This window comes from Streptomyces platensis (assembly GCF_008704855.1).
Lineage (GTDB): Bacteria > Actinomycetota > Actinomycetes > Streptomycetales > Streptomycetaceae > Streptomyces > Streptomyces platensis.
The window spans coordinates 3,667,651-3,723,598 of sequence record NZ_CP023691.1 but is presented as its reverse complement, the minus strand read 5'-3'; the positions used below and the strand labels follow the sequence as shown (position 1 = coordinate 3,723,598).

The following is a 55,948-nucleotide window of genomic DNA, read 5'->3' as shown; positions in this document are numbered from 1 at the left end:
CCCGGCCCCTGCCCCCCCGGCGGGCAGCTGCCCGGTACCCCCGTAACCGACAGCTACCCGCCCTCGCCCCCGTACCGCCAGCCCCCTTCAGTCCCCGCTCTCCGGCGACTGCCGGACCGCGTTGGCACATATGGCCGTGCGCACATAGGGGGCGAGGCCGGGGCGTTGTTCGGTGGGGGGTACGACCAGGGCGAAGGCGCGGGGGTCGGTGGTGAAGTCGTCGGCGATGCGGGTGTGCATGTCGGTGGGGCACGGGGTGAACCAGCGGGTGATGTGCCGGCGGTGTTCCTCGGCGAGGTCCATGGCCCGCTCGCCATCCGCCGGCTCCCCGGCGTCGAAGGCGGCCAGGAGCCGCAGGCGCCAGTCGGCGGACTCGGTCATGATCGTTGCCCAGTCCTCCTTGGAGTGTGCGGCGGCCCGGGCCATCGAGCGCTGATGGCCCTCGCGATGCTGCCACTTGAGGTGGGCCTGGGTGGCGTAGGTGAGGTCGAAGGTCACCTCGCCGAAGACCTCGAACCGCTCCTCGGGGGTCAGCTCCACGCCGGTCTGCTGGACCTGCATGGCGTGTTCGGCGACCTCGACCAGCCGTCGCAGCTTGCTGATCTGGTCGTTGAGGAGGCGGTGCCGGGCGCGGAGGTGGTCCAGGGCGTTGGCCTGCGGGTCCTCCAGGATGGTGGCGATCTCGTCGAGGGGGAAGCCGAGTTCCCGGTAGAAGAGGATCTGCTGGAGGCGGGCGAGGTCGGCGTCGCTGTAGAGGCGGTAGCCGGCGGGGCTGCGGTCGCTGGGGGAGAGCAGTCCGGCCTTGTCGTAGTGGTGCAGGGTCCGCACCGTGATCCCCGCGAAGCCGGAGACCTGCCCGACCGAGTAGCCCATCGCAGCGCCTTTCGTCCCGTCGTGTCCGGTCGGCCCGCCGTCGTCCGGTGGTGAGGTCACCGGTGGCCGGGGCCGTGCCGCGGCTTCAGAGTGGGGCCTGACGTCGCGTGAGGGTCAAGTGGGGCGGGGAGGCGGGCAGGGAGGGGAGGAGAGGCGGGACGGGACGGGCGCCGGGGGCGACCCGCCCCGTCCGGGGCCGTTCGAGGAGGGCGGGCGCCGGGCCCGGCCGGCTCAGCCGTCCGCCGGATACCGGTCCTGGAGCACCGAGGCCACCAGCGCCTGGACGTCTTCGCGGTCCAGGCCCTCCGCGCGGGCCCGGTCCATCCAGGAGCGGAGTTCCTCGCGGAGCAGGGCGTCCGCGGCGGACTCGGGGCGGGCGAGCGTACGGCTGACGAAGGTGCCGAGGCCGGGGCGTGGTTCGACCAGGCCCTCCCGCTCCAGTTCGCGGTAGGCCTTGAGGGTCGTATTGGGGTTGACCTTGGTCGTGGCGGCCACCTGGGCCGCGGTCGGCAGCCGGTCGCCCTCCACCAGGACGCCCAACCGCAGTGCCTGCTGGACCTGTTGGACGATCTGGAGGTAGGTGGCGACACCGCTGCGGCGGTCGATCCGGAACTCGACGACGCTCACCACCTCTCTGCTTCTTCCGCCCGTGCCGTCCTGGGGGCCGCCGGGGCCGGGCTGCCCGACCGCTTGATGATCGGGCCGGCCGTCCCGGGTGTCAAAGCGCCGCCCGGGGCGTGCCCCGTACGGTGTGGACGCGCGGTCGGCCGCCCGTATGGGCCGCCGCGCGGTGGCCCGTTCAGAGCGGCCGCCGTTGGGTCCGCCAGACGACGAACGCCAGCACCACGGCGGTCAGCGCCAGCAGGAGCGCCGCGCCCCGCCACTGCATGCCGGCCAGCTGCCCGTAGTCGAAGTACTGGGTCACCCGGTTGACGATGCCCAGCTTGGCCCGGCAGGCCTCGGCGGCGTCGCTGTGGACGCAGGTGCCGAAGCCGTAGAGCTTGCCGTCCGCGGTGGACACCCAGTCGTCCATCCGTACGGCGTCGAACGGCAGGCGGGGGCCGTTGTCGGAGTCGTACGGGTAGCTGACGCTGCGCAGGGTGCCGAGCCGGGGGCGTATCTGCTCGGCCCAGAGCACACTGCCGACCATGGCGAGGACCGCGGTGGCCGCCATGGCCGGCACCACCCGCTTGATCAGCATGCCGAGGGCGATACCGCAGGAGGTCAGGAGCAGGGTCATGGCGACCGGGACGGGGCCCGTGCTGTCGAAGGGGCCGCCCGCCAGCCAGTCGCCGGTGGCGATCAGCGCGTGGGCCGGGGTCCACAGCCAGGTGAAGACGGCCGACAGCAGGGTGGTGCACAGCACCGCGACGGCGAGCGGCAGGCCGAGCGTGGCGGCGATCCAGCGGCTGCGGCTCACCGACTGGGTGGTGACCAGCTTGACGGTGCCGTGCTCCTGTTCGCCCGCGACCAGCGGTGCGCCGAGGAAGATGCCGATGAGGACGGGCAGGCCCTGCATGAGCGCGATGTCGCTCTCGAACATCGCGCCGTACTTGCTCTGGAACGAGGTGACCAGTCGTCCGTCGAGGCCGGGCGCGGTCCCGTGGGTGTGCAGGAAGTCCTGTACGCCGATGCGCTGGTAGGCGAAGGCGGCGCAGCCCGCGACGGTGACCAGCAGGGCGGTGCGCAGCAGGGCGCGGTGCCGGCGCCAGACCAGCCAGGGCAGGCCGTGCAGCAGGCCGCGGCGGCCGCCGGCCGTACCGGCCGGGCCGTCTCCCTCGGCCGCGGCGGTCCGGCCGGTCGTGTCGGTCGTGCTCATGCCGCGGCTTCCCCCGCCTCGTCGGCGCCGGCCTCGTCCATGACGAGGGTGGGGGCGTCGGGCGCGCGCAGATAGGCCAGCAGGACCTCCTCCATGCTCGGCGACAGCACCTCCCAGCTGTCGGAGAACGGGCCGCCGGTGCGGACCAGGGCGCTGAACTGCCGCCCGGTGACCCGGGATTCGATGACGGTGTGGTGGCGGCGGAGTTCCCCGGGCACCCCGTCGTCCCCCTCGGCGACGCCCGTCACCAGCAGGTGGGCGGGGATCAGGTCGTCGGTCCGGCCGGCCATCCGCAGCCGGCCCTCGGCCAGGACGAGGAGGTAGTCACACATGACCTCGATCTCGGAGAGCATGTGGGACGACATCAGGACGGTCGTGCCGTGTTCGGCGGCCTCGGCCATCAGCAGCCCGGACAGCTCGTGCCGGGCGAGCGGGTCGAGGTCGGACATCGGCTCGTCGAGCAGCAGCAGCTCGGGCCGCTTGCCGAAGGCGAGGGCGAAGGCGACGCGGGTGCGCTGGCCGCCCGAGAGGGTGCCGATACGGGCGCTGAGCGGCACCTTGCCGGACCGGACGATCCGCTCGGCCAGCGCCTGGTCCCAGCGCGGGTTGAGCTCACGGCCCAGCCGCAGCGTCTCGGCCACCGTGAAGCGGGGGTAGAGCGGCTTGTCCTGGGCGAGGAAGGCGACCCGGGACAGTACGGCCGGGTCGGAGACGGGGACGCCGAACAGCTTCAGGGTGCCGGTGGTCGGCTGCACCAGCCGGGTCGCGGTGCCCAGGAAGGTGCTCTTGCCGGCGCCGTTGGGGCCGACGAGGGCGCAGACGTGGCCCGCCGGGAGCCGGAAGGAGCAGTCCCGCAGCGCCCAGCCGCGGTGGTACTTCTTCCCCAGTCCTTCGGCCTCGATGGCCCATGGGCTCGGGTCGCTCACCCGAATCCCCCCTTTAGCTAGTTGATTAGTGGAATGAGTATGGAGAGCGGGGCGGAGGCATGTCAACAAGGGGGCGGGCAGGGGTGGCGGGGCCGCCCGCGCGCGCGGCGGAGGTCGCCCCGGCTCCCTCAGTCCTCCGTCACCAGCGGCTTCGCCATACAGCGGCTGTCGTCATACGTCCGGTACAGGCCGAACTTCTCGACCGGCACATAGCCGCACGAGGCGTACAGCTCCAGCGCCTCCGGCTGCTTGATGCCGGTCTCCAGCACCATGCGGGAGCGGCCCGCGGCCCGGGCGTCGGCCTCCAGGGCGGCCAGGATCCGCCGGGCCAGCCCCCGTCCGCGCGCCTCCGGGACCACGAACATCCGCTTGATCTCGGCGTCGCCGACCGCGTACCCCTCCGCGGTGTCCTCCTGCCGCCGCCATCCGCCGGTGGCCAGGGGGCGGCCGCCGTCGTAGGCGATCAGATACGTGCCGTGCGGAGGGGTGAACATCTCCGGGTCCAGCGGGGTGATGTCGCCGTCGCCGTAGCGCCGGACGTATTCCTGCTGCACCAGCTCATCGAGCGTGACCGCGTCGGGGTGGTCATAGGGGACGGGGCGTATCTCCATTCCGGAAAGCGTACGGGCGGGTGCCGGGCGCGACGAGGCGGGGCCGCGGCCCGCGGGGACCGGGCGCCCGGGGGTATGGGAGCCTGACCCCTGGCCCGAGGAGAAGTGCTGGGGCCGGGAAAGGGCTGGGTGAGGGTTGTGTACACCGTGACCTCGGTGAATGTGAACGGGCTGCGCGCCGCGGCCAAGAAGGGCTTCGTCCCGTGGCTGGCGGAGACCGCGGCGGATGTGCTGTGCCTGCAAGAGGTCCGGGCCGAGACCGCCCAGCTCCCGGACGAGGTGCGCGAGCCCGCGGGCTGGTACACCGTGCACGCCCCGGCGGCCGCCAAGGGTCGGGCCGGTGTCTCGCTCTACACCCGGCGGGAGCCGGACCGCGTGCAGATCGGCTTCGGCTCGGCGGAATTCGACACCAGCGGCCGCTATGTCGAGGCGGACCTGCCCGGTCTGACCGTCGCCAGTCTCTATCTGCCCTCCGGGGAGGTCGGCACGGAGCGGCAGGACGAGAAGGAACGCTTCATGGCGGAGTTCCTGCCCTACCTGGCCGGGCTGCGCGAGCGGGCCGCGGCGGACGGCCGTGAGGTGGTGGTGTGCGGTGACTGGAACATCGCGCACCAGGAGGCCGACCTGAAGAACTGGAAGGCCAACCAGAAGAAGTCCGGCTTCCTCCCGGAGGAGCGCGCCTGGCTGACCGGCGTCCTGGACGAGACCCGCGGCGGCTACGTGGACGTCGTCCGCACCCTGCACCCGGACACCGAGGGCCCGTACTCGTGGTGGTCGTACCGGGGCCGTGCCTTCGACAACGACGCGGGCTGGCGGATCGACTACGCCATGGCCACTCCCGGGCTCGCCGCGCGTGCGGTGAAGGCGTTCGTGGAGCGGGCGGCCAGCTATGACCAGCGGTGGTCGGACCATGCGCCGGTGACGGTGGTCTTCGACCGGTAGGCCCCGGGCGGACGGTACGGACACCAGGAGCCCGTGAGCCGGAAGTGGCCGGCCCGCGGGCCCAACTGCGTTGTCAATCCTCGCAGTTATTCTCCGGATCATGGGATACGCCGAGGGGCGCTGGGTGACTACGGCATGGGGTGCGGGATGGACCGGGAGGTCGGTGTGCAGCGCGCGCTGCATCCGGAGGCCCGGATCGTCGGGACGATGTCCATGGATGACGGGCTGACGTACCGCCAGCACGTGGTCCCCATCACGGGCTGTGGGCGTCCCTTTTCCGGGGCAGGCGCTCGGAAAGTGCCCTGGGCGACCTGGACGAGGTCTGGCTCGGAAGGTGAGCCGCATTCCTACCGGCCAGTTTAGGTAAACGTCTGATTCTGCTGGGCATTCCCGTGGGCGGGGTCGCCGGGGAATTCCGGTGCCGGGGTGCGCGGCAATTCCCGGTGCCGGGTACGCACACGAGGCCGGAGGGGGTGTCCGCGGCGGCCGCGGACAGCAAAACGGCCCGCCGGAGATTCCGGCGGGCCGTCACGCTGGGGGGTGGTGCGACCGCTGCGTCAGGAGACGCGGGAGAACTTCACGTAGCCACCGTTGTCGGGACGCTCCCAGACGCCGCGGAAGGCCCAGTTGATGTAGCCGCCGTCGCCCTGGTTCGTGAACTCGCCGTCCTCGAAGACCCAGATGCCGTAGACGACACCGTCATAGGTGGCGGTGCCGAACGACTGCACACCGTTGAAGTGGTCCTCGTACGGCTGGCTCAGGTTGTGGACCATGACGTTGTACTTGCCGCCGGCCGCGTAGAACGCCGACTCCATGAAGCTCTTGACGAAGCCGTCGCGGTTCTGCGCGGTCTTGATCGACGCCTCGATCTTGTTGGCGATGCCGAGAACGTCAACGTTCATGTTGAGGTTCGCGTTGGCGCCGACGCTGACCGGCGACTCGCCGGCCGCGGCGGCGGGGGCCGCGGGTGCCGCCGAGGCGGTCGCCGGGAAGGCGATGGCGGTGCCGGCCAGGGCTGCGCACAGGGCCGCCGCGGCAAGGCTCTTCTTCACGAGGTGGGACATGGTTCTCCTTCATGGATACGGATGGCAGGCCCCTCCGGCCCCCATGCGGGTGAGGGGGCCGGAGAGGTGGCCCGGACAGCCGCGGGGGAAAGCGGCGGTCACCGGCACGGACGTGATGTTTCACGGCGGCGCTCATGATCCGCTCACATCGTGATCATGGACTCTGGCGACAGCCCGCGCTTTTCATTGACATTTCGTCAATTCACTTACGGTGTCCACATAGTGAGAGCATTTGAAGCAAACGGAACCCGAGGTTCCCTTCGGCGGTCTTTCTGGAAAAAGAGGCGATTTGCCGTGCCTGCATCGGCGGCGTGGAGTCGGGGTCACAATGGTTCAGTTGCGGCTACTAGGGCCGGTTGAAATTGAAGTGAACAATGGGCGACTGCTGAGCCTTGGAACGGGCCGCCTGCGTACCGTGGCCGCGATTCTGATCAGCGAGGTCAATCACGTGATCACGGTCGGCAGAATGATCGACCTGGCCTGGGACGCGGACCCGCCGGCCAGAGCGAGAGGCGTGGTCCACAACCATGTGCACCGCTTGCGGCGGCTGCTGGTGGGGCAGGCCGAGATCGCCACCCGCGGCCAGGGGTATGTGCTGATCGCCGATCCGTGTGCGGTGGACGTCAACCGCTTCCGGTATCTGGTGTCCGGTGCCCATGAGGCCGAGCCGCGGACCGCCGTCGCGAAGCTGCGCCAGGCACTCGGGCTGTGGCGGGGCGAGGCGCTGGCGGATGTGCCCGGCGAACGGGTGCGGCGGACGCTGGGGGTCGGGCTGACCCAGGCGAGAGTGGCGGCGTTCCAGGAGCTCGGCGCCAAGCTGCTGCTGCTCGGCCGGTACGGGGAGCTGATCACGGAGCTGACGGCCTGGCTCGCGGAGTATCCGCTGCACGAGGAGCTGACCGTGCTGCTGATGCGCGCGCTTCAGGCGAGCGGCAGACAGGCCGAGGCCCTCGACCACTATCACCGCACCCGGCGGCATCTGAAGGATCAGTTGGGCATCGATCCCGGCCCGGCTCTCAGTGAGACCTATCTGGCGGTGCTCGGCGGGAAGCCCGCGGGCGCCCCGCCGTTCGCCGGTCGCACGGCGGCCGGTCCCGGCCCCGGTTCCGGTCCTCGCCCGGGTTCCGGCCCCCGCCTGCGCTCCGGCCCCGGCCACGACCAGGGGACCTCGTACGGCCCCGCCGCCCCGTACGGCTCCGGCCACCCTTCGGCGCCGCCTCCGACCGTGGCCCAACTCCCGCCTCGCATAGCCGACTTCTGCGGCCGGGTGCGGGAGACCGTCGCGCTGGACCAGCAGCTGGACCGGCTGCCGCGGCCGGACTGTGTGGTGCTCGCGGGCGCCGGAGGGACCGGCAAGACCACGCTGGCGGTGCACTGGGCGCACTCCCACAAGGACGAGTTCCCCGACGGGCAGCTCTTCGTCGACCTGCGGGGCTTCGAGCGGCCCCCGATGCGGCCGGCCACCGTACTGGCCATGTTTCTGCGGGCGTTGGGGGTGCCGGAGGCACGGATCCCCGAGCCGCTGGCGGAGCGCTCGGCGCTGTACCGCTCGCTGCTCGCCGGCCGGCGGATGCTCGTCGTGCTGGACAACGCCGGCACGGCCGAGCAGGTGCGCCCGCTGCTGCCCGCGACGCCGGGCTGTCTGGCGGTGGTGACCAGCCGGCGGCGGCTGAGCGGGCTGGTGGTCCGCGACGGGGCGGCCCTGCTCACGGTGGGGCCGTTCACCGCGGAGGACGCCCTGGAACTGCTGGGCAACGCGCTGGGCCGGTTCCGCGTCGAGGCCGACCGGGACGCCGCGCGGGCGCTCGTCGAGCGGTGCGACAGACTGCCGCTGGCGCTGCGGATCGCCGCGGCCCGGCTGATGGCGCACCCCGACTGGTCGCTGGGGCACTGGACGGCGAAGCTGGCCGATGAGCGGCGCCGACTTCAGGAGTTGTCCGCCCACGACGCCGATCTGGCGGTGGAGTCCAGCCTCTTCCTCAGCTATCGCGCGCTGTCGAGCGGGGCCGCCCGGCTGTTCCGCCTTCTCGGGCTGCACCCCGGCCCGGACGTGGACGCGCCCACCGCCGCGGCACTGGCCGGACGCGATCCGGAACGCACGTACCGCCATCTCGCCGAACTGGGTGACGCGCACCTGGTCGAGGAGCAGGCGCAGGGGTCCTACCTGCGGAGCGATCTGGTGCGTATCTACGCCGAGCAGCTCGTCGCGGTCGAGGAGACACCGACCGAGCGGGACCTGGCCCGGCAGCGGCTGCGCGACCATCTGGCGTGGTACGGGCCGGGGCGGTGCTGAGCCGCGGCCGCCCGGTGGTCCGCGGTCACTTCTCCCCCGGCTCCTCCTCGCGCCGCCACTGCGCCAGTTCCGCCCGGACCCGGCGGTCCATGGCCATGGAGAGTTCGGCCTCGACCACGCCCTTGGAGAGCGGGCGGAGCTTTTCGATGGTCGCGCCGATGTGGTCGGCCTCCTGGGGGGCGACGTCCTCGCACGCCGCGATGCGGCTGAGGACGTCGGAGAGGAGGTGGGTGCGGATGAGGCCGGTGAAGACCTCGGCGAGGGCGTCGGCGTGGGCGCGTACCTGGCGGCCGGCCTCCAGGACGGCGGCCAACGGGATGCCCTGGTGGACGAGTTCGGTGGAGGCGTCCAGGAGGCGGCGGCTGATGTGGACGAACTCGTCGCCGTCGACGGCGAGATAGCCGATGTCCAGGGACGTGCTGAGGTTCTCGGCGGTGATGTCCTCGCTGAAGTGGTCGGCCAGTTCCTCGGGGGTGAGGCGGACCGGGGTCTCCTCGGACCAGGGCGGGACCAGGGGGTTCTCCAGGCCGAGGAGTTCGCCCACATCGCGGCCGGTGTCGAAGGCCGAGAGGAGCTCGGCGATGCCGCCGAGGGTGTGGCCGCGCTCCAGGAGGGCGCCGATGGTGCGCAGCCGGGCGAGATGGTGCTCGTTGTACCAGGCGATCCGGCCCTCGCGGCGCGGTGGCGGGATGAGCTTGCGCTCGCGGTAGAAGCGCAGCGTACGGACCGTGATGCCGGCTTCCTCGGCCAGGTCGGCCATGCGGAATTCGCGTGCGGCGGGGTGGCCCGCGGGCTCCGTCCGCTCGTCCTGGGGATTCTCGTTCGCTGCCACGGACTCAGCCTATGCCGGGGGTGTGACGCGGGGCCGGGGGACGACCGGCGGTAACTTCCTGCCGTCCGCCCCCTACCGCTCGGTACGTGGCTGCCCTACGCTCCCATTGCGCCAGTGATTGCTGGCGTGGTTGGGCGGGCGGCTGTGACGCCGTAGGTCACGGCACCGAAGATGACAGGGAAGAACGTCGAACTCGGGAGGCGGCGGGATGGCCGAGCGCGAGCGCAGGCATGTGCGGGTTGCGGTGATCGGATCGGGTTTCGGTGGTCTGGGGGCGGCGGTCCGGCTGCGGCGCCAGGGGATCACCGACTTCGTGGTCCTGGAGCGGGCCGATGCGGTGGGCGGCACCTGGCGGGACAACAGCTATCCGGGATGTGCGTGCGATGTGCCCTCGCACCTGTACTCCTTCTCCTTCGCGCCCAACCCTGAGTGGCCGCGGAACTTCTCCGGACAGCCGCATATCCGCGCGTACCTGGAGCGGGTCACCGACACCTTCGGGCTGCGCCCGCACCTCCGCTTCCACTCGGAGGTGCGCGCCCTGCGATGGAACGGGGACGCGCTGCACTGGGAGCTGGAGACGGCGAGCGGGCCGCTGACGGCCGATGTGGTGGTGTCGGCGACCGGACCGCTGTCGGACCCCAAGGTGCCCGACATCCCGGGGCTGGACACCTTCCCCGGCAAGGTCTCGCACTCCGCGCGCTGGGACCACGACTACGACCTGCGCGGCAAGCGCGTCGCCATGATCGGTACGGGTGCCTCGGCGATCCAGATCGTGCCCGCCATCCAGCCGGACGTGGAGCGCCTCACGCTCTTCCAGCGCACCCCGCCCTGGGTGCTGCCGCGCGCCGACCGCAAGATCAGCGCGGCCGAGAAGTGGCTGCACACCAAGGTCCCGGCGACCCGGGCCGCGCGCCGCGGGCTGCTCTGGGGCCTGCGGGAGATGCAGGTCAGCGCCTTCACCAAGCGCCCCAACGAGCTGGGCCTGATCGAGCTCCTGGCCCGGAACCATATGAAGAAGGCCGTCAAGGACCCGGCGCTGCGGGCCGCGTTGACCCCCGGCTACCGCATCGGCTGCAAGCGCATCCTGCTCTCCAACACCTACTACCCGGCCCTGGCGCAGCCGAATGTGGACCTGGTCGCCGCGGGGCTGACGGAGGTCCGCGGCAGCACCCTCGTCGGGTCCGACGGGAGCGAGGTGGAGGCCGATGCGATCGTTTTCGGCACCGGGTTCCATGTGACGGACATGCCGATCGCGCAGCGCGTCACGGGCGCCCACGGGACGACGCTGGCCGAGGAGTGGAAGGACGGCATGGAGGCGCTGCGCGGTGCCAGCGCGGCCGGCTTCCCCAACTTCCTCACCATCATCGGGCCCAACACCGGCCTCGGGAACAGCTCGATGATCCTGATGATCGAGGCGCAGCTGAACTACCTCGCCGACTTCATGCGCCAGCTGGACGTCCTCGGCGGAAAGATCGCGCTCGACGCCCGGCCGTCCGCCGTCCAGGACTGGAACCGCAAGGTCCAGGAGCGGATGACCCGCACGGTGTGGAACACCGGTGGCTGCGACAGCTGGTATCTGGACGCCAGCGGCCGCAACACCACCGTCTGGCCGGGCACCACCGGGGAGTTCAAGAAGGTCACCCGGCAGGTCGACCTCGCGGAGTACGAGGTGCTGCGGCCGCCGAAGGCCGCGGGCGAGAGCACCGGCGAGCGTGCGGAGGTGGCCGCATGAGCCGCCGGCCCGCCCATGTCACCAGCGGTCCGTACGCCCCGCCGGTGCCGCGTACGACCCGGACCGTCACCTCGGCCGACGGCGCCCGGCTGTACGCCGAGATCCACGGCCCCGAGTCCGCCCCGGCCGTCGTCCTGGCGCACGGCTGGACCTGTTCGACCGCCTTCTGGGCCCCGGTCGTCCGCGAGCTGGCCACCGACCACAAGGTCGTCGTCTACGACCAGCGCGGCCACGGCCGCAGCCCCGCCGCCGGCCCGGCGGGCCACAGCACCCATGCCCTCGCCGACGACCTGGTCGCCGTACTGGAGGCGACCCTGGAGACGGGCGAACGCGCCGTGCTGGGCGGCCACTCCATGGGCGGCATGACGATCATGGCCGCCGCCGAGCGGCACCGGCTGCGCGAGCGGGCCGCGGCCGCGCTGCTGTGCAGCACCGGCAGCGCCGATCTGCCCGCCGAATCACGGGTGTTCCCGCTGCGCAGCCCGCAGGGCCGCCGGCGCGCCCACCGGCTGATGCTGCGTTCACGGGCCCCGCTCGGCCCCGTATCGCCGCTCACCCGGCGCGCTCTGAAGTACGCCACGATGGGGCCGGCCGCCACCGCTGAGCAGGTCGAGGCCTGTGCCCGCATCGTGCACGGCTGCCCGACCGCGGTACGGGCCCGCTGGGGCACGGTGCTGGACGGTCTCGAACTGACCGGTGGTGCCGCCCGGCTGGAGCTGCCGACCGCGGTCCTCACGGGCACCGCCGACCGGCTCACCCCGCCGGTGCAGGCCCGCCGGCTGGCCTCCGTCCTGCCCGACTTCCGGGGGCTGACCGAGCTGCCGGGCCTGGGACACATGACGCCGGTCGAGGACCCCGGCGCGGTCTCCGGGCGGCTGCGCGCCCTCGTACAGGACCACCTGCGGAGCACCGGCACCACGGGTGCCGTGACCGCCGAAGTCCCCCACGGCACCCGGCAGAAGAAGGAGAAGACGGTATGAGCGCGAGCAGGAACCTGGCCGGGCAGGTCGTGGTGGTGACCGGTGCGGCGCGCGGGGTCGGTGCGCTGCTGGCCCGCAAGCTGTCGGCGCGCGGTGCGACGCTGGCACTGGTCGGCCTGGAGCCGGACGAGCTGCGCGGGGTGGCGGCCGCGCTGCACGGCCCGGCGCACCACTGGCACGCCGATGTCACCGACCACGAGGCGATGGCCCGGGTGGCGGGCGAGGTCAAGGACCGCTTCGGGAAGGTCGATGTGGTCGTCGCCAACGCCGGGGTGGCGACCGGCGGCCCGTTCGCCGACTCCGACCCGGTCGCCTGGAAGCGGGTCATCGAGGTCAACCTCATCGGCGGCGCCGTCACCGGCCGGGCGTTCCTGCCCCTCCTCACGGCGTCCCGCGGCTACTTCCTCCAGATCGCCTCGCTGGCCGCGATCACCCCGGCGCCGATGATGACCGCGTACTGCGCGTCCAAGTCGGGCGTCGAGGCCTTCGCGCACAGCCTGCGCGCCGAGGTCGGCCACCGGGGCGTACGGGTCGGCGTCGGCTATCTGAGCTGGACGGACACCGACATGGTGCGCGGCGCCGACCAGGACGACATCATGCGCGAGCTGCGCGCCCGGCTGCCCTGGCCGTCGAACAAGACCTATCCGCTGGGCCCCGCCGTCGACCGGATCGTCGCGGGCATCGAGCGCCGCTCGGCGCATGTCTACGGGCAGTGGTGGCTGCGCGGGATGCAGTCGGTCCGCGGATACCTTCCCGGGCTCATCGGGACGGTGGGCCGGCGCGAGATACGGCGCTTCGGGGACCGGCTGGACGGGATGCGGATCGGTCTGGTGGGCGCCGGCGGCGAGGCCGACGAGAAGGCGCGGGCGGACCGGTGAGCCGCCGCCGATGAGCGGCGATCCTCACGGACCGTAGTCAATCGTGATCGAAATGCGAGCAATGTCCGGGCGTGTCACGCTGAATCGGGGCCAAACCCCCCTTACACCCCACTAGGAGTGAACAGCATGGGCATCAAGGACCAGTTCCAGGACAAGGCCAACGAGCTCAAGGACCAGGCGCACAAGGCCATGGGCGACGCTCGCGAGCAGGGTCACGAGCGCGGTCAGCGCCAGGACGAGCGTGGCGGTCAGCGCCCGGAGCGCGAGAGCGACCGGCGCCAGGGCGGCCAGGACCGTGGCCAGCAGCCCCGTGACCGCCAGCAGGGCCGCCGCCCGGCCCAGGACGCGATGGACGCCGCCGAGGGCCGCTTCCAGAGCTGACATCGGCACGTCCTGAACACCACGCGCGGCGGCGTACGCGCCATGCGTGAGGGGCGCACCCGGTCGACCGGGTGCGCCCCACCGCTGTTCCCCTGTTGCTGTGTTCCTCCCCGGGGATACGGCCCCACCTCCCGTTTCCCCAGGGGCAGTTGGTGTCTGACTTGGCGAGCCCCTGGCCCTTGGCGTCGGGGATGCTCCGCATCAGGTGGAGCCGGGCGCGTCAGGCCCCCGCCGCCTCCGCCGAAGCGCCCCCGCTCCGCGGCGGCAGCGACGGCCGCCGCAGGTTCGGCACGTCCGACAGGTCCGGAGGCATCGCCGCCGGGTGCCGCTCCAGCAGCTCCAGCGCCGTACGGATCGCGACGCCCAGCTGGGGATGCCGGCCCTCGGCCCAGTGCAGCGGCGAGCGCAGCGCCTCGATGTCGACCTCGACGCCGTGGTTCTCCACGCCCCAGCCGTAGAGCCGGAACCAGGCCGCGTTCATGGGGACGGTGATCGCGGTGCCGTCGGCGAGCCGGTGCCGGCCGGTCATCCCGACCACCCCGCCCCAGGTGCGCATGCCGACCACCGGGCCGAGGCCCTGGAGTTTGAAGGCCGCGGTGATCATGTCGCCGTCGGAGGAGGTCATCTCGTCGGCGACCGCGACGACCGGGCCGCGCGGCGCGTTGCTGGTGTACGAGACGGGTTCGGCGTCCCGGGTCAGGTCCCAGCCCATGATGGTGCGGGTCAGCTTCTCGATCACCAGCTCGGAGATGTTGCCGCCCGCGTTGCCCCGGACGTCCACGATCAGCGCGGGCCGGGAGACCTCCATCCGCAGATCGCGGTTGAACTGTGCCCAGCCGGAGCCGCCCATGTCGGGGATGTGCAGATAGCCGCACCGGCCGCTGCTCAACTCCCGTACCACCGCCCGGCGTTTGGCCACCCAGTCCTGGTAGCGCAGCGGCCGTTCGTCGACCAGCGGGACCACCGCGACCCGGCGGGCCGGGCCGTCGCCGTCCGGCGGGGAGAACGTGAGCTCGACGGTGGTGCCGCCGGCCGCGGCCAGCAGCGGCCCGGGGCCGGCCACCGGGTCCACCGGGCGGCCGTCGACATGGGTGAGCGCGGTGCCCTCGCGGATGCCCGTACCGGCCAGCGGGGAACGGGCCTTGGAGTCCGAGGACTCACCGGGCAGGATCCGGGTGACCACCCAACGGCCGTCCCGGCACACCAGGTTGGCGCCGAGCAGGCCCATGGCGCGCTGGTAGTGCGGCGGCCCCTCGTTGCGCCGGGCGCCGGTGACGTACGCGTGCGAGGTCCCCAGCTCGCCCATCACCTCGCGCAGCAGATCGGCGAACTCGTCGGGGGAGGCGACCTTGTCGAGCAACGGCCGGTACTGCGCCAGCACCGCGTCCCAGTCGATGCCGCACATCCGCGGCTCCCAGAAGTACGCCCGGGTGATCCGGCCCGCCTCCTCGAACGCCTGGTGCCACTCCGCGACCGGATCGACGTCGTGCAGGATGCGCCGCAGGTCCAGGAAGACGGTGGTGTCGCTGTCCGGCTGTTCGGTCGCCGGTACCGCGCGCAGTTCGCCCTCGTCGTTGACGACCAGCCGGGAGCCGTCGCCGCTGAGCGCGAACCCGTCCAGGGAGCTGGTGAGTTCGGTGCGCCGCGCCTTGGTCAGATCGAAGTGTTCGAGGGTGGGGCGGCCCGAGGTCTCGGCCGGGTTGGCGAAGGTCTCGCCCAGCGCACCGGAGATCGGCCAGCGCAGCCAGACCAGCCCGCCGCCGCTGACCGGCTCCAGGGAGGAGTACTTGGACGCCGCCACCGGGAACGGGGTGACCCGGTTCTCCAGCCCCTCCACCTCGACCAGCAGCGGCCCCTCACCGGCCGGCGGAATCTCGTCCGGGTCCAGGCCGCCCGCCGCGGGCCGGCCCTCCGGGGACAGTGCGAAGGGGGACGGGGTCGCCGACGACAGCGGGACGAGATGGGGGCGGCAGCCCAGCGGGAACGACAGATCGCCGGTGTGCACGTCGTAGACCGGGTCGAAGCCGCGCCAGGACAGAAACGCCAGATAGCGGCCGTCGCGGGTGAACACCGGCTGCTCGTCCTCGAACCGGCCGTTGGTGACATCCACGATGTGCCGGTCGGCCAGCCGGGCCATCTTGATCTGCCGCAGCGACCGGCCGATACCGGGGTGCGACCAGGTCAGCCAGCGGGAGTCGGGGGAGAACGCCAGATCGCGGACCGGGCCGTTGACGGAGCGGATCAGCTCGGTGACCCCGCCGGAGGCGTCCTCCTCGCTCGCCCCCTCCTCGGGCCGGGCCACGTCCACCAGCAGCAGCCGGCCGTCGTTCGAGGCCACCGCCAGCCGTTCGCCGTCCGGGGCGGCGGTCATCTCGTGGACCCGGCCCAGCTCACCGGCGGCCAGCCGGCGCGGCTCGCCCGGTGCGCTGGCCCGCGGCAGGTTGGTGATCTCGATCGCGTCCTCGCCCTCGGCGTCGGTGACGTAGGCGATCCGGCCGCTGGCGCCCAGCATTTCGGGGAGCCGGACCCGTACGCCCGGGACGTCGTGGATGGTCCGGGCCGGGCCGTCGCGGTGGGTGAGCCAGTACAGGCTGCCGCGGACGCCGACCGCGCTGGCCCGCCCGGTGGTGTCCACCGCGAGCGCGGTGACATGCGCGGCGGCCGGGACCTGGTAGCTGCGCCGGCCGGCCCGCGGACCGCCCAGCCGCACCGCCAGCTTGCGCGGTACCGCGTCCGGGCCGAGGTCGTCGATCAGCCAGAGGTCACCGGCGCACTGGTAGACGATCCGCTCGCCGTCGGTCGAGGCGTGCCGGGCGTAGAAGTCGGTGTGGTCGGTGTGGCGGCGCAGATCGGTGCTGTCGGGCAGACAGGAGTAGACGTTGGCGATGCCCTCGTGGTCGGAGAGGAACGCGATCCGGCCGCCGACGAACATCACCGAGTCGAGATGCCCGCGCAGATCCGGCAGCAGCCGGGTGCCGTGCAGCCACATCCGGCCCGTCGCACCGCCCCGGTAGCGCTTCCAGGAGGCGGGCTCGTGCGGCGGTTTGCCGGTCAGCAGCAGGGTGCGGTGCTCCCCGTCGATGTCGGCGACCGCGATGTCGGAGACCGGCCCCCAGGGCAGCTGGCCGCCGGGGCTGCCGTCGGTGGCCAGGCTGTAGGCCCACGAGTAGTACGAGAACGGCTGGCCGTGCGAGGAGACCGCGAGGATGTGGGACCGGCCCTCGTGGTCGGGGGGCGTCCAGCCGCAGACCCGGGCGTCGGTGCTGCCCCAGTACGTCAGCCGGCGGGCCGGGCCGCCCTCGACCGCCGCGATATGGACCTCCGGGTCGAGGCTGCGCCAGGTGGTGAAGGCGATCTGCTGCCCGTCGGGGGAGAAGCGGGGGTGGCCGACGCGGGTGCGGTCCACGGTCAGCCGCCAGGCGCGGCCGGGTTCCGCGCCCTCCGGGGCGAGCGGGGCGATCCACAGATCGTCCTCGGCGGCGAAGCAGAGCAGCTCGCCGTGCAGATGCGGAAAGCGCAGATACGAGCCGCCGGGCGGGTCCGGCCGGGCCGGCATGCGGCGCAGCCGCCCGCGGGGCTTCGCGGGGTTCGGCTCCGGGCGCGGCCCGACGGCCTCGGGTGCATCGCTCACGCACCCATCGTTTCGGGACGAGCAGGCGGCGGCAACTCGGTCGGGTGATGTCGGCCTCGGTCGCCCCCTCCACTGGTCCGCGCGGTCCCGTCAGTGGCAGCCCAGCATCCCGGGAGAGTCGATGTCGACGGTGACCACGCCCGGCGGGTAGGCGTCCTCGTTGCCGGTCAGCAGAATCGACATCCCGGTGAACTCGGGGCGTGGCAGTGCGCAGTACAGGGCGTGGCAGGTGTCGGGGCCGCCGTAGCCGTCGCGGATCATGGTGCCGACGCTGACGGCGGCCATCGTGTCGAGACTGTCGACCACCACGGAGGAGAGGGCGAGGACGCGCTGCGAGAGGTTCTCCTGACCGGCTTCTGCCTGCGTCAGGCACAGGGCGGGGATGCTGAGGCGTTCACCGGGTGTATGCGCCATGTTGCCCGCCAGGAGGTTCAGCGTCTTGTGGCCGCCGGCGAGTGCTTTGACCGCACTCGTGTCGAGGATGATCACGCTGCAGTGCCCCTGGCGGCCCGGACTTTCTCGGCGGCGATCTTGTAGAGGTTGCCGAGCACATCGGGTGCCTGCTCGAACTCCTCGTCGCGGATGTCCACGCCCATCATGCGGCGTACGACCTCACGGTCGGCAGCCAGCCGCTCCGCCCGCTGTGCCGCAGTCGGCTGCTCCGCGGCGAGAGTTTGCACCAGCTGGCCGATGCTCACCCCTCGCTCCTTTGCGAGTTCGGCAAGGTGATCACGGGTCTCCCGAAGGACCTGAATTGTCGTCGATGCCATAGCTGGACTATAGAGCATCCATAACGGCCGGGGTCCGCGCCGTCGTACAGCAGCTCATCGAGTGCTGGGCCGACGCCGATTTCCTCTCATTCGCGCGCATGTGCCACCGGAAGAGGATGCCCAGATGGGACCCCCCTTCGAGGGGCGCCGAGGCCGTTCCGCATCATGGGCGCTCTTGCAACTTATTTGCAGGAGGCCCCACCATTGGCGGGTTGCAGCACCTGAAGCGGAGAAGCCGAGATGCACGTACCCGATGGATTCATCAACGCGCCGGTGTCCGCGGCGACCGGAGTGGTCGCCGCGGTCGCGGTGGCGGTCAGCCTGCGCGGTGCCCGGCGTGAGCTGGCGGGTGCGGGGCCGGCCGGTGCGGCCGCCGCCGAGCGTACGGCGCCGCTGGCCGGACTGGTCGCGGCGTTCATCTTCGCCGTACAGATGCTGAACTTCCCGGTCGCGGCGGGCACCAGCGGACATCTGCTGGGCGGCGCCCTCGCGGCGATCCTCGTCGGCCCGTACACCGGCGTGCTGTGCGTCTCGGTGGTGCTGCTGATGCAGGGCGTGCTGTTCGCCGACGGCGGGCTGACCGCGCTGGGCGTCAACATCACCGATATGGCGATCGTGACGACCGTGGTCGCCTACGGCCTGTTCCGGGGCCTGGTGAAGGTGCTGCCGCGGCGGCGCCGCTCGGTCACCGTCGCCTCCTTCGTCGCCGCGCTGCTCTCGGTGCCCGCGGCCGCGGTCGCCTTCACTGGGCTCTACGCGCTCGGCGGGACCGCGGACGTGCCGCTCGGCAAGGTCTTCACCGCCATGGTCGGCGTGCATCTGCTGATCGGGATCGGCGAGGCGGCGATCACCGCGCTGACCGTCGGCGCCGTGATCGCCGTGCGCCCCGACCTGGTCTACGGCGCGCGCGGCCTGACCAAGCCGCTGGAGCTGCGGACCTCGCCGCTCGCCGGACCGGCCGACGGGGCCGCCCCGGCCGCCGAGCCGACCCCCGTGCCCGCTGCCGCCGCCCCGGCCCCCGCGCGCCGCTCCGTCCGCCGCGTCTGGCTGGCCGGCCTCGCCGCCGCCCTGGTGTGCGCGGGCGGCATCAGCTACTACGCCTCCGCCAGCCCCGACGGCCTGGAGAAGGTCGCCCAGGACCACGGCATCGACCGCAAGGCCGAGGAGCACGCCGCCAAGGACTCCCCGCTCGCCGACTACAGCGTCAAGGACATCACCGACCCGCGACTGTCCGGCGGCCTCGCCGGGGTCATCGGCGTCGGCGCGACGCTGGCCGTGGGCACCGGCGTGTTCGTCGTGCTGCGCCGCCGCCGGAACGCCGCCCCCGCCGAGCGGCCCGACGCGGGTGCCGGGCGCCCGTCGGAGAGCGTCTGAGATGGGCGCGGGGCACGCGCACAAGCTCTACCGGCACGGGCATTCGCCGGTCCACGCGCTGCCGGCGCACTGCAAGATCGCGGCGGTCTTCGGCTTCGTGCTGGTCGTCGTCTCCACCCCGCGCGAGGCGGTCTGGGCGTTCGGGCTGTACGCGCTGCTGATCGCGACCGCCGCCGGGGCCGCCCGGGTCCCGGCCGGGTTTCTGCTCAAGCGGCTGCTGATCGAGGTGCCGTTCGTCGCCTTCGCCGTGCTGATGCCGTTCGTCGCCGAGGGGCCTCGGGTCGCCGTCCTCGGCATGAGCCTGAGCGAGTCCGGGCTGTGGGGCGCCTGGAACATCCTCGCCAAGGGCACCCTCGGCGTCGCCGCGTCCGTGCTGCTCGCCTCCACCACCGAGCTGCGCGAACTCCTGCTGGGCCTCCAGCGGCTCCGGATGCCGCCGCTGCTCGTCCAGATCGCGTCCTTCATGATCCGCTACGGCGATGTGATCACCGACGAGATGCGGCGGATGCGGATCGCCCGGCTCTCCCGCGGCTTCGAGGCCCGGGGCGTCCGTCACTGGGGCGTGCTCGCCAAGTCCGCCGGGGCGCTGTTCATCCGCTCCTACGAGCGCGGGGAGCGGGTCCACCTCGCGATGGTCAGCCGCGGCTACACCGGCACCATGCCCGTGGTCGACGCCGGCGCCGCCACCCGCACACAATGGACCCGCGCGGCCGCCCTCCCGCTGGCCGCGCTCGCCGTCTGCCTCCTGGGATGGACCCTTTGAGCACCACCACGCCCCCCTCCCTCGCCGTCTCCGGGCTCGCCTACGCCTACCCCGACGGCCACCAGGCGCTCTTCGGCGTCGACCTGACCGTCGGCCGTGGCGAGCGGGTCGCCCTGCTCGGGCCCAACGGCGCCGGCAAGACCACCCTCGTCCTGCACCTCAACGGCATCCTCGAAGCGGGTGCCGGCAGCGTCACGGTCGCCGGGCTGCCGGTCGCCCGGGAGCATTTCGCCGAGATCCGCCGCCGCGTCGGCATCGTCTTCCAGGACCCCGACGACCAGCTGTTCATGCCCACCGTCCGGGAGGACGTCGCCTTCGGACCGGCCTCCGCCGGGCTGCGCGGCGCCGAACTGGACGCACGGGTCACCGAGGCGCTCACCCGGGTCGGGATGGCGGAGTTCGCCGACCGGCCGCCGCACCATCTCTCGTTCGGCCAGCGCCGCCGGGTCGCGGTGGCGACCGTCCTGGCCATGCGCCCCGAGATCCTGGTCCTCGACGAACCGTCCTCCAACCTCGACCCCGCCTCCCGCCGGGAACTCGCCGACATCCTGCGGTCGTTGGACGTCACCGTCCTGATGGTCACCCACGACCTGCCGTACGCGCTGGAGCTCTGCCCGCGTTCCGTGGTGCTCTCCGGCGGTGTGCTGGTCGCCGACGGGCGCACCCAGGAGCTGCTGTGCGACGAGGAACTGATGCGCACCCACCGGCTGGAGCTGCCCTTCGGTTTCGACCCGCGGTCGGTCGACGTCCCGCTGTGACCCACTGCTGAGCCCTCCCCGGGCCCGGCCGCGCCGTTCGCATGTGACGAACGCCACGGGCCGCGGTCCTGGTCATGAGCACTGATCCGCGCGTTGCACCATGGATGGGTCACGAAAGCGACGGATGAGTGGGAAGCGGGAGTCAGTGGTGGACGTCCAGGGCACGGTCGAGGACGGCTTCGAGCCGGTCCGGGACGCCTTCATGGCCAACTTCGCGCGGCGCGGTGAGCGGGGCGCGGCGGTCGCCGTCTACCGGCACGGGCACAAGGTCGTCGACCTGTGGGGCGGCACGAGGGACGGCGACGCCGGCAAGCACGCGGCGGACGCGGCGCCCTGGGAGGCCGGCACCGCCCAGGTGATCCGTTCCGCGACCAAGGGCATCGCCGCCATCGTCCCGCTGCTGCTGCACCAGCGCGGACAGCTCGACCTCGATGCACCGGTCGGCACGTACTGGCCCGAGTTCAAGGCCGCCGGCAAGGAACGCGTCCTCGTCCGCCATCTGCTCACACACCGCGCCGGACTGCCCGTCCTGGACACCCCGCTCACCCCGGAACAGGCCATCGACGGCGTCAGCGGCCCCGCCACGCTCGCCGCCCAGGCACCCGTCTGGGAACCCGGCACGGACCACGGCTACCACGCGCAGACCTACAGCTGGCTGCTCGGCGAGCTGGTCCAGCGGGTCACCGGCCGCAGCATCGGCAGCTGGATCGCCGACGAGATAGCCGGGCCGCTCGGCCTCGACCTGTGGGTCGGCCTGCCCGAGGAGGCGCAGTCCCGCGTCGGGCGGCTGGCCGCCGTCGAGCCCCCGGCCCCGCCCGCCGGGTCCGGGCTCCGGGTCCGCCCGAAGCAAGCCGTCGCCGACGCGTACGCCGATCCGGACTCGCTCACCAGCCGCGCCTTCGGCGCGATTTCCCCCGCCCCCGACGAGAACGCGCCCGCGTACCGGGCCGCCGAGCTGCCCGCCTCCGGCGGCGTCGCCACCGCCCGTTCGCTGGCCCGCTGTTACGCCGCGCTCATCGGCCCCGTCGACGGCCGCTCCCGGCTCTTCGCGCCCGCGACCCTCACCCTCGCCCGGACCGAGGAGTCCGCGGGCCTCGACCGCACCCTCCTGGTCCACACCCGCTTCGGCCTGGGCTTCATGCTCCACGGGCCGGCCTCGCCGCTCCTCGCGCCCGGGTCGTTCGGCCACCCGGGCCGCGGGGGCGCGCTGGCCTGCGCCGATCCCGAGAGCGGGCTGGCGTTCGGCTATGTCACCAACGGGATGCAGCGGGGGGTTACGGCGGATCCGCGTGCGCAAGCGCTGTTGCGGGCTGTTTCCCACGTTGCCGGGTGAGGCCGCCGTGCCTCTTCTGTGAGTTTGTGCCCGCCTTCGGCGGGAGCGGAGTGGGGTGGTGGGGCGGCCCCCGGTGAGTGGTGGGTGCCGGGTTCGGGGCCTCCGGGGCGGTGTTGTGGACTGCTTCGCTTTACGTCCTCAACACCACCCCGGAGCCCCCGAACCCTTCCGCGCGGTGGGCGGGAGCCGCCCCGGTGGGGGAGGGGGACAACGACAGCGGCCCCCGCCGCTTGGCGAGGGCCGGTCACTCGGGGTGCGGGGGGAGAGGTCACCCGTGGTGCCGGGCGAACTCCACGAGCCCGGCGAATGCCGCCCGGGTGAGGGTGAGTTGCGGGCCGTTGAGGTCCTTGCTGTCACGGACCAGGAACTCTCCGGTGGCCGCCGCGTGCTCAGGCGCCCACTCGATGCACTGTCCGCCGTTGTCGCTGTACGAGGATTTGACCCATCGGAGGGAGTCGGTCACGAGATGCCCTTTCGTAGCTGGCGGATCAAGGTCACGGACGCCGCCTGGGAGTGCGCGTCGGCCTGTAGCTGATGGTAGGCCGTGAGTATCGGCACCACCGAGGTGCTTTCCCGTTCGAGATAGCCGCGTTGAGCTGACTCGGCGTACGACATGAGGGAGCGGTCCGACAGCGTCAGCACGGTGACGCGCGGCGGCAGCAGTACGGGCCGCTGGGGAGGTCGCTGTGAGCTGTCCGACGTGCCAGGCGCTTCGGGAGGAGCTGGCCGAGGCGGAACGAACCCGCGACAGGTCGAAGGCCGTTGACTGCCGGGTCCTGCTGCGGCGGCACCCCCGGCACGATGACACACCGGTGGAGGGGGAGGGGAGCGGTCCCCGTGCGCTGGAGGAACTGCCCGACGGCGCGGTCCGGCCGCGTCGTTGACGGGGCCGGGGCCGGTGGCATCTGCTGGTGCCGGGTGTGGTGACCACACACCCGGTGACCAGGAGGGGAGCCCGATGAAGATAGTGATACCCGGAGGGACCGGTCAGGTGGGCGGCATTCTGCGTCGTGCGCTGGCTGCGGCGGGGCATGAGGTCGTGGTGCTGACCAGACGTCCGGTGCGGGCGGGGGACGTGGCTTGGGACGGGGCGACGCTCGGTCCCTGGGCGGCGGTGATCGAGGGCAGTGATGTCGTGATCAACCTGGCCGGGCGCAGCGTCAGTTGCCGCTACACGCGGGCCAATCTCCAGGAGATGATGGATTCGCGGGTGGATTCCGCCCGGGTTGTGGGCGAGGCGATCGCGGCGGCCGAACGGCCGCCCCGCGTGTGGCTCCAGATGAGTACCGCCACCATCTACACCCACCGGTTCGACGCGGCCCATGACGAGGCGACGGGTGAGCTGGGGGGTGCGGAGCCCGGTGTGCCGGACTACTGGGCGTTCAGTGTGGAGATCGCCAAGGAGTGGGAGCGGGCGCAGGAGGAGGCCGCCACCCCGGAGACCCGTAAGGTCGCGCTGCGTTCCGCGATGGTGATGAGCCCGGACCGGGGCGGGGTGTTCGATGTGCTGCTGCGGATGGCGCGGCTGGGGCTCGGCGGGCCGGTCGCGGGTGGTGCCCAGTACGTGTCCTGGATTCATGACCGGGACTTCGTGCGCGCGGTGGAGTTCCTGGTCGACCGGAACGACCTCAGCGGGCCGGTGAATCTCGCCGCGCCCGGTCCGCTGCCGCAGCGTGAGTTCATGCGCGCGCTGCGGGCGGCCTGGGGCGTTCCGGTGGGGCTGCCCGCCACGAAGTGGATGGCCGAGCTGGGGGCGCTCGCGCTGCGTACCGACACCGAACTGCTGCTCAAGAGCCGCCGGGTGGTGCCCGGCCGGCTGCGTGAGGCGGGCTTCGAGTTCGCGTACGAGGCCTGGCCGGCGGCCGCGGACGATCTGGTGCGGCGTGTCCGTGGTGGACGGGTGGCCGGCTGAGCGGTCCGTGCGGCGCCCCTCAGCCGGTGTGCAGCATCAGGCCGATGCCGATGACCATCAGGCCCGCCGCGGCGATACGGGGGGCGCCGAAGCGTTCCTTGAAGAAGAGTGCGCCGATGGCGGCGCCCACGATGATCGAGGACTCGCGCAGCGCGGCGATCGGTGCGAGGGGGGCGCGGGTCTGGGCCCACAGGACCAGACCGTAGGCGAAGACGGAGAGCACCCCGCCGGCCAGCCCGCGCAGTGCGAAGGGGCGGAGTTCGGCCCCGAGTCGACGGCCGCGGGTGGCGAGCGCGTAGGCGGGGATCGCGATGCCTTCGAGGAGCATCAGCCAGCCGATGTAGCCGAGGGCGCTGCCGGAGGCCCGTACGCCCAGGCCGTCGACCGTCGTGTACGAGGCGATGGCGAGGCCGGTGGCGAGGGCGGCGACCAGGGCCGGCCAGTGCGGCCGGGTCCCGGAGCCGCGGATGCCCCAGAGGGCGACCCCGACCAGGCCCGCGGAGGCCAGGGCGACACCGGCCAGGGCCCAGCCGTCGGGGATCTCGTGGACGAAGACGGCGGCCAGGACGGTGACGACCAGGGGCGCGGTGCCGCGGGCGATGGGGTACATCTGACCGAAGTCGCCCAGCCGGAACGACTGCATCAGCAGGGCCTGGTAGACGATGTGCAGCACGGCGGAGGCCAGGAGGAAGGGCCAGGCGCCGGCGGCCGGGAGCGGGGTGACGGCGGTCAGCGCGAGGCCGCAGACCGCACCGCCGCCGCCGACCAGGGTGAAGGCCAGCAGCTGGTCGCGGATGCCGTGCGCGATGGCGTTCCAGCTGGCGTGGGTGACGGCGGCCATCAGGACCGCGGCGACGACGAGCGGGGTCACGAGGTGCGCTCGCGCACGCCGGTCGGTGTGACGGTCGGGGTTCCCGGGGCGGCGCCGGAGGCGGAATCGCTCATGGCCCGCACGCTAGCGAAAGCTGTACGGGCCATGCGAACCGGATTCGGTGACTGGGACGGGGCGCCCCCACGGCGCCCCGTCCCGTCAGCCGGCGGTGAGAACGGCGCGGACCACCGGGCCCGCGTTGGAGCCGCCGTGGCCGCTCGCCGGGACGACGGCCGCCGCGGCGAGGTCGTTGCGGTAGGCGGTGAACCAGGCGTTGGGCTTCTTCTGGTTGTCGACCTCGGCCGAGCCGGTCTTGGCGCCGACGTCACCGCTGACGCCGGACATCGCCTGGGCGGCCGTACCGGACGTCGCGGTCAGCTTCATCAGGGACTTCAGCCCGCTGAGGGTGGACGGCTTCATCGTGCGGGGCGCCTTGGCGAGCGTCCGGTGGTCCAGGTCCGGCGAGACGATGTACGGCTGGTGGAAGGAGCCGGCCCGGACCGTCGCGGCGAGCGTGGCGACATTGAGCGGGTTCATCCGCACCCCGCCCTGGCCGATCAGCGAGGCCGCCATCTGCGCGTCGCTCTGCACCGGCACCGCGCCGTCGAAAGTGGGGATGCCGGTCTGCCAGTTCAGCCCGATACCGAAGACGTCCCGGGCCTCCTTGGTCAGGTCGTCGTCCTTGAGGTCCTTGGCCTGCGAGATGAAGGCGTTGTTGCAGGAGGCCGCGAAGCTCTGCGCGAACGTGCCGTTCTTGATCTCGGACTTGTTGAGGTTCTGGAACTTCCAGCCGCCGACCGTCACGTACTTGGGGCACGGGTGGGACTTGCCCGGCGAGGTCATGCCCTTGTCCATCAGCATCGCCGCGGTGACGATCTTCATCGTTGAGCCGGGGGCCAGCGACCCCTGGGTGGCCAGGTTGAAGCCCTTCTCCGGGGAGTTGGCGAGCGCCAGGATCTCGCCGGTGCTGGGCTTGACCGCGGCCACGGAGGCGGACTTCTTGCCCTTGACCGCCCGCTCGGCAGCCGTCTGCATCCCGGCGTCCAGGGTGGTCTTGAGCGTGCCCGGCGTCCCCTTGGACAGCACCTTCAGCGTCTTCTCGGGCAGCTGGTCGGCGGGCTTGGCGGCCTTGGCGCGGTGGATGAACAGCTCCACGCCCGGCTTGCCGTCGGTCTTGTCGCCGTACTTGTCCCGCAGGCTGTCCAGCACCCCGGCCAGCGCCGGATGCGCCTCGGGGGTCAGCTCGGTGCCCTTGCGGTCCACGGCCTTGATCGGCGGCGCCTCCGCCTCGCCGGTGCGCAGTTCGTCACCCTTGGCCAGACCCGGGTGCATCATCGTCGGCTTCCAGGCGATCTGCGGCTTCCCGGTGGCCTTGTCGCGCTGCACGGTCGCCGAGGTGCGGTACGAGTACGCGGCCTTGGTGCCCTTGTAGTCGATCTGCGCGGCGACGGTGTACGGCACCTTGTCACCGGCCGGGGTGCCCGGGGTGAGCGTCACCTTCGAGAACCGCGCCTGCTTGCCGAGGGACGCGAGCGCGCTCTTGCACTTCTCCGGGTCGTCGGTCAGCCCGGCCGCCTTGGCCGCGTCGCCGGACTGCCATGCGGTGAGGAACTCCCGCGATGTCGTCTGCACTTCCTTGGCCGACAGCGGGCCGGTCGCCACCTTGGTCCCGTTGTCGCCCGACTTGGCATCCGCCGAGCTGACCTCCTGCGACGACTCGTCCGAGCCGCCGAAAAGGGTGAAGCCGCCCACGACTCCTGCCACCAGGGCCACCGATCCGCCGATCAGCCCGTACTTCACCTCTCGGCGCATGCCGCTGAATCCCTCCCAGAGCCTCGTCCTTGAATACGCACACAAGAACGTGCCTCGCACTCTATGGGACACGGGAGGGCGGTGAGTCTCGATACGGGCACGGTCCGGTGACGCGCTGTTGTACGGCTGTTACGGAACTGTCGAATTGGCGGGTTCACACCCAGGTGTCGAACCACATCCGGTGGTGCCAGGCCGACTTGGGGATCGGCATTCCCGTATAGAGGGGATAGAAGTAGATGAAATTCCATGCGATCAGGAGAACCAGGACACCGGCGCCGACCGCGCCGATCGTGCGGCGGCGCTCCGTCGAGCCCGGCGGCCCGACGATCGCGCCGAGCATCATCGCCAGCGCCAGACACAGGAACGGGACGAACACCACCGCGTAGAAGAGGAAGATGGTCCGCTCCTGGTAGAGGAACCACGGCAGATAGCCGGCCGCGACACCGCAGACGATCGCCCCGGCCCGCCAGTCCCGCTTGAACAGCCAGCGGTAGAGGACATAGAGGAGCGCGAAGCAGGCGGCCCACCACAACAGCGGGGTGCCCAGCGCCAGCACCTCGCGGGCACAGCCCTCGGCCGCCGTGCAGCCGTCGTGGCCCACCTTGGGGTCCTCGTAGAAATAGGAGACCGGGCGGCCCAGGACCAGCCAGCTCCACGGGTTGGACTGGTAGGCGTGCGGGGTGGTCAGTCCGGTGTGGAAGGAGTAGACCTCGGTCTGGTAGTGCCACAGGCTGCGCAGCCAGTCCGGCAGCCAGGTCCAGGCACCCGTACGGCCCTCCGGTGAGGTCGCCCAGTCGCGGTAGTAGCCGCCCTTGGTGGCGATCCAGCCCGACCAGGACGCCAGATAGGTGGCGAGGGCGACGACGACGGTGGACCCGAAGGCGGGCACGGCATCGCGGCGCACTGCCGAGCGGAAGGGGTGCCGGGCGCCGGCCGTACGGCGTGCCGCGACATCCCAGAGCACCGCCATCAGCGCGAACGCGGCGAGGTAGTACAGACCGTTCCACTTCGTCGCGGTGGCCAGGCCCAGACACAGCCCGGCCGCGATCCGCCACGGCCGCCAGCCGAGCCGCAGCCGGTCACCGACCCCTTCGTCGGGGCGTGCGATGCCTTCCCCATTCTCGGCTTCGCTCGAACGGGAGGTGCCCCCATGCCCGACCGGCAGTGCCGCCGCCAGCCGGGCCCTGGTGCGGTCCCGGTCCACCAGCAGACAGCCGAACGCGGCCACCACCCAGAACATCACGATCAGATCGAGCAGCGCGGTCCGGCTCATCACGAAGTGCAGACCGTCCACCGCCAGCAGGCCGCCCGCGAGGCAGCCCAGCGCCGTCGAGCGCATCAGCCGGCGACCGATACGGCACACCAGCAGCACCGACAGGGTGCCGAGCAGCGCCACCATGAACCGCCAGCCGAACGGGTTCATCCCGAACAGGCCCTCGCCGACCGCGATCAGCCACTTGCCCATCGGGGGGTGGACGACATACGAGTGCTCGGGCGAGAGCAGCAGCTGCGGCGGATGCCCGACCAGCGCGTCATTGGCGTTCTTGGCCCAGGTGCCCTCGTAGCCGTACTGGAGCAGCGACCAGGCGTCCTTCGGGTAGTACGTCTCGTCGAATATCACCTTCCGCGGGCTGCCCAGGTTCCAGAACCGCAGCACCCCGGCGAACAGCGCCACCAGCAGCGGACCCAGCCAGCCGGACCAGCGCGTCAGCCGGATCGCGGCGTTCGGGCCCACGCCGAACGCGGCCCACAGACGACCGCTCGACTCGGGGAAGGCGGGCACCAGCCGCGCGCGGACATCGGTCTGCGGGCGGGCCGGAAACCCGAAACGGCGCAGTCGCCGCTGCCACACGGGGGGCGCTCCGGGCGGCTCCGGGGCGTGCTGCGCGGCGGCGTCGGTCGCGGTGGTGTCACTCGTCACCCGGCCCATCGTAGGGAAGCCGCCTGTGGAGCGCCGGGGACCGCACCGGGGGACACCGACCGGCCGGAGCGCGCCGGCGCCCTGGGAGGATGGGGAGGTGACTGGAACGCTGGTACTTGCAGGGACGCCCATCGGGGAGATCGCGGACGCACCGCCGCGGCTCGCCACCGAGCTGGCCGCCGCCGATGTGATCGCCGCCGAGGACACCCGGCGGCTGCGCCGGCTGACCCAGGCCCTGGACGTCCAGCCATCCGGGCGGATCGTCTCGTACTTCGAGGGCAATGAGGCGGCCCGGACGCCCGAGCTGGCCGAGGCGCTGGCCGGCGGGGCGCGGGTGCTGCTGGTCACCGACGCCGGGATGCCCTCGGTCTCCGACCCCGGCTACCGGCTGGTCGCCGCCGCCGTCGAACGGGACATCAAGGTCACCGCCGTCCCGGGCCCCAGCGCGGTGCTCACCGCCCTCGCCGTCTCCGGGCTGCCGGTGGACCGCTTCTGCTTCGAGGGGTTCCTGCCCCGCAAGGGCGGCGAGCGGCGCACCCGGCTGCGCGAGGTCGCCGACGAGCGCCGCACCCTCGTCTACTTCGAGGCGCCGCACCGGCTGGACGACACCCTCGCCGCGATGGCCGAGATCTTCGGCGCCGAGCGGCGCGCGGCGGTCTGCCGGGAGCTGACGAAGACGTACGAGGAGGTCAAGCGGGGGCCGCTGAGCGAGCTGGTGCCCTGGGCGGCCGAGGGCGTACGCGGCGAGATCACCATCGTCGTCGAGGGCGCCCCGGACAGCGGGCCGCAGGACCTGGGCCCCGAGGAGCTGGTGCGCCGGGTGCGGGTCCGCGAGGAGGCCGGGGAGCGCCGCAAGGAAGCCATCGCCGCGGTCGCCGCGGACGCCGGGCTGCCCAAGCGGGAGGTCTTCGATGCGGTGGTCGCGGCGAAGAACGCGGCGAAAACCGACCCATCAGAAGGTAAATGACCGGCCGGAAAGGTAAAGCTCAGGCCGGGATGGCGGGGACTTTTCCCTGCCCCTGGCCAAATCTGGGCCAATACGGTCGGCGAGCTGCTGCTTTGTGACCGGGAAAGGCGTCCACTGGACCAGGGACGCAACGGTTCCCGAAGACCTTGTCCGGAGGACAAGAGGAGCGCAGCACATGACGGATTTCGCCAGGACCCACGGAGTTTCCACGACGACCACGGGCGGAGCACACCCCGATCCCCAGGCCGACGCCGCCGCGCACGAGGCGTACTCCTTCGCCTGTATGCGGTGCGGCCACGGCTGGGAGCAGGCGTACGACATAGTCCATCAGGTCGACGGCAAGGGGGAGCTGCATGTCGTCTACTTCGCGGACGGCCAGCGCGTCCCCTCCCCGCTGACCCGCCCCACCTGTGTGAACTGCGGCACCGACATCGTCCGCATCATGCGTTCCGGCCAGGTCTCGATGGTCTCCGACGCGATGGCGAGCATGCATCAGCGCCAGCACGGCAACGGGAAGAAGGCCTCCCCGGCGGCGGACCCGGACGCCACCGGCACCAGCGACGGCAAGGACCCCGGCCGCCACCACTGGCATCTCTCCGACCTGCTGCACCCGTTCCAGCACCACCGCAAGTGAACTCCGTGCCGCGGCCCTCGTAGGATCGCGGCCATGGCACCGCAGGACAAGAACACCCCGCCGCCGCTGCCCGAACCGCTTCGGGTGGCGGTCGCGGATTCGCACACCCACCTGGACATGCAGGACTCCTCCGTCGAGGAGGCGCTCGCCAAGGCCGCCTCGGTCGGGGTGACCACCGTCGTCCAGGTGGGGTGCGACCTGGCCGGTTCACGCTGGGCCGCCGAGACCGCGGCGGCCCACGACAGCGTGCACGCCACGGTCGCCCTGCACCCCAACGAGGCGCCCCGGATCGTCCTCGGCGACCCCGACGGTTGGTCCCGGCAGGGCGCCCGGGAGCCCGGCGGCGACAGCGCCCTGGACGAGGCGCTGGCCGAGATCGACCGGCTGGCCGCACTGCCGCAGGTCCGCGGCGTCGGCGAGACCGGCCTGGACTACTTCCGCACCGGCCCCGAGGGCATGGCCGCCCAGGAAGCCTCCTTCCGGGCGCACATCGAGATCGCCAAGCGGCACGACAAGGCCCTGGTCATCCACGACCGCGAGGCGCACGACGATGTGCTGCGCATCCTGCGCGAGGAGGGCGCGCCCGACCGGGTCGTCTTCCACTGCTACTCCGGCGACGCCGAGATGGCCAAGATCTGCGCCGCGGCCGGCTACTTCATGTCCTTCGCCGGCAACGTCACCTTCAAAAACGCCCAGCACCTGCGCGACGCCCTCGCCGTCGCCCCGCCTGAGCTGGTCCTCGTCGAGACCGACGCCCCCTTCCTCACACCCGCCCCGTACCGCGGACGGGCCAACGCCCCGTACCTCATTCCGGTCACGCTGCGGGCCATGGCCGAGGTGGCGTCGGTGACGGAGGACGCGATGGCCACCGCCGTCGCGGCGAACACGGCGCGGGCCTTCGGTTACTGACGGTTCGCGGCGGCCTTCCGGCGGCCCCCGGAGAGTCCGTACGCCCCACCGGAAAGCCCGCCCGCACCCCCGAATCCCGTCCACATCACCCCCCTTCGATCACTTTCCGTAGCGGGGTGACTTTGGAGAGTGACGAATACTCCGCTACATTCCGGCCGTCAACCGCAGCCGGGGCATGTGGAGCGCGCCGTGAGTCATTCGCAGAGCAGCCACCGCGCCGCGCGCGGCCGTCGCAGACGCCGAGCCGAAGGCCCCGAAGCGCTGCGCCAGCTGCTGCCGCGGGCCCTGGTCGTCGCCTTCCTCGCCGGCGGCACCACCGCCTTCATCGCCCACGACAAGGCGGTCCGGCTCACCGTCGACGGCACCCCGCGCACCCTGCACACCTTCGCCTCCGACGTCGACGACCTGCTGGCCGACGAACGGCTGGACATCGGCGCCCACGACATCGTCGCGCCCGCCCCCGGCACCGCCCTCAGCAGCGGTGACGAGGTCGTCGTCCGGCACGGCCGCCCGGTCGTGCTGAGCATCGACGGACAGCGCCGCACGGTGTGGACCACCGCCGACACCGTCGCCGGCGCCCTCCACCAGCTCGGCGTACGGGCCGACGGCGCCTATGTGTCCGCCTCCCGCTCGCGGCGCATCGGGCAGCGCGGTCTGGAACTGGCGGTCCGTACCGAACGCTCGGTGACGATCGTCGCCGACGGCCGCGCGCACCGCCTCCGCACCAACGCCGCCACCGTCCGCGAGGCCCTGGCCGAGGCCGGGCTCGCGCTGCGCGACCAGGACACCACCTCGGTGCCGCCGGACAGCTTCCCGCACGACGGCCAGACCCTCTCGGTGCTGCGGATCACCGGCTCCAAGGAGGTCCGCGACCGAGCCATCCCCTTCCGCACGATCCACCGGGCCGATGCCGGCCTGGCCCGCGGCACCGTGGTCGTCGTCCAGCAGGGGCGCCCGGGAGTCCGGCGGGTCACCTACCGGGTGCGCACCGTCAACGGCGTCAAACAGCGGCCGAAGCGGCTGCACAGCGAGGTCGTGCGCGCCCCGCGGCCGCAGGTCGTGCACCTCGGCATCCGGGAGCTGCCCACCTCCGTGCGCGGCGCCGACCATCTCGCCTGGCATGCGCTGGCACAGTGCGAGGCCGGCGGCCGGCCGAACGCCGTGGACTCCTCCGGCACCTACGGCGGGCTCTACCAGTTCGATGTCGGCACCTGGCGGGCCCTCGGCGGCCACGGCCGGCCGCAGGACGCCACCCCCCAGGAACAGACCTACCGCGCCAAGAAGCTCTACATCAGAAGGGGGGCGAGCCCGTGGCCGGTCTGCGGCCGTAAGCTTCACGGGTGAACGAGCGCAACGAGGCTGTGGCATGAGCAAGAGCACCACCGACGATCCCGGCCCCCTGCTGGGCGCCGCCGACATCCGCGAGCTGGCCGCCGCGCTGGGCGTCCGCCCCACCAAGCAGCGCGGCCAGAATTTCGTCATCGACGCCAACACCGTCCGCCGGATCGTCCGGACCGCCGAGGTCCGGCCCGACGATGTCGTGGTCGAGATCGGCCCGGGCCTCGGCTCGCTGACCCTGGGCCTGCTGGAGGCCGCCGACCGGGTCACCGCCGTCGAGATCGACGAGGTGCTGGCCGCCGCGCTGCCGGACACCGTCGCGGCCCGGATGCCCGACCGCGCCGACCGCTTCGCGCTGGTGCACCGTGACGCGATGCACGTCACCGAGCTGCCCGGCCCCGCGCCCACCGCGCTGGTCGCCAACCTCCCGTACAACGTCGCCGTGCCGGTGCTGCTGCACATGCTCGCGACGTTTCCCACCATCGACCGCACCCTGGTCATGGTGCAGTCCGAGGTCGCCGACCGGCTCGCCGCCCGCCCCGGCAACAAGGTCTACGGCGTGCCGTCGGTGAAGGCCAACTGGTACGCCGAGGTCAAGCGGGCCGGCGCCATCGGCCGCAACGTCTTCTGGCCCGCCCCCAACGTCGACTCCGGACTGGTCTCCCTCGTCCGCCGCGACCAGCCGATCGAGACCACGGCGAGCCGCGACGAGGTCTTCGCCGTCATCGACGCCGCCTTCGCCCAGCGCCGCAAAACCCTGCGCGCCGCACTGTCGGGCTGGGCCGGTTCGGCCGCGGCCGCGGAGGCCGCCCTGGTCGCCGCGGGCGTCTCGCCGCAGGCCCGCGGCGAGGCCCTGACCGTCGAGGAGTTCGCCCGCATCGCCGAACACAAGGGCCCGGGCGGCGCACCGGGCATCCGTCAGGCACGGGGCGAGCAAGCCTCAGGGGGCGAGCAGGCACCAGAGGGAAAGCAGGCACCAGGGGGAGAGCAGGCATGACGACCACCGCGATCACCGTCCGCGTACCGGCCAAGGTCAACGTCCAGCTGGCCGTCGGCGCCGCCCGCCCCGACGGCTTCCACGACCTGGCGAACGTCTTCCTCGCCGTCGGCCTCTACGACGAGGTCACCGCCACCCCCGCCGACACCCTCCGGATCACCGCCGAGGGCCACGACGTCGACCAGATCCCCCTGGACCGCACCAACCTGGCAGCCCGCGCCGCCGAACTCCTCGCCGCCCGCCACGGCATCGAGCCGAACGTCCACCTCCACATCACCAAGGACATCCCCGTCGCCGGCGGCATGGCCGGCGGCAGCGCGGACGCCGCGGGCGCCCTCCTGGCCTGCGACACCCTCTGGTCGACGGGCGCGTCGCGGGACGAACTCCTGGCCATCTGCGCCGAGTTGGGCAGCGATGTGCCCTTCAGCCTGGTGGGCGGGGCGGCCCTGGGCCGCGGCCGCGGCGAACTCCTGACGCCCCTCCCCGTAGGCGGCACCTTCCACTGGGTCTTCGCGGTCGCCGACGGCGGCCTCTCCACCCCGGCCGTCTACGGCGAGTTCGACCGGCTGACGGCGGGGACGGACGTGCCGGAGCCGGAGGCGGCCCCAGAGCTGCTGGCCGCCCTGGAGTCGGGCGACGCCACCGCCCTGGCCGGGGCCTTGGCCAACGACCTCCAGCCCGCGGCGCTGTCCCTGCGGCCCTCCCTGACCGCGACGTTGGCGGCCGGCACCGCCGCCGGGGCGCTGGCTGCGTTGGTCTCCGGCTCGGGGCCGACCACGGCGTTCCTGGTCAAGGACGCGGAGGCGGCCCAGCAGGTGGCCGCGGCACTCCTCGCATCGGGGACCTGCCGGCAGGTGCGGGTGGCGGAGTCGCCTGCGGTGGGGGCGACGGTTCTGTAGGGCGGGGACAGTTCTCAAAACCGTCTTGGCAGGGAAAGCCCCGGACTGCACGCAGCCCGGGGCAGGTTGGGGCCGGCAGCCTGTGTGCAGCCTGGTACCCCTGCCGTCCCGCTACGGCGGTGCGCTATCGGTCTGACGGCGGGGTGGGCGGTGCCGGCGGGAACGAGGCGGGTGCCTCTGGCTGCTGCTGGTAGGGGCCAGGCGGGTAGGCGCCCGGCGCCCCCGGCTGCTGCTGCTGATAGGCGCCGGGCTGGTAGGCGCCCGGCGCGCCGGCCTGTTGCTGGTAAGGACCGGGAGGCTGCGGCACAAAACCACCGGGGACGCCCGGCCCACCGGGGCCGCCATATCCGCCAATGCCACCCGGAGGCGGCCCATTACGGCGCTTCTTCTTCACGGTAACCATGACAACAACAAGCGCGATGACGGTGAGGAGGACGACCACACCGCCGACGGTGCTGATGATGGCGACCTTGTTGCCATGGAACTCGTATTCAGAGGCGGCTGCCGCATGCAGCGTGCGCGTGAAGTTCATCCTCGTCGTACCTCCCTTGCACCGGTGAGGCCCAGGCGTTTCCGCTGGGCCTCTGTTGGTGCGGCTGTGATAACCGGCACGGGCCGAGGTGCGCGGCCGGCTGTCGGTGAATTGGCTTGCCGGGCGGACTCAGACGCCAGGGAGGCCGGTGTCCTTGACGGCGGTGACGAAGGTCGCCCAGGCGGTGGCCGGGAAGACGATGGCCGGGCCGTGGGGGGCCTTGGAGTCGCGGACGGGGACGATGCCGGGGAGGTCGTCGGCGACCTCGACGCAGTTTCCGCCGTCGCCATTGCTGTAACTGCTCTTGCGCCAGACGGCCGTGCTCAAGTCAACGTGGCTGTTTGCCATTTCGATAGTCCTCAGCCGCTTCCTCGATCATGGCGAGGGACGCCTCCGGCGGCAACGCGACGGCCCTGAGCCGATCGTATGCCTTGCGGTACCTCTTCACGAGGGCCGGATCGTCGATCGTGTCGCCGCTGTACTGCGCTTCCGTGTAAACCAGTGGCGGGGCGTCGGGGAAAGTCATGATCATGACTGTGCTGGGCATCAGCGGATGTGGTCCGCAGTTCCACGGAAGGATCTGTGGAACGATCCGGCGGCTCCGTGACAGCTCTGCGAGGCGGTCAAGCTGGTCGGCCGCAGCCTCCGGCGGGAGGATGGGGTGGCGCAGCAATGACTCATGCAGGATCGCCCAGTACTCCGGGGTCCTGCGGTCGCTCCCTTCGAACAGGCAGGCACGTGCCATAGAGGCGTTGACCTTCTCGTCCACCTCTGCGTCGGACGCCAACGGATGCGCCGCCTGCACCACTGCACGTGTGTACGGCTCGGTCTGGAGCAAACCAGGGACGACGGTGGGGGACCACTCCTCAATGGTCTCCGCGTACTTCTCCGCCTCCAATACACGCTCGAAGTACTCGGCATGGCCGGTCCGCCGCGCCTTCCGCACGTCCTCGCAGCGCCGCTTGAAGAAGCCGTCCGTCTTCAGCACCTTGTCGACGTGCTCGGCCAGCTCCGCCGGCATCCGCCGTTCGCCGCGCTCGATTTCGCTGAGGTGGCTCGGGCCGTAGAAGCTGCCCTCGACCAGTTGTGAGAGCGTGAGCCCGGCCAGCTCCCGCTGGTAGCGCAGTTCCTTGCCGTAGAAGGTGGGGACTCCCGTCGAGCCGTCAATGTCCTTGCGTCGTACCACGGTTCACCGCCGTACGTGTAGCTGATTCACAGTCGTTGCGGACGAGCCCCGGCGGTCCCCACATTTCCACCACGTCACACCGCGCATTCCCCGGACCGCGGCCGGGAGCCCAAACCCCTTTCACGCTACGCCGCGCCACATCACTCTGTAATGGATTCGTAGCTATGTGTAGAGAAAGGCGGGCCCCATGGCCCTCGACCGCTCCCTCCCCGACGACGTGCACGACAGCGCCGAAGAGCTGCGTACCGCGCTGAAGGACCACGGCATCACGCTGCCGTCGCTCGGCGTCGACCTGCCCGGCTTCGCGGGCGTCTACGGCGTCTCGCTCGTCGCCCTTGGTAACTGCAACGCGGCCACCGCCCGCCGCCTCGCCGAGGTTCTCCGCAAGGCGGCCGCCCGTTGAAGGGAGTGCCTGGCCTCGTCCGAACAGTGTTGGGGAGGCTGCTGGGTTGGTTACTTCCGGGCCGTGGCGGCCATCGGGCGACCAGTAGTGCCGGTGCCCTCTCGCCCACTGCCTGGTTGTCGGAGGCCCCGGTGCGGCGGCGCCTCGTACGCGTCCGGCGGCTGCCGCCCGAACTGCTCCCGCTGTGCGGCGAGGACGGCCGCCTCGTCCGGCCGTACGTCCGCCCGGCGGAGGCGCAGAGGCACCCCGCGCCCGCGGATCAAGCCGCCCGGCGCCGGGAGCTGGAGGAGGCCGTACGGAGGCTCAACACCTGGTCGTCCGGTGGGGGCGGGCGCTGCTGAGGGGCCCAGGGGCGGGCCGGTGCTGAGGGGCCGCCGGGCACGGGCCAGGCGCTCCCGCGACGGCACCCCGTTCTCGAAGCTGGCGTGGTCAGCGCAGGTCCGTGGGATTGAGGTGGCTCAATCAAAAAGCCAGGCCGTGCCCGTTCCGGCCTGGGGCTTCGTCGCTCAACCACTGACGCAGCACGGCTGCCTTCCCTGACCGTCCCAGCAGGATGTACGCCCGCTCCCACACCACCGGATCCGCCAGGGGCAGTCCCCTCCAGGATCCGGTGACCCGTGTGGGCAACGGCACGATCTCGTCGGTGGACCGTAGAGCGAACCCCACCAGCAAGTCGATTGTGTGGTCCCCGCCGTCGATGACGAATCGCCGCCGCGTCGCGTACACCCGGTCGCCGCCGGTCCCGTCCGAGAACTGGAACCCATCTTCGCCCAGCGTCTCGCGCACCGCGTCCTCCGGGGAGTCAACAGTCAGATCCCAGTCATGAGCGATCTCGGCAAGCCCGAGCGCAACGAGCAAACCGGACCCGCCGAGCGCAGGTTCCATGCCGCGGGCCCGTAAGCTCCGGATAACACCCCTCAAAACGTGGGTGGTTGGTGTCTGCATGAGGGCACACTAGTTAGTGGCGCGGGCGCTGGCGACGGTCAGTGACAGCAACAGGGGGCTCGCTACCAAACGGGCGTGAGTAGTAGTGACGTGATCCAGAAGACTTGGTCCGGCAGCACGGTGAGGGCGTACTGGGGCGCTGTTCCACCGGTTTTCGGGCGCGGCACCGTCCAGGAGCTGTCCGGGCATTGGCATGGCGAACGGTGAAGCGGAAAGCCCGCTGCCCCGGTGTGGCCACGGGGACAGCGGGCTTCTTGGCGCAGTGCCGGCGGGACGGTTCCCGTCGGCTCGCCGGGTGGAGAGCGGTCAGCGGCTGTAGATGGGCATGATGGTCTCGCTGTCGTCGCACCACACCTCGTGGTACCCGTTCGCCTGGGCCTGCGGGAGTTCCTTCGCTTCGCACTCCGCCTTCGACGGGTACTTCAGGGCGCCGACGGGGACCCAGCCGTCGCCGGGCGGAGGAGCGGCGGAGGCGGTGGTGGCGGTCAGCGGAATGGCGACCGCTGCCGCACCGACAGCGAGGCCGACACCGAGACGGGTACGCCACGACTTCATGGTCATCTCCTTGCTTGTCATCACTGCTCTGAGCTGGTCCCGCTCAGAGGTCTTCTTGGCTCATGTCCACGGCTTGGCTCATGTCCACGGCGGTACCGGGGTGGTCAGCCGACGGGGCTGACGAAGGTGGCCGGGTGGGTGGTGCCGTCCTGGTGGAAGAGCGGGCACCAGCGCCGGTCGGACGCTTCCGCCTCCGGCGGGGCGGCCGTTTACGCGTGGGCGCTGATCACGCCGCCGCTGCTGAGCACGATGTAGATGCCGTTGGCGTTGAGGCCGACGTCGTGCCCCTTCGTCTCCAGCGTGGCGGCCACGCCGTCGTGGCCGATGATCTGCGCGCGGTAGCGCAGTTCGCCGACCTTCGTGACCTTGGCCGTCCAGCCGCCCGCGAGCTTGAAGGTGCCCGGTCCCTGGTGCCCGCCGCCCATCCAGGAGTGGACCTGGCCGTCCAGCGTGAGGGTGACGAACATGTCGTTGGCGTCGAGCCCGTCGTCGTGCCCCTTCGTCTCCAGCGTGGCCAGCACCGAACCACGGGCGACGATCTTGGCGCGGTAGTGCTGGTCACCGAGCTTGGTGATCTCGGCCGTGCTGATGCCGTCCGCCAGGCGCTGGGTGCGGACCGTGGATGCCGCCTTGCCATCGTTGGCGGCGTGCGCGCTGCCCGACTGCTTGGCGGCGACGCCCGCCTTGACCTCGGCCTTGGCACCGGTGCTCTGCAACCCGGACCAGCCCGAGGCGCTGGACTCGGCGGCGGCCGAGTTCGTGTGGCCCGCGGACTTCGCGTCGGCGGCGTTCGAGCCTGCGCAGGCGGTCAGAGTGAGGCCGGCGGCCGCGACCAGGGTCGCGGCGGCAACGCGCAGGGTACGGCGACGAGCGGCGCGGGCAGTGGTGCTGGAGCTCATTTCGGGGTCCCCCCAGGACAGTTGGTGACGTGGTCTCCTCGGTACGTCACCCACTCTGGCCGGGGTCACTAGCGCACGGCTGCCGCTCCGCTAACACCCGGCTAACAGGCTGATGAGCAGGGGAAGGGCGCCACGGAGAGCCCGAACAGCTAGGCCGGGCCGCCCAGTTGTGGAGCACGCAGCTGCTCGGCGGAACCAGTGTCACCCGACAGCCGAGACCATCGCCGGTGAGCCCGAAGAACCAGTCCCGGCCGCCCGGTGGGAAAGCACCCAGCTGCTCGCCGGAACCAGGGCCCCGACAGGTCGAGGCCCTCGCCACAGGAGTCCCGCCCCGCGACGGGGCGTTGCCGCGACAGCACCCCGCTCCCGCTACGGCCCGCTCCCGCTACGCCCCGGCCGTCGCCAGCACCCCCGCCACCATCCGCCCCGCCCGTACCGCGTGCTCGTCGGCCGTCGGGACGCAGCGGTCCGTCGCCGGGTCGTACGCGGTCATGATCACGCCTGCGTGGTCGGTCTCCGGCTCCTGGAGGGTCACCGCCCGGCCCGGCGTCCGCAGCGCCTCCGTGAGGTCGCGGGAGTACCGGGCGTCCACGACGGTGTCGCGGGTGCCGTGCACCAGGTGGACCGGGACGCCCGGGTCCCGGCCCGCGGTGAGATCGTCCAGCGGTGGGGTCCCGGTGGTCCGCGCCGACAGGTCGTAGCGGCCCGCCAGGCCCACCACCGCCGACGGCCGCCATTCGTCCGCGATCTCGGGGCGCAGTGCGACCCCGAGCGCGGCCCCGGCGCCCGCCGACCACCCGGCCAGGACGAGCGACTCCCCGTCGGCGCCCAGCCCACCCGCTTCCTTACGGGCGAAGGCCAGGGACTCCAGCAGATGTGACCGGCCGCCGTCCGGGGCGTCCGAGCGCCAGTCCGGTACCAGGACCAGCGCCCCGTGCGCCGCCGTCGCCCGCGCCAGCGGCTCCAGCACGTCCCGCTCGTCGGGGCCGATGCCGTGCCAGAGCAGCACGGTGGGCGTAGCGCCGGACGCCCCGACGGGACGGTGGACGTCCAGCCGCTTGCCGCTCGGGCCGTAGACCAGCCCGAGTACCGTCTCCACTGTCGTGCCCGCCATGCCCATGTCCGGTGCCATGGCGGCACGTTACAACGCGCATCATGCGTGAACTCACAGGGCGAGGGGAACGCGCGACTGCTCAGCCGTGAACGGCTCTTCGGATCCTGACCGGTGCGGACCGATGAAGGAACTTCCAGAAGTGAGCCGGGCTTTCCGCCGCAGGCCGCCCTCACTATCCGCCCTTACTATCCGCTGGCGCTATGGGCTGATTTGGCCGTGAAGGCATGCGGTATTTGATTATCGTCAAAACGAGGCGATATGCGGTATCGCGGCATGGTGTTGCCGTTGCGTTCTCAGGGTCGCTGGGCAGAGGCTTTGCTTTGGCTGGCGCATGCGGGCAGCATGTGACGCAAATCGTGGCGTCAACGGGGAAGAGCTACACGTGGCTGACAGTGAGTCATACGTCGATCATTCCGAACTGGTGAAACTGGCGAAGAGCTTTGAAGAGCGGTCCTACGACCTGGAGTCGACTCTCAAGAAGTTCGTCGCGGAAACCGGGGAAGAGGCCATCAGCGACGGCTTCGGCGTCCTGACCGAGTCCGAGGAGGTCACCTCGGCGTACATCGAGTACTCCAGAGACGTGGCCGGTGCCATGAAGTCCATCTATGCACACCTCGATGCCATCGGTGCAGGTTTGCGGCAGGTCACTACGAACACGGACACAAACGACCAGGGCGTCGGCGCGCTCTTCGGTCAGCACGGGGGTAAGTGATGAGTGGTGACGAGTCCGTCGCCGAGGAGATAGTCGAACTCGGAATCGAGATCGTCCACCCGGGTGGCCGGCCGGACGAGCTGAGGGAGGCCGCCAAGCAGTGGCGTCACCTGAAATCCGAGGTCGACCATATCTTCGGCGCCCTGGACAAGCAGGTCAACGCCACGGTCGGCCATGCCTGGCGGGGCCCGGCCGCCGAGGCTTTTCATAAGCACTGGAATGAGTGCAAAAAGGCCGCGGACCATGTGACCGAGCACTTCGATGAAGCCGCCGCGGGACTCGACAAGGCGGCGAAAGCCATTGAAGAGGTCAATAACGAAATCGAGGACATCTACCTAGAGATCGGGATCTCTGTCGGTGTCTCGATCGGAATGTCCTTCCTGACCCTCGGCGTCTCCGCCGCGGTCGGTACGGCCCGTATAGCGATGCTGGCCAAGAAGGCCTTGGACGCGGCCGGCATGCTGGGCCGGATGCTTCGGGCGGTCGCCAATGCGTACAAGGCGTTCAAGAGCATCAACACCTTCACGGCCACCGTCGCCAAAATGGTGTCGTCCTTCGCGCTGAACACCACCACCGGCACCGCCGGCGGCGTGGCCACCAGCCTCATCAGCGGCAAGGGCCCTGAGTGGAGGACCAACCTCATGGGCGGGATCGGGGGCGCGACCGTCGGCACCGGCGCGGGCGCCCTCGCCGGCCGGCTGGGTGCCGGCGATTTCGTCGCCGGTGCCGCCAGTGGCGCGGCCGGTGGTGTCGCCGGCGACGCCCTGGACTCCTGGCGCAAGGGCGAGGACCTCGACATGCGGCAGACCGCGATCACCGCCATCTCGGGCGGCGCGGCGGGCGGTGCCGGGGGCACCCTGCGCGGCTTCGACAAGGGCATGCGCGATATCGCGAACGACCTCAGGGGCACAGAAACCCCCGAGAGCCACGACATCGGCAGGGACACCGCATGGGGCACCACCGTCCCCATCGCCGGCGGTGTCGCGGCGAACGATGGCAAGGATGGTTGGGAAGACGTGGACAAGCACAACAAGGACGTTCAGTCGGGTGCCAAGCAGGGCGCCAAGAGCCACGATGAGTCGGCGACCGACGAGGTGCGGCATGTCTTCGGCTGACCCGGCCGCGACCGGTGCCGCGCCCGCCCTTCACCGGGTGGGCGCGGCGCCCCGGCGGGCCGGGACGTGGTTCGGCGCACTGGGACTGGCAGCCGCCGTGCCGGTGCTGCCGCTGTGGCTCTTCTGCTCGGATGCGGGGCTGCGCCGGACGGCGATCCTTGCCGCGCTGGGAGGCGCGCTGGTCTGTGTCGGCGGCATCGCCCTTTTCCAGCGCGCGGCAGGGGGACGGCGGCCGTACGCCGAGGTCGCGGTCGCCGAGTTCTCGCCGGCCACGGAAATGGGCGGGCCGGGAGCCACGGAGCCGGACGGACCGCCTTCGGTGCTGCCTTCACGCCGCGCCATGCAAGTGCGTTCCCTCACCTGGTACTTCGGGGTCTGCACCGTGCTGGTGACGCTTTTCGCCCTGGTGATGGGGGTGCCACAGCGTTCTGAGCGTATGCAGCGGATCGTCGACGCCGGGGCCGAGTTCGCGAACGTGCCGATCGAGAAGGTGAGCGGCGTCCGGCTCCACGATCCGAGCAAGGGCCACGACTACTACACCTCGACCGCGGTCGTCCGGCTCGCCCCGGAGACGGGCGGGGCGCCGGTGACGGCCACCGTCCACCCGGTGACGCCCGACCGTCCGCACGCGGGCGGCAAGGTCTCGGTGCTCTACGCCCCCACCCGTCCCGCCCTGGGCGCCATCGCGGGGGACGAGCACAGCCTCGGTGAGGTAGCCGCGGGCTCCACGATGACGACCGGCCGTGTCTGGCTCGTCGGCATCACCTGGGCCGCCGGAGTCGTCCTCTCTGTCATCGGTCTCTCCCTGCGCCATGGATTCCGTTCCTTCTCCCGGCTGGGCGGCGCCGGTATGGCCGTACGCGGAAAACTCCTGGGTGCCGGCCACTGGCAGCGGGACTCCCAGAAGGAGCAGTGCCTGAAAATCGTCACCGCGTCGTCCCGCACCGCGCACTTCCTGATCCCGGTCACGGAGGAGCAGGTCCCCGCATCCCTCAAGGGGCAGCAGCTGTGGCTGTGCTGGGAGGCCCCGGCCGACACCGAGGGCGGAGGGTCCGCCGCGGGCGGCACCGCGGCGGCGCTGGTGTCCGACGACGGCTGGGTGATGCACGGGAAGCTGAAGACCGACGACGCACGGATGATGGCGGCCGAGGGCGTCTCCGTCGGCAAGGCCGCGGCGGGCACTCGCGACCCACGTCCCCTGCGGCTCTGGGATCCGCACTCCGCGTGGCCGCTGTACCTGCCACCGTCCGCCATGGTGCTCGCGACGGTGCTCATCGGCTGCGTCGCGCTGCTGACCTTCGACATCACGGGAGTCTGGCGCTGGGGGGCCGGCCTGGCCGGAGCCGTCACCGGGCTGGCTCTCGCCTACACCGCGATGAAGGCCTCGTACCTGTCGAACGCCGGAGCCCCGGAAGAAGCGTCCTAGCTGCCCGCGAGGGCGAGCGACACCACCCAGGACAGGACCAGCAACCCCGGGGCGGCCAGGAGACAGCCCACCGCCCCGGCATGCCTGCTGCTCATGCCCACCACCGCCAGGAGAGCGGCCACGAAGGCGGCGCCGACCGGCAGGCCGCCGACGATCTGCTGGGTGCCCGCGGAGCAGATCATGCGGGCGTCCCCCTCGGAACAACTGTCGCTCGCCATCACCATCAGCGGGGCGAACAGCCCGGTCACCCCGGCGAACACCAGCACCAGCAGGCCGGCGACGATCCGGCCCACGTCGGAACCCGTCACCGACGGTGCCTCGTCGCGCACGGGAGGGACGCTCTGCGCCTGGTCGTTGATCATGCGGCCACGCTAGGTCCGGCACCAGCCCCTGCCATCAGTACGGCTACTCATCTCCCGGTACTCATTTCCCCGCACTTATCCACAGGTATTTATCTCCCAGCGGCTCTCCTCTCCACGCCGACTAGGCTGGGAAGGTCGATCGATCTGAAGCGCAGGTCGGAAGCGCAGGTCTGAAGTGCAGGAGTGAGATGGCCGTCAACCTCGTCAATCTGGAAGCCGTCGGCAAGGTGTACGGGACCCGTGCCCTGCTCGACGGTGTCTCGCTCGGCGTCAACGAGGGGGACCGGATCGGCGTCGTCGGGCGCAACGGGGACGGTAAGACCACCCTGATCCGGATCCTCGCCAAGCTGGAGGACGCGGACAACGGCCGGGTCACCCACAACGGCGGCCTGCGTCTCGGCGTCCTCACCCAGCACGACTCCCTCGACCCGGCCGCCACCATCCGGCACGAGGTCATCGGCGATCTCGCCGACCACGAGTGGGCCGGCAACGCCAAGATCCGCGACGTGCTCACCGGCCTCTTCGGCGATCTGCACCTGCCGGGCTTCACCCAGGGCCTGGACACGGTCATCGGCCCGCTCTCCGGCGGTGAGCGCCGCCGCATCGCGCTCGCCAAGCTGCTGATCGCCGAGCAGGACCTGATCGTCCTCGACGAGCCCACCAACCACCTCGACGTCGAGGGCATCTCCTGGCTGGCCCGCCACCTCCGGGCCCGCCGCTCCGCCCTCGTGGTCGTCACCCACGACCGCTGGTTCCTCGACCAGGTCTGTACGCGCATGTGGGACGTCCAGCGCGGCGACGTCCATGAGTACGAGGGCGGCTACAGCGACTACGTCTTCGCGCGCGCCGAGCGGGAGCGGATCGCCGCCACCGAAGAGGCCAAGCGGCAGAACCTGATGCGCAAGGAGCTGGCGTGGCTGCGGCGCGGCGCCCCGGCCCGTACGAGCAAGCCGCGGTTCCGCATCGAGGCCGCCAACGAGCTGATCGCCGACGTGCCGCCGCCCCGCGACAACGCCGAGCTGATGAAGTTCGCCAGCTCCCGCCTCGGCAAGACCGTCTTCGAGCTGGAGGACGTCAGCGTCCAGGCCGGCCCGAAGGTCCTCCTCAAGCACCTGACCTGGCAGCTGGGCCCCGGTGACCGGATCGGCCTGGTGGGCGTCAACGGCGCCGGCAAGACCTCGCTGCTGCGGGCGCTGGCCGAGGCGGCCCGTACGCAGGGCGACACGCAGCCGGTGGCCGGCCGGATCACCGTCGGCAAGACCGTCAAGCTGGCCTATCTCTCCCAGGAGGTCGGCGAACTCCCCCCGACGCTGCGGGTGCTGGAGGCCGTCCAGCAGGTGCGCGAGCGCGTCGACCTGGGCAAGGGCCGGGAGATGACCGCAGGCCAGCTCTGCGAGAAGTTCGGCTTCACCAAGGAGAAGCAGTGGACCCCGGTCGGCGACCTCTCCGGTGGTGAACGCCGCCGCCTCCAGATCCTGCGCCTCCTGATGGACGAGCCCAACGTCCTCTTCCTCGACGAGCCCACCAACGACCTCGACATCGAGACCCTGACCCAGCTGGAGGACGTCCTTGACAGCTGGCCGGGCTCCCTCATCGTCATCAGCCACGACCGCTACTTCATCGAGCGCACCACCGACCGCGTCCACGCCCTCCTCGGCGACGCCACGCTCCGGATGCTCCCGCGCGGCCTGGACGAGTACCTCGAACGCCGCCAACAGGTCATCGACGCCGCCACCCCGGCCCCCGCGCAGCAGACCGCAGCGGCCCCCAAGAAGGCGGCCGCGGTCAACCGCGCCGCCCAGAAGGAACTCCAGAAGATCGAGCGCCAGTTGGACAAGATCGGCGACAAGGAGACCAAGCTCCACGCCCAGATCGCCGACAACGCGACGGACTTCGAGAAGGTCGCGGGCCTCGATGCCCAGCTCCGGGAGCTGAGCGCGGAGAAGGATGAGCTGGAGATGCGGTGGCTGGAGTTGGCGGAGGAGGCGTAGGAGAGGGCGCACCGCACGCCTCCGTGGTGCCTGCTTCGCTGTGGTCGGCGTCCGGTACCCGGGCAGGCAATCAACCTGGTGCCGACAGGGTTGTCGAACACCCGTGGCTCGCGGGGCGAACGGCAATACCGAGCCGCGTGATGCTTGGGGTTGCCCCTTCCCTCATCGCGATTACACCTCAATTTTCTGGAAGTCGATGGGCACGGGATCGCTGGAGGCCACAAAAATCGGGCATGACCCACGATTTTCTAGTCTGCCATCAGGGGCCTGTTGGACTTCAGTCTTGTCGATGCGTCAATCTATGACTTGATTATCTTCAGGGTGCGAAACGATGGATTCCACCCCTGCCGCATCCAGGGCTTCTTTGAGCATGGCAATCTCTACCTCGGTTCCCTCCCTCCCGTTTTCCCGAAACTTTTCGGCTGCCGCTTTGGTCTCGCCGATGGAACCGCCATCCAAGCGTCGGATTGCTTTTAGTAGCGCCGCTCCCGACCCATCGCCGGAGAGTGAAATGCGAGAGGGTGCATTTGATGCAAGAATCGCCTCGCGAATGTATGGGGGGAGGGGTGCGGGTCCGCCTGTGTGCTGAGCATCACCACACGAACTGCATGTGCATTCTAGGTCCCATCTGTGCCGGTTGTAAATAAGCGCTTCAGTTGCCGTGCAAGTCAGCGCCGAGCCGCATTTCTCGCAGATCGACTTCAGTGTCCCGGATTGGAAGATCATTCCCAGCCCCTCATTCTCATATAGCGGTGCACGGTTTCATAGAATTGGCGCGAGGTGCCCGACCCATCCCTCGGGTGATGCCTATCAAAGTTACCCCTCCGCCACCATCGATGGTGAAGTTCTTCGTGGACCATCGTATCCCGCAACTGGTGTCGAGAAACGAATGAGCTCGGACCTATGTGGATCCCCTGTTCGATTTTTGATATTCCGTGACCAGCCCATGGGCTGTACTGAGGTTTATGGGTGAATTGTAAATGCTGGAAGTCTTCCTTGAGTATTGCTTCGATTGCTCTATTTCGGCTTCTCGCGGTACTTCCGGTGACATCGCTGAGAGTGCTAACGAACTGATTGCCTCCCCCTCCCTTTCCTTCTGGCGGTATCGATGCGTCGCACGAGAATAGCCCCAGGGGGTCCGCCTGTGTCAGGGGATTTCGAGTGTATGAGTTTGGATTTGGTGACGGGGTTAGCCCCAAGGGGTCCGGGGAGAGGTAGCGTCCTGTTGGTCCATCGTAGTATCGATGATAGTTGTAATTAAGCTCTGTCTCGGGGTCAAAGTACTGACCGAAATAACGCAGTGGTGTATAGGCGGTAGCGCTGCTGTTCCAGGTGGTCGTGCCCCATAGGGTGGCCCGAGAGTGCCAGGAGGTATATCCTTTCTCGTCGTACATCCCAAACGGGGCCCCGACGAGATCAGTGGCTAGGTAGAAGAATCGTTGGTCGACAGTCGGGTGAGGGGTGTCTGACGGATGAATAACCTCGATTTTTCGCTCCGCTTGAGTGAGGGGCGCAAATCCCTCATATTCCCAAGTAAGGGTGACAGCTTCGTGGGAGCCGAGTGTGTATGAGGTTTGTTCGGTTAGGGCTGGGCCATCCCAGGTGAATTCAATTTTCTCTGAGGCTCCTCGAATTTCGGAGGTGAGGCGTTGTTTGGCGATGCGGCGGCCGAACGGGTCATAGAGGTATCGCCAGGCGGTGCCGTCAGGTGTGACGACGGAGGTCAGACGGTCTTCCGCGTTCCAGGTGTAGTGCCAGGTGTCGGGCTTGCGGGAGACACGCGTTTTCTGGCGGAGGGTGACGCGGCCGAGGGCGTCGTGTTCGTAGCGGATGCGGCCGGCTTTGGTGATGCGGGTGCCGGTGTAGGTCCGGTCGCCTCGGGCTGAAGGGCTGGTGTGGCGGTCGGGCCAATTGGCGTGCGTTTGGTTGCCGGCTTCGTCGTAGGCGTAGGTCTCGGTCCAGTCGGCGGCGTGGACGGCGGTGACGCGGCCGGCGCGGTCGAGGTCGAAGGTGCGACGGCCGGTGTGTGAGTCCTCGATGGCCGTGAGGTGGCCGTCGGGGCGGTAGGTGTAGCCGCGGTGGAGGACTCGTTGCGCCTCGGCGGCGGCAGGGTTCTGGGGGCGGTCCGTGCTGGTGGGGGACTGAAGCGTGCCGGTCGCCGCTGTGGTGAGTGACTGGCTGGTGAGACGGCCGGTGGGATCCCAGGTGTGGGCGAGCTGGAGATGGTCGCCGATGGTGCGGGTGCGTTCCTGGCCGGCGGCGTCGTGTTCGAAGGTGAGGACGTGGCCGGCGATGTCCATGGCGGTGCGGTTGCCCGCCGCGTCGTAGGTGTAGGTCGTGGCGTGGCCGGTAGGGGTCGTGCGGGAGGTGCGGCGGCCCAGGGCGTCGTAGGTGAACGTCATGGTGCGGCCGTTGACGGTTTCTGCGGTGACGCGGCCGAGGATGTCGCGGGTGTAGGTGACGGTGGCGTCGGGGTTGGCCGCCTGCCGGAGGCTTCCGCCGGTGTCGTGCTCGTAGGTGGTGATCAGGCCCGCGGCGTTTTTCTCGGTGATGCGGCCGAGGGTGTCGCGGCTGTAGGTGGTGATCTCGCCGAGAGTGTTGGTGCGGGTGGCGAGTTGGCCCGCGGCGTCGTGGGTGTAGGCGAGGACGCGTTCGTCGAAGTCGGTCTCGGATAGCAGGCGGCCGGCGCCGTCGTAGGCGTAGTTCCAGGTCAGGCCTTGGGGGTTGGTGACCTGGGTGAGGCGGAGTTCGGTGTCGTGGGCGAACTCGTGGCGGACGCCGTCGGGGTCGGTGCGGGCCGTGAGCAGGTCGAAGTGGGTGTACTCGAAGCGGGTGGTCTGGCCGATGGCATCGGTGTGGGTGAGGCGGTTGCCTTCGCCGTCGTAGGTCCATTCCTCGGTGGCGCCGGTGGCGTCGATGCGGGCCGCCAGTTTGCCTTCGACGGTCCACACCATGTGCGTCGTCTCGCCGAGAGGGTCGGTGACGGAGGTGGTGCGGCCGAAGGCGTCGCGGCGGTAGTGGGTCACCGCGCCGAGGGGGTCGGTGACCGAGATCGGCAGGCCGGCTTTGTCGCAGTAGAGGTGGGTGGTGTTGCCGAGGGCGTCGGTGACCGAGGAGACGTGGCCGCGGGCGTCGTGGGTGTAGGTGGTGGTGGCGCCGGTGGGGTCTGTCGTGGAGGTGCGGTTGCCGGCCGGGTTGTACGTGTGGGTCCAGGTGGTGCCGTCCGGACCGGTGGTGCTGAGGGGTAGGCCGTCGTCGTTGTAGGTGCTGGTGGAGGTGGAGCCGTCGGGGAGGGTGACGGTCACCGGGCGGCCCTCATCGTCGTAGCCGATGTGGGTGGTGCGACCCAGCGGGTCGGTGGTCGACAGGACGCGGTGCTTGGCGTCCCGGACTGTGCGAGTGGTGGCGCCCGTGGGGTCAGTGGTTGCGACGATTTGGTGGCGGTCGTTGACCTGGTAGGTCGTGAGCTGGCCGAGGGAATTGTGGTGCAGGTTGGTGCGCAGGCCGGTGACGGGGTCGGGGGCGCCCCAGGAGAAGGCGCCGCGCAGGTGCCCTGCGATGCCGCCCTGTGAAACGCAGCGGTCCTGGTCGTCGTAGACGTAGGTGTAGCTGCTGTCGTTGGTGTCGGTCCAGGACGTGATGCGGCCGTGGTCGTCGTAGGCGAAGCGGAGGGGGAGACCGGAGGAGTTGGTGGTGCTGGTGAGGTTGCCCCGCTCGTCGTAGCCGTAGGTGACCAGGAGTTGGTCAGAGCCGTCGGGGGCCGCGCCCGCCAGGTGGAGGGCGGTGATGCGGCCCTCGTCGGTGGTGAGCAGGAGGCGGTAGCCGGCGCTGTGGGTGATGGCGGTGGGGGTGCCGTCTTCGGTGTAGTCGAAGGTGTGGTGGTTGCCGCGCCGGTCGGATATCTCGTCGAGGACGGCGAGGTTTTCGGTGTAGGTGGTGAAGTAGCGACGGGTGCCGGTTGCCGGGTCGGTGAGGAGGTAATCGCCGTCCGGGGTGAGTTCGAGCGGGGCGCCGTCGCCTTCGGCGGGCATGGTGGGGACGCCTACGGCGGGGTGGGGGTAGAGGAGGAAGTTGCCCTCTTCGCCGATGAGGATGACGCCCTCGGCATCGATCTCCAGGCGCTGGTCGACGGTGGACATCCAAGTCGGGCCGAACCATCGGCCTTGGCGGTAGGACGACTCAAAGGTGCGGGTGAAGGACAGGGGGAGGCTGCCGGGGAGGGTGATGTCCGTCTGCGGCAGGATCATGCGGCCGGTGGCCATGTCGATGGGGTCGCTGCCGAAGGTCTTGCACCAGGCGGTGCGCAGCCGGTCCATGACGGTGCGCTTGCCGCCCTCCCTGGCTGCCGTTCGCGCTGCGCCCTTGGCCACGTTCTTCATGCCGGCCTTCGCCGCGCCCTTGGCCAGTCCGCCCGCGCCCTTGCCACCGATCGCGTTGACGACCATCGCAGTGCCGGCGTCGAACGGGTCGCTGCCCCAGCCGGAGCCGAGCATGCCCTTCGCGGTGTCGATGGGGTGGAGCGGGGCCTGGGCAAGGCCCATGAGAGTGGTGGAGGCGTTCGAGAGGTACTGCCAGGGGTGGGTGATGTTGTAGGGGTCCAGTGGGTTGACCGACCGGGCCAGCTTGAGCGTCCCGGCTGCGGCCTTGAGGGCACCGCCGGCCATATGCACTTGCGACAGGACGAGTGCTTCTCCGCCGTCGTTGAGCGCCGCGCCCGCCAGCTGCGTCAGCGCGGGCTTGTCAGGAGCATGGGCCAGCGCACGCTTGATGGCGATACGGGCCCGTCCCGCAGCCTCGTTGCGCTGGGTGCGGGCGCTCTTGAGCATGTCCTGGGCCGCCTCGCGGCCCTCGGCGCCGGGGTCTTTGAACGCGACCGGCTTCTGCGGCTGGGCGCCCGGGTCCTGGCCCCGGTTGACGGCAGCGTTGTACGAGTCGACCTGCGCGTTGAACTTGTCGACCTTGGTCTTGTAGGCCTCGATGGACCGTCGGGTGGTCTCCAGCGCCTTGTCGTACTTGTCGATCGCGTCGAGGGCCTTGCCCTGGGCCCAGGACACCGTCTCCGCATAGGACTTCAGCGCCTTTGAGGCGTCGTCGCAGGCGTCGGCGGCGTACATCCACTGCTTGGGATGCATATCGAACGCCTCGCGGAACGCGTCCGCAGCCTTGCCGCTCCAGTGCTGGCCCGAGCCGATCTTGCGCATCCCGTCGGCGACGCGGTCGAAGGCCGACGAGAAGTCCTTGAGGTGGGATGCCGTCTCGTTGATCTTCTCCACGTCGCCGTGGATGAGTTCCTTGGGGTCTTTCGTCTCGCCCAGCTGACGTTCGTCGACGTGGGCGCCCAGGGCACCGGCCACGTCGGCGCCGGCTGAGCGTACAGCGTGCCCGGCGTCGTCGAGACCGGCAGCCTCCAGGGCGTCACCGGTCAGGTCGGCGCCGTGCTCGATCACCTCACCGGCACCGCGCTCGATTGCCCCCGTTATCTTGCTCGCGCCTTCACCTACGGCGTTGACGGCATCCCCGACCCAGGTCACTTGCTGCTACCCCCCTGGCCCTGCCCACCCTTCGGCTCGTAAATCTTCGTCTCGACTTCGGAGGGGTCCTCGCCGCCGTGCATGAGCCGGTCGGGAGCGGAGGTCACGTCGTGGCCGAACTGCTGGGCGCCCTCTGCCACCTCTCGCTGGGCCTCCCTCGACGCCTTCGATGTCGGATCGAAGTCCGCGTTCGCGACCTGGGAGATGGGGTTGTCGGCGAAGATGTTGCCCCACGAGGTGTCGTGCAACTTCTCCGCGGTCTTGGACGGGTCGCCCATAGACGCGTTCACCGTCTGCTTCAGCGCGTCCGAGACGTACTGCTCCTGCTCGTAATACATACCGGCGGTAATTCCGAGCTTCTTGGAGAATTCGTTGGCGTCCTGCATCAACGTGCGCACGCCCCAGCCCCAGCGGTCACAGAAGGAGTCGAGCACAGCGGCCAGGCCGTCGTCGCCGCATTCCATGTTGTCCAGGGACAAGCGGTCGAATCCGCGCCCCTGTTGGGCCTCCATATCAAAGCCCAGCTCTTTGAGTTCGGCCGTTGCGGCCTTGATGCCCTTGGTGAGCCGTTCAAAAGCCTCGGGCTCGAGCTGGTAACCCTTTCCATCGAGCAGGCCCATCTATTCTTCCCCCTTGTGTGCTACGTCCGGACTGCCGCCCGTTGATATGTCCACCGCTGCGCTGTCCGGAACGATTCCGGCCACTGGTGGGAAGAGCGCACCCTGCTCGCCGCCCACGTCCAGAGCCACGCCCGTCGGGCCCTCGCAGGCAGGAATCAGCACGTCAAGGACTCGTGCGCCGGACGCGGTCACATACCGCCACTCCGTTCCGGGCTCGCTGCCGCGGGAGAGGGCGAAGCGGGACAGGGCCTCTTCGTCGGTGAACACGTACAGCCAGCGGATGCCGTCCAACTCCGTGGACATGAGCGTGTCGTTGATCGTTGGGATCAAGACGTGTGTGCGGCGGAATTCCCCCACCAAGGCGGCTGGATCTGGTCGTCCTGCATGAACTGCCGCGATCTCGTTGGCCAATGACATAGCGGGCCCGACCCCTCCCCCGATGCTCCGTTCAACTGTCGAACTAACCTTCGCATACGGCACTGACAACGCCGTAGGTGACACTCGCAGTGAAAACCGACCGATCGTTCCTTTTGAATTCAACGATGCTGGCGAGGTGCGAAGTTCGGGTCGGTGCGGCGGAGGAAGTGTCCGGCGCCTGGTCGTCTTTGCTCGCCGTCGGAACGGCGCAGTGGTGCGTGCCGTCGCTCAACTCTTTGGCCGTGCTGTCTCGTTAGGTCGGAGAGAGGCGTCCGGGTGGCGTACGAAGTCTCCGGTGGGTGCCCGCGCGCCGCCCAACAGCAGTGCCCTGTATGCGCACTTCCCGTGCATACGGCGACGTCACACCCCCAAACCCGTCGCCGCACCCAACCGAAAGCACCCCAACCGGCCCCGAATGGCCGGGATTCCAGCATTCCGGGGGGCTTCTTCCCGGTAGGGGGCGCGGTATCGGGGCGGAGCGTGTAGCTTCCCGGGGACGAGTGGCCCGGCCGGGGGCTGCGCCGGGGCCCGCCGGAGCGGGGGAGGTTGCTCGATGGGCGTGCGGCTCATGGTGGTCGACGATCATCGTCTGCTGGCGGAGGCGCTCGCCTCGGCGCTGAAACTGCGCGGGCACCGGGTGCTGGCGGCGGCCGCGCCGAGTGCGGGGGCCGCGGAGCTGGTGGTGAGCCGGGCGCCCGAGGTGTGCCTGCTGGGTACCGCTGCGCCGGCCCGGCCGGGGGCCTTCGACCCGGTCGTACGGATCAAGAAGGAGCGGCCGCAGGTCGCGGTGGTGGTGTTGGGGCCGGTGCCCAGTCCGCGGGGGATCGCTGCCGCTTTCGCCGCCGGGGCTTCGGGCTATGTCCGTAATGACGAGCGGATCGAGGGTGTCGAGCGCGCCATGATGAAGGCGCGGGCGGGGGAGTCGGCGGTCTCGCCGCAGTTGTTGCAGCAGGCCTTCGAGGAGTTGCTGCACCCCGCGGCGCAGCCGGACGACGAGGGGGCGCGGCTGCTGGAGCTGCTCACCCCGCGTGAGGTCGAGGTGCTGATGCGGGTGGCGGACGGGGAGGACACCCGGCTGATCGCGGCGGGGATGGATATCGCGCCCAGTACGGCGCGGACGCATGTCCAGCGGGTGTTGATGAAGCTGGAGGTGGGCTCCCGGCTGGAGGCCGCCGCGCTGGCGGCGCGTACGGGCCTGCTGGACCGGGCCGGCGGGCAGGCCGCGCGCGCCACGGCGGCGGGACCGGACGCACCGGTGCCGCCGCCCGGGTAACGACGCGATCAGCCCTTCGCCGCCCCGCCGTCCGCCGCATGCCCCTCATCCGCCATCTCCCCCGCCGCCGGCGGAACCGCCGGCCGCAGCTGCTGCCAGACCAGGAAGAACAGGCCGAGGGCGAGCACGCCCAGCCCCGTCCAGAGGTTGATGTTGATGTTTTGGGCCTTCTTCAGGTCCGCGTCGGTCGCCATCAGGCCGGCGATGGTGACGATGACGCCGTAGACGGTGAACAGGCCGCCGATGATGCGCCGTACGTCGAAGAGCCGCGCGGCGGTCGCCGATTCGCGTGCCAGTTCCTCGACCTCGTGCTGGTGGTCACTCATGGGTGTGTCAACTCCGCTGGTTCAGGCAGGTCAGAGGGAGAACGGGAGGTAGCAGAGGGCGGCGAGGACGACGGCGCCCCAGCCCAGCAGGGCGGGCCTGCGGTACCAGGCGTCGTCGCCCTCGGCCGGCAGCTCGGCCATGCCGGGGGACCTCGTGCCGTAGACCAGGCCGGCCAGCGACTCGGCGGACTTGGGCTCGGTGAACAGGGTGACCACGAACATCACGAGCGCGCCGACGACGAAGGCGACGATGGAGGAGACGAAGTTGGCGCCCTGGTCGGAGGGGAGCGCGATGATGCCCTGCTTGTAGAGCCAGAAGTAGTTGACCATCGCGGCCGCGGTGCCGGAGAGCAGGCCCCAGAAGCCGGCCGCGGCGCTGGTGCGCTTCCAGAACATGCCGATGATGAAGACGACGAACAGCGGCACGTTGAAGAAGGAGAACAGCGTCTGGAGGTAGTTCATGATGTTGCTGAAGGACGAGGCGATGAAGGCCGTGCCCATGCCGATCAGCACGCCGACCGCGGTGACCACCCGGCCCGTCTTCAGGTAGTGCGCGTCATCGCGGCCCTTCTTCAGGTACGCCGCCCATATGTCGTTGGTGAAGACGGTGTTGAACGACGAGACGTTGGCGGCCATGCCGGCCATGAAGGCGGCGAGCAGGCCGGTGACGGCGATGCCCAGGACGCCGTTGGGGAGCAGGTCGCGCATCAGCACCGGGATCGCGTCGTTGTACTGGAGCCCGTCCTTGGACTTGCCCAGCGTCGGCTCCATGACCAGCGCGATCAGGCCGGGGATGACGACCACCAGCGGGATGAAGATCTTGGGGAAGGCGGCGATCAGCGGGGTGCGCTTGGCGGCGGAGAGGTTCTTCGCGGACAGCGCGCGCTGCACCTCGGCGAAGTTGGTGGTCCAGTAGCCAAAGCTCATCACGAAGCCGAGGCCGAGCACGATGGTCAGCCAGTTCGCGCCGAGCGGGTTGGCCTCGCCGATGCCGGTGCCCTTCCAGGCGGTGAGGAAGGCGTCCCCGTGTGAAGAGGAGAGTGAGTCGGTCAGGCCGTCCCAGCCGCCGACGCGCTTGAGGCCGACGATGGTCAGCGGGATCAGCGCGGCCAGGATGACGAAGAACTGGAGTACCTCGTTGTAGATCGCCGAGGACAGGCCGCCGATGGTGATGTACGCGAGGACGAAGAAGCCGGCGACCACGATCGCGACCCACTGCGGCCAGCCGAGCAGCGCCTGGAGCACGATCGCCATGGCGTAGAGGTTCACGCCCGCGATCAGTACGGAGGAGACGGCGAAGATGACCGAGCTGAGCAGGTGCGAGGAGGGGCCGAAGCGGTGCAGCAGGAACTCCGGCACCGAGCGGACCTTGGAGCCGTAGTAGAACGGCATCATCACCAGGCCGAGGAAGACCATCGCCGGGATGGCGCCGATCCAGTACCAGTGGACGGTGTAGGCCCCGTACTGCGCGCCGTTGGCGGCCATCCCGAGGATCTCGGTGGCGCCGAGGTTGGCGGCGACGAACGCGAGACCGGTGACCCAGGCGGGCAGTGACCGCCCGGAGAGGAAGAAGTCCAGGCTCGTCTTCACGCTGCGTTTCGCCGCGAATCCGATGCCGAGGACGACGACGAAGTAGAGGGCCAGGATCGTGTAATCGAGCCCGTTGGTAGGGAGCCGTAGCCCCTCGGCCAAGGTGATCATGGTGGGAACTCGCTTCTCTGCGCGATCGGAATGCACAGAAAGCTACGCCCGGGCCTTCAGAAACTGAATACTTTTGTTTGGTTGAGTTGTTGATTCGTGATTGAGCTTGTCGATATGTCGCGAATATCCCCGGGGGATCGGTGCCGCATCCGGTGCTGCGCCTGACATTGACGACGCTGTTTAGTTGTGCTTCATTGTGTTTGTTTGTGTTTGGTCGGCGTGTGAGGAGCTCCGTGAAGAAGACGACGACCCGGCTGGCGGACGGCCGGGAGCTCATCTACTACGACCTGCGCGACGACGCGGTCCGCGGCGAGCGCGACCCCCGCCCCCTCGCCCCCGTCGCCACCGCCGCCGAGATCCGCCACGACCGGCTCCTCGGCGACTCCGTCGCCATCGCCTCGCACCGCCAGGCCCGCACCTACCACCCGCCGGCCGACGAGTGCCCGCTGTGCCCCTCCCGGGACGGCCGGCACTCCGAGATCCCCGCCCCCGACTACGACGTCGCCGTCTTCGAGAACCGCTTCCCGTCCCTCGCCGGCGACAGCGGCCGCTGCGAGGTCGTCTGCTTCACCCCTGACCACGACGCCTCCTTCGCCGACCTCACCGAGGAGCAGGCCGCC

54 protein-coding genes and 1 pseudogene (1 of these 55 cut by a window edge) are annotated in these 55,948 nt (G+C 70.6%); 26 read left to right on the top strand and 29 right to left on the bottom strand.

All coding sequences use genetic code 11. The annotated features are described in order from the left end of the window. Positions 1–87 precede the first annotated feature (87 nt). The 5 genes from CP981_RS16225 to CP981_RS16205 all read right to left on the bottom strand — a co-directional run bounded on the left by CP981_RS16225 (position 88) and on the right by CP981_RS16205 (position 4,229). On the bottom strand, positions 88–873 hold the full coding sequence (locus tag CP981_RS16225; protein WP_085926490.1) for a MerR family transcriptional regulator: 786 nt from the start codon (positions 871–873) through the stop codon (positions 88–90). A 231-nt stretch (positions 874–1,104) separates the two neighbouring features. Beyond that, complete coding sequence (locus CP981_RS16220; RefSeq protein WP_085926489.1) at positions 1,105–1,503, bottom strand: GntR family transcriptional regulator; 399 nt, start codon at positions 1,501–1,503, stop codon at positions 1,105–1,107. Between the two features lie 169 nt (positions 1,504–1,672). Next, positions 1,673–2,692, bottom strand: coding sequence for an ABC transporter permease (locus CP981_RS16215; protein WP_085926488.1), 1,020 nt, complete (start codon positions 2,690–2,692; stop codon positions 1,673–1,675). Continuing rightward, positions 2,689–3,618 carry an ABC transporter ATP-binding protein gene (locus tag CP981_RS16210; protein WP_085926487.1) on the bottom strand — a complete coding sequence of 310 codons (930 nt, stop codon included), beginning with the start codon at positions 3,616–3,618 and terminating at the stop codon, positions 2,689–2,691. Before CP981_RS16210 ends, CP981_RS16215 begins: the two co-directional genes overlap by 4 nt. Positions 3,619–3,746: 128 nt before the next feature. After that, positions 3,747–4,229, bottom strand: coding sequence for a GNAT family N-acetyltransferase (locus tag CP981_RS16205; RefSeq protein WP_085926486.1), 483 nt, complete (start codon positions 4,227–4,229; stop codon positions 3,747–3,749). 138 nt (positions 4,230–4,367) lie between these two features. On the opposite strand from CP981_RS16205, the gene CP981_RS16200 reads away from it, so the two are divergent. Beyond that, positions 4,368–5,171 carry an exodeoxyribonuclease III gene (locus tag CP981_RS16200; protein ID WP_085926485.1) on the top strand — a complete coding sequence of 268 codons (804 nt, stop codon included), beginning with the start codon at positions 4,368–4,370 and terminating at the stop codon, positions 5,169–5,171. A 557-nt stretch (positions 5,172–5,728) separates the two neighbouring features. On the opposite strand, the gene CP981_RS16195 is transcribed toward CP981_RS16200, so the two are convergent. Beyond that, on the bottom strand, positions 5,729–6,235 hold the full coding sequence (locus CP981_RS16195; protein WP_085926484.1) for a stress protein: 507 nt from the start codon (positions 6,233–6,235) through the stop codon (positions 5,729–5,731). A gap of 415 nt (positions 6,236–6,650) precedes the next feature. Between CP981_RS16195 and CP981_RS16190 the strand changes: the two genes are divergently transcribed. Continuing rightward, positions 6,651–8,528, top strand: coding sequence for an AfsR/SARP family transcriptional regulator (locus tag CP981_RS16190; protein ID WP_244329671.1), 1,878 nt, complete (start codon positions 6,651–6,653; stop codon positions 8,526–8,528). A 25-nt stretch (positions 8,529–8,553) separates the two neighbouring features. Here CP981_RS16190 and CP981_RS16185 read toward each other — a convergent pair whose 3' ends face one another. Beyond that, positions 8,554–9,360 carry a MerR family transcriptional regulator gene (locus tag CP981_RS16185; RefSeq protein WP_208852943.1) on the bottom strand — a complete coding sequence of 269 codons (807 nt, stop codon included), beginning with the start codon at positions 9,358–9,360 and terminating at the stop codon, positions 8,554–8,556. 208 nt (positions 9,361–9,568) lie between these two features. On the opposite strand from CP981_RS16185, the gene CP981_RS16180 reads away from it, so the two are divergent. The 4 genes from CP981_RS16180 to CP981_RS16165 all read left to right on the top strand — a co-directional run bounded on the left by CP981_RS16180 (position 9,569) and on the right by CP981_RS16165 (position 13,331). Then, on the top strand, positions 9,569–11,092 hold the full coding sequence (locus CP981_RS16180; protein WP_085926483.1) for a flavin-containing monooxygenase: 1,524 nt from the start codon (positions 9,569–9,571) through the stop codon (positions 11,090–11,092). Further along, the gene (locus tag CP981_RS16175; RefSeq protein WP_085926482.1) at positions 11,089–12,072 is read left to right on the top strand and encodes an alpha/beta fold hydrolase; all 984 of its coding nucleotides are present in this window, start codon (positions 11,089–11,091) and stop codon (positions 12,070–12,072) included. Before CP981_RS16180 ends, CP981_RS16175 begins: the two co-directional genes overlap by 4 nt. Next, positions 12,069–12,950 carry an SDR family oxidoreductase gene (locus tag CP981_RS16170; RefSeq protein WP_085926481.1) on the top strand — a complete coding sequence of 294 codons (882 nt, stop codon included), beginning with the start codon at positions 12,069–12,071 and terminating at the stop codon, positions 12,948–12,950. The genes CP981_RS16175 and CP981_RS16170 overlap by 4 nt, the downstream gene beginning before the upstream one ends. Positions 12,951–13,076: 126 nt before the next feature. Then, positions 13,077–13,331 carry a hypothetical protein gene (locus CP981_RS16165; protein WP_085926480.1) on the top strand — a complete coding sequence of 85 codons (255 nt, stop codon included), beginning with the start codon at positions 13,077–13,079 and terminating at the stop codon, positions 13,329–13,331. A 220-nt stretch (positions 13,332–13,551) separates the two neighbouring features. Here CP981_RS16165 and CP981_RS16160 read toward each other — a convergent pair whose 3' ends face one another. The 3 genes from CP981_RS16160 to CP981_RS16150 all read right to left on the bottom strand — a co-directional run bounded on the left by CP981_RS16160 (position 13,552) and on the right by CP981_RS16150 (position 17,660). Next, positions 13,552–16,887 carry a S41 family peptidase gene (locus tag CP981_RS16160; RefSeq protein WP_085926497.1) on the bottom strand — a complete coding sequence of 1,112 codons (3,336 nt, stop codon included), beginning with the start codon at positions 16,885–16,887 and terminating at the stop codon, positions 13,552–13,554. Positions 16,888–17,052: 165 nt separating this feature from the next. Beyond that, entirely contained in the window at positions 17,053–17,451 is a 399-nt protein-coding gene (locus CP981_RS16155; protein ID WP_085926479.1) for a hypothetical protein, read from the bottom strand. Beyond that, positions 17,448–17,660, bottom strand: coding sequence for a hypothetical protein (locus CP981_RS16150; RefSeq protein ID WP_244329670.1), 213 nt, complete (start codon positions 17,658–17,660; stop codon positions 17,448–17,450). Before CP981_RS16150 ends, CP981_RS16155 begins: the two co-directional genes overlap by 4 nt. 312 nt (positions 17,661–17,972) lie before the next feature. Between CP981_RS16150 and CP981_RS16145 the strand changes: the two genes are divergently transcribed. From CP981_RS16145 to CP981_RS16130, 4 genes are all read left to right on the top strand, one after another. Beyond that, on the top strand, positions 17,973–19,106 hold the full coding sequence (locus tag CP981_RS16145; protein WP_085926477.1) for an energy-coupling factor ABC transporter permease: 1,134 nt from the start codon (positions 17,973–17,975) through the stop codon (positions 19,104–19,106). A gap of 1 nt (position 19,107) precedes the next feature. Continuing rightward, positions 19,108–19,869 carry a cobalt ECF transporter T component CbiQ gene (gene cbiQ / locus CP981_RS16140; RefSeq protein ID WP_085926476.1) on the top strand — a complete coding sequence of 254 codons (762 nt, stop codon included), beginning with the start codon at positions 19,108–19,110 and terminating at the stop codon, positions 19,867–19,869. Next, the gene (locus tag CP981_RS16135) at positions 19,857–20,627 is read left to right on the top strand and encodes an energy-coupling factor ABC transporter ATP-binding protein (protein WP_085926475.1); all 771 of its coding nucleotides are present in this window, start codon (positions 19,857–19,859) and stop codon (positions 20,625–20,627) included. The genes cbiQ and CP981_RS16135 overlap by 13 nt, the downstream gene beginning before the upstream one ends. Before the next feature lie 124 nt (positions 20,628–20,751). Beyond that, complete coding sequence (locus tag CP981_RS16130; RefSeq protein ID WP_244329669.1) at positions 20,752–21,960, top strand: serine hydrolase domain-containing protein; 1,209 nt, start codon at positions 20,752–20,754, stop codon at positions 21,958–21,960. Positions 21,961–22,228: 268 nt separating this feature from the next. Here CP981_RS16130 and CP981_RS16125 read toward each other — a convergent pair whose 3' ends face one another. Both CP981_RS16125 and CP981_RS38630 read right to left on the bottom strand, forming a co-directional pair. Further along, on the bottom strand, positions 22,229–22,423 hold the full coding sequence (locus CP981_RS16125) for a DUF397 domain-containing protein (RefSeq protein ID WP_085926473.1): 195 nt from the start codon (positions 22,421–22,423) through the stop codon (positions 22,229–22,231). Then, positions 22,420–22,635: pseudogene (locus CP981_RS38630) on the bottom strand (transcriptional regulator); the annotation flags it as partial. The gene CP981_RS16125 and the pseudogene CP981_RS38630, both read right to left, overlap by 4 nt. A gap of 11 nt (positions 22,636–22,646) precedes the next feature. Between CP981_RS38630 and CP981_RS16115 the strand changes: the two are divergent. Beyond that, positions 22,647–22,844 (top strand): hypothetical protein, encoded by a 198-nt coding sequence (locus tag CP981_RS16115; RefSeq protein WP_085926472.1) that lies wholly within the window; start codon positions 22,647–22,649, stop codon positions 22,842–22,844. A gap of 74 nt (positions 22,845–22,918) precedes the next feature. Beyond that, a complete protein-coding gene (locus tag CP981_RS16110; RefSeq protein WP_085926471.1) occupies positions 22,919–23,872 on the top strand; it encodes a TIGR01777 family oxidoreductase in 954 nt (317 codons plus the stop codon). A gap of 19 nt (positions 23,873–23,891) precedes the next feature. Here the strand turns inward: CP981_RS16110 and CP981_RS16105 are convergent, their stop codons facing one another. The 3 genes from CP981_RS16105 to CP981_RS16095 all read right to left on the bottom strand — a co-directional run bounded on the left by CP981_RS16105 (position 23,892) and on the right by CP981_RS16095 (position 28,485). Further along, positions 23,892–24,743, bottom strand: coding sequence for an EamA family transporter (locus CP981_RS16105; protein WP_085926470.1), 852 nt, complete (start codon positions 24,741–24,743; stop codon positions 23,892–23,894). A 159-nt stretch (positions 24,744–24,902) separates the two neighbouring features. Further along, on the bottom strand, positions 24,903–26,555 hold the full coding sequence (locus CP981_RS16100) for a penicillin-binding transpeptidase domain-containing protein (protein WP_085926469.1): 1,653 nt from the start codon (positions 26,553–26,555) through the stop codon (positions 24,903–24,905). 154 nt (positions 26,556–26,709) lie between these two features. Beyond that, complete coding sequence (locus CP981_RS16095; protein ID WP_085926468.1) at positions 26,710–28,485, bottom strand: dolichyl-phosphate-mannose--protein mannosyltransferase; 1,776 nt, start codon at positions 28,483–28,485, stop codon at positions 26,710–26,712. An 88-nt stretch (positions 28,486–28,573) separates the two neighbouring features. On the opposite strand from CP981_RS16095, the gene rsmI reads away from it, so the two are divergent. The 6 genes from rsmI (at position 28,574) to CP981_RS16065 (ending at position 34,220) form a co-directional block, all read left to right on the top strand. Then, the gene (gene rsmI / locus CP981_RS16090; RefSeq protein ID WP_085926467.1) at positions 28,574–29,443 is read left to right on the top strand and encodes a 16S rRNA (cytidine(1402)-2'-O)-methyltransferase; all 870 of its coding nucleotides are present in this window, start codon (positions 28,574–28,576) and stop codon (positions 29,441–29,443) included. 175 nt (positions 29,444–29,618) lie between these two features. Beyond that, positions 29,619–30,077 carry a hypothetical protein gene (locus CP981_RS16085; RefSeq protein ID WP_085926466.1) on the top strand — a complete coding sequence of 153 codons (459 nt, stop codon included), beginning with the start codon at positions 29,619–29,621 and terminating at the stop codon, positions 30,075–30,077. A 33-nt stretch (positions 30,078–30,110) separates the two neighbouring features. Further along, positions 30,111–30,986, top strand: a complete 876-nt coding sequence (locus CP981_RS16080) for a TatD family hydrolase (RefSeq protein WP_085926465.1) — start codon at positions 30,111–30,113, stop codon at positions 30,984–30,986. Positions 30,987–31,175: 189 nt separating this feature from the next. Continuing rightward, entirely contained in the window at positions 31,176–32,330 is a 1,155-nt protein-coding gene (locus tag CP981_RS16075) for a resuscitation-promoting factor (protein WP_085926464.1), read from the top strand. A 22-nt stretch (positions 32,331–32,352) separates the two neighbouring features. Continuing rightward, positions 32,353–33,321 (top strand): 16S rRNA (adenine(1518)-N(6)/adenine(1519)-N(6))-dimethyltransferase RsmA, encoded by a 969-nt coding sequence (gene rsmA, locus CP981_RS16070; RefSeq protein ID WP_085926463.1) that lies wholly within the window; start codon positions 32,353–32,355, stop codon positions 33,319–33,321. Beyond that, positions 33,318–34,220: a 4-(cytidine 5'-diphospho)-2-C-methyl-D-erythritol kinase gene (locus CP981_RS16065; protein WP_085926462.1), complete on the top strand. Its 903-nt coding sequence runs from the start codon at positions 33,318–33,320 to the stop codon at positions 34,218–34,220. Before rsmA ends, CP981_RS16065 begins: the two co-directional genes overlap by 4 nt. Positions 34,221–34,344: 124 nt before the next feature. Here the strand turns inward: CP981_RS16065 and CP981_RS16060 are convergent, their stop codons facing one another. The 3 genes from CP981_RS16060 to CP981_RS16050 all read right to left on the bottom strand — a co-directional run bounded on the left by CP981_RS16060 (position 34,345) and on the right by CP981_RS16050 (position 35,938). Beyond that, positions 34,345–34,752, bottom strand: coding sequence for a hypothetical protein (locus CP981_RS16060; protein WP_208852942.1), 408 nt, complete (start codon positions 34,750–34,752; stop codon positions 34,345–34,347). 129 nt (positions 34,753–34,881) lie between these two features. Next, positions 34,882–35,100 (bottom strand): DUF397 domain-containing protein, encoded by a 219-nt coding sequence (locus CP981_RS16055; RefSeq protein ID WP_085926461.1) that lies wholly within the window; start codon positions 35,098–35,100, stop codon positions 34,882–34,884. Then, the gene (locus CP981_RS16050; protein ID WP_085926460.1) at positions 35,081–35,938 is read right to left on the bottom strand and encodes a helix-turn-helix domain-containing protein; all 858 of its coding nucleotides are present in this window, start codon (positions 35,936–35,938) and stop codon (positions 35,081–35,083) included. Before CP981_RS16050 ends, CP981_RS16055 begins: the two co-directional genes overlap by 20 nt. Before the next feature lie 187 nt (positions 35,939–36,125). Here CP981_RS16050 and CP981_RS16045 point away from each other — a divergent pair, with 187 nt between their 5' ends. Then, positions 36,126–36,341 (top strand): hypothetical protein, encoded by a 216-nt coding sequence (locus CP981_RS16045; protein ID WP_085926459.1) that lies wholly within the window; start codon positions 36,126–36,128, stop codon positions 36,339–36,341. A 116-nt stretch (positions 36,342–36,457) separates the two neighbouring features. Further along, positions 36,458–36,682, top strand: coding sequence for a hypothetical protein (locus CP981_RS16040; RefSeq protein ID WP_143658970.1), 225 nt, complete (start codon positions 36,458–36,460; stop codon positions 36,680–36,682). A gap of 121 nt (positions 36,683–36,803) precedes the next feature. On the opposite strand, the gene CP981_RS16035 is transcribed toward CP981_RS16040, so the two are convergent. The 4 genes from CP981_RS16035 to CP981_RS16020 all read right to left on the bottom strand — a co-directional run bounded on the left by CP981_RS16035 (position 36,804) and on the right by CP981_RS16020 (position 39,872). Then, positions 36,804–37,226: a hypothetical protein gene (locus tag CP981_RS16035; RefSeq protein ID WP_085926457.1), complete on the bottom strand. Its 423-nt coding sequence runs from the start codon at positions 37,224–37,226 to the stop codon at positions 36,804–36,806. A 366-nt stretch (positions 37,227–37,592) separates the two neighbouring features. Continuing rightward, a complete protein-coding gene (locus CP981_RS16030) occupies positions 37,593–37,841 on the bottom strand; it encodes a hypothetical protein (protein WP_085926496.1) in 249 nt (82 codons plus the stop codon). A gap of 209 nt (positions 37,842–38,050) precedes the next feature. Beyond that, entirely contained in the window at positions 38,051–38,740 is a 690-nt protein-coding gene (locus CP981_RS16025; protein ID WP_208852941.1) for a hypothetical protein, read from the bottom strand. Between the two features lie 385 nt (positions 38,741–39,125). After that, on the bottom strand, positions 39,126–39,872 hold the full coding sequence (locus CP981_RS16020; protein WP_085926456.1) for an alpha/beta hydrolase: 747 nt from the start codon (positions 39,870–39,872) through the stop codon (positions 39,126–39,128). Between the two features lie 364 nt (positions 39,873–40,236). Between CP981_RS16020 and CP981_RS16015 the strand changes: the two genes are divergently transcribed. From CP981_RS16015 to CP981_RS16005, 3 genes are read left to right on the top strand one after another with little or no spacing between them, the layout of a single operon-like run. Next, complete coding sequence (locus CP981_RS16015; protein ID WP_085926455.1) at positions 40,237–40,566, top strand: hypothetical protein; 330 nt, start codon at positions 40,237–40,239, stop codon at positions 40,564–40,566. After that, a complete protein-coding gene (locus tag CP981_RS16010) occupies positions 40,566–41,681 on the top strand; it encodes a WXG100 family type VII secretion target (protein ID WP_085926454.1) in 1,116 nt (371 codons plus the stop codon). Before CP981_RS16015 ends, CP981_RS16010 begins: the two co-directional genes overlap by 1 nt. After that, complete coding sequence (locus CP981_RS16005; RefSeq protein ID WP_085926453.1) at positions 41,668–43,107, top strand: hypothetical protein; 1,440 nt, start codon at positions 41,668–41,670, stop codon at positions 43,105–43,107. The genes CP981_RS16010 and CP981_RS16005 overlap by 14 nt, the downstream gene beginning before the upstream one ends. Here CP981_RS16005 and CP981_RS16000 read toward each other — a convergent pair. Beyond that, positions 43,104–43,469, bottom strand: coding sequence for a hypothetical protein (locus CP981_RS16000; protein WP_085926452.1), 366 nt, complete (start codon positions 43,467–43,469; stop codon positions 43,104–43,106). The two genes, CP981_RS16005 and CP981_RS16000, sit on opposite strands and share 4 nt — an antisense overlap. A 188-nt stretch (positions 43,470–43,657) precedes the next feature. Here CP981_RS16000 and CP981_RS15995 point away from each other — a divergent pair, with 188 nt between their 5' ends. Further along, positions 43,658–45,460 carry an ABC-F family ATP-binding cassette domain-containing protein gene (locus CP981_RS15995; RefSeq protein WP_085926451.1) on the top strand — a complete coding sequence of 601 codons (1,803 nt, stop codon included), beginning with the start codon at positions 43,658–43,660 and terminating at the stop codon, positions 45,458–45,460. A 294-nt stretch (positions 45,461–45,754) separates the two neighbouring features. Here the strand turns inward: CP981_RS15995 and CP981_RS37725 are convergent, their stop codons facing one another. The 4 genes from CP981_RS37725 to CP981_RS15980 form a co-directional block, all read right to left on the bottom strand. Further along, positions 45,755–45,919 (bottom strand): hypothetical protein, encoded by a 165-nt coding sequence (locus CP981_RS37725; protein ID WP_158092669.1) that lies wholly within the window; start codon positions 45,917–45,919, stop codon positions 45,755–45,757. Positions 45,920–46,182: 263 nt separating this feature from the next. Then, positions 46,183–50,991, bottom strand: a complete 4,809-nt coding sequence (locus CP981_RS39160; RefSeq protein WP_085926450.1) for a putative T7SS-secreted protein — start codon at positions 50,989–50,991, stop codon at positions 46,183–46,185. Beyond that, positions 50,988–51,611 (bottom strand): hypothetical protein, encoded by a 624-nt coding sequence (locus CP981_RS15985; RefSeq protein WP_085926449.1) that lies wholly within the window; start codon positions 51,609–51,611, stop codon positions 50,988–50,990. Before CP981_RS15985 ends, CP981_RS39160 begins: the two co-directional genes overlap by 4 nt. Continuing rightward, positions 51,612–52,028, bottom strand: a complete 417-nt coding sequence (locus tag CP981_RS15980; RefSeq protein WP_085926448.1) for an SseB family protein — start codon at positions 52,026–52,028, stop codon at positions 51,612–51,614. It lies immediately after the preceding gene. A gap of 553 nt (positions 52,029–52,581) precedes the next feature. On the opposite strand from CP981_RS15980, the gene CP981_RS15975 reads away from it, so the two are divergent. Continuing rightward, entirely contained in the window at positions 52,582–53,301 is a 720-nt protein-coding gene (locus tag CP981_RS15975; RefSeq protein WP_085926447.1) for a response regulator transcription factor, read from the top strand. An 8-nt stretch (positions 53,302–53,309) separates the two neighbouring features. On the opposite strand, the gene CP981_RS15970 is transcribed toward CP981_RS15975, so the two are convergent. Together CP981_RS15970 and CP981_RS15965 are read right to left on the bottom strand one after the other, a co-directional pair. Further along, the gene (locus tag CP981_RS15970; RefSeq protein ID WP_085926446.1) at positions 53,310–53,627 is read right to left on the bottom strand and encodes a hypothetical protein; all 318 of its coding nucleotides are present in this window, start codon (positions 53,625–53,627) and stop codon (positions 53,310–53,312) included. A 30-nt stretch (positions 53,628–53,657) separates the two neighbouring features. Next, entirely contained in the window at positions 53,658–55,328 is a 1,671-nt protein-coding gene (locus CP981_RS15965) for a sodium:solute symporter family protein (RefSeq protein ID WP_085926445.1), read from the bottom strand. A 233-nt stretch (positions 55,329–55,561) separates the two neighbouring features. Between CP981_RS15965 and galT the strand changes: the two genes are divergently transcribed. After that, positions 55,562–55,948: the 5' end (the start) of a galactose-1-phosphate uridylyltransferase gene (gene galT / locus CP981_RS15960; protein ID WP_085926444.1), read on the top strand. Its footprint extends 684 nt past the window's final position; only the first 387 of its 1,071 coding nucleotides appear in the window; it begins with the start codon at positions 55,562–55,564; its stop codon lies beyond the right edge, outside the window.

Coding starts and splice junctions, on each gene's coding strand:
- CP981_RS16225 (WP_085926490.1), bottom strand. CDS start 873: ATGGGCTACTCGGTCGGGCAGGTCTCCGGCTTCGCGGGGATCACGGTG.
- CP981_RS16215 (WP_085926488.1), bottom strand. CDS start 2,692: ATGAGCACGACCGACACGACCGGCCGGACCGCCGCGGCCGAGGGAGAC.
- CP981_RS16205 (WP_085926486.1), bottom strand. CDS start 4,229: ATGGAGATACGCCCCGTCCCCTATGACCACCCCGACGCGGTCACGCTC.
- CP981_RS16195 (WP_085926484.1), bottom strand. CDS start 6,235: ATGTCCCACCTCGTGAAGAAGAGCCTTGCCGCGGCGGCCCTGTGCGCA.
- CP981_RS16180 (WP_085926483.1), top strand. CDS start 9,569: ATGGCCGAGCGCGAGCGCAGGCATGTGCGGGTTGCGGTGATCGGATCG.
- CP981_RS16175 (WP_085926482.1), top strand. CDS start 11,089: ATGAGCCGCCGGCCCGCCCATGTCACCAGCGGTCCGTACGCCCCGCCG.
- CP981_RS16170 (WP_085926481.1), top strand. CDS start 12,069: ATGAGCGCGAGCAGGAACCTGGCCGGGCAGGTCGTGGTGGTGACCGGT.
- CP981_RS16165 (WP_085926480.1), top strand. CDS start 13,077: ATGGGCATCAAGGACCAGTTCCAGGACAAGGCCAACGAGCTCAAGGAC.
- CP981_RS16160 (WP_085926497.1), bottom strand. CDS start 16,887: ATGCCGGCCCGGCCGGACCCGCCCGGCGGCTCGTATCTGCGCTTTCCG.
- CP981_RS16145 (WP_085926477.1), top strand. CDS start 17,973: ATGCACGTACCCGATGGATTCATCAACGCGCCGGTGTCCGCGGCGACC.
- cbiQ (WP_085926476.1), top strand. CDS start 19,108: ATGGGCGCGGGGCACGCGCACAAGCTCTACCGGCACGGGCATTCGCCG.
- CP981_RS16135 (WP_085926475.1), top strand. CDS start 19,857: ATGGACCCTTTGAGCACCACCACGCCCCCCTCCCTCGCCGTCTCCGGG.
- CP981_RS16130 (WP_244329669.1), top strand. CDS start 20,752: ATGAGTGGGAAGCGGGAGTCAGTGGTGGACGTCCAGGGCACGGTCGAG.
- CP981_RS16110 (WP_085926471.1), top strand. CDS start 22,919: ATGAAGATAGTGATACCCGGAGGGACCGGTCAGGTGGGCGGCATTCTG.
- CP981_RS16100 (WP_085926469.1), bottom strand. CDS start 26,555: ATGCGCCGAGAGGTGAAGTACGGGCTGATCGGCGGATCGGTGGCCCTG.
- CP981_RS16095 (WP_085926468.1), bottom strand. CDS start 28,485: ATGGGCCGGGTGACGAGTGACACCACCGCGACCGACGCCGCCGCGCAG.
- CP981_RS16085 (WP_085926466.1), top strand. CDS start 29,619: ATGACGGATTTCGCCAGGACCCACGGAGTTTCCACGACGACCACGGGC.
- CP981_RS16080 (WP_085926465.1), top strand. CDS start 30,111: ATGGCACCGCAGGACAAGAACACCCCGCCGCCGCTGCCCGAACCGCTT.
- rsmA (WP_085926463.1), top strand. CDS start 32,353: ATGAGCAAGAGCACCACCGACGATCCCGGCCCCCTGCTGGGCGCCGCC.
- CP981_RS16065 (WP_085926462.1), top strand. CDS start 33,318: ATGACGACCACCGCGATCACCGTCCGCGTACCGGCCAAGGTCAACGTC.
- CP981_RS16060 (WP_208852942.1), bottom strand. CDS start 34,752: ATGAACTTCACGCGCACGCTGCATGCGGCAGCCGCCTCTGAATACGAG.
- CP981_RS16055 (WP_085926461.1), bottom strand. CDS start 35,100: ATGGCAAACAGCCACGTTGACTTGAGCACGGCCGTCTGGCGCAAGAGC.
- CP981_RS16045 (WP_085926459.1), top strand. CDS start 36,126: ATGGCCCTCGACCGCTCCCTCCCCGACGACGTGCACGACAGCGCCGAA.
- CP981_RS16035 (WP_085926457.1), bottom strand. CDS start 37,226: ATGGAACCTGCGCTCGGCGGGTCCGGTTTGCTCGTTGCGCTCGGGCTT.
- CP981_RS16030 (WP_085926496.1), bottom strand. CDS start 37,841: ATGAAGTCGTGGCGTACCCGTCTCGGTGTCGGCCTCGCTGTCGGTGCG.
- CP981_RS16025 (WP_208852941.1), bottom strand. CDS start 38,740: ATGAGCTCCAGCACCACTGCCCGCGCCGCTCGTCGCCGTACCCTGCGC.
- CP981_RS16020 (WP_085926456.1), bottom strand. CDS start 39,872: ATGGCACCGGACATGGGCATGGCGGGCACGACAGTGGAGACGGTACTC.
- CP981_RS16010 (WP_085926454.1), top strand. CDS start 40,566: ATGAGTGGTGACGAGTCCGTCGCCGAGGAGATAGTCGAACTCGGAATC.
- CP981_RS16005 (WP_085926453.1), top strand. CDS start 41,668: ATGTCTTCGGCTGACCCGGCCGCGACCGGTGCCGCGCCCGCCCTTCAC.
- CP981_RS16000 (WP_085926452.1), bottom strand. CDS start 43,469: ATGATCAACGACCAGGCGCAGAGCGTCCCTCCCGTGCGCGACGAGGCA.
- CP981_RS15995 (WP_085926451.1), top strand. CDS start 43,658: ATGGCCGTCAACCTCGTCAATCTGGAAGCCGTCGGCAAGGTGTACGGG.
- CP981_RS15985 (WP_085926449.1), bottom strand. CDS start 51,611: ATGGGCCTGCTCGATGGAAAGGGTTACCAGCTCGAGCCCGAGGCTTTT.
- CP981_RS15980 (WP_085926448.1), bottom strand. CDS start 52,028: ATGTCATTGGCCAACGAGATCGCGGCAGTTCATGCAGGACGACCAGAT.
- CP981_RS15975 (WP_085926447.1), top strand. CDS start 52,582: ATGGGCGTGCGGCTCATGGTGGTCGACGATCATCGTCTGCTGGCGGAG.
- CP981_RS15970 (WP_085926446.1), bottom strand. CDS start 53,627: ATGAGTGACCACCAGCACGAGGTCGAGGAACTGGCACGCGAATCGGCG.
- CP981_RS15965 (WP_085926445.1), bottom strand. CDS start 55,328: ATGATCACCTTGGCCGAGGGGCTACGGCTCCCTACCAACGGGCTCGAT.